The sequence below is a fragment of the Paracoccus sp. (in: a-proteobacteria) genome, from assembly GCF_047973135.1.
Taxonomy (GTDB): Bacteria; Pseudomonadota; Alphaproteobacteria; order Rhodobacterales; family Rhodobacteraceae; genus Paracoccus.
Map to the genome: position 1 here is coordinate 1 of NZ_JBKEBL010000007.1, position 40,871 is coordinate 40,871.

42 protein-coding genes are annotated in these 40,871 nt (G+C 62.5%); 9 read left to right on the forward strand and 33 right to left on the reverse strand.

Annotated elements, in window-relative coordinates; genetic code table 11:
* The 8 genes from ACK5L9_RS00350 to ACK5L9_RS00385 form a co-directional block, all read right to left on the reverse strand.
* Positions 1-1,257 (reverse strand): Rne/Rng family ribonuclease (locus ACK5L9_RS00350; RefSeq protein ID WP_416909459.1); only part of this gene is annotated, 1,257 nt, incomplete at its 3' end.
* Positions 1,258-1,888: 631 nt separating this feature from the next.
* Positions 1,889-3,319: a cobyric acid synthase gene (locus tag ACK5L9_RS00355; protein WP_416909460.1), complete on the reverse strand. Its 1,431-nt coding sequence runs from the start codon at positions 3,317-3,319 to the stop codon at positions 1,889-1,891.
* A gap of 59 nt (positions 3,320-3,378) precedes the next feature.
* A complete protein-coding gene (locus ACK5L9_RS00360) occupies positions 3,379-4,146 on the reverse strand; it encodes an SDR family NAD(P)-dependent oxidoreductase (RefSeq protein WP_416909461.1) in 768 nt (255 codons plus the stop codon).
* Between the two features lie 18 nt (positions 4,147-4,164).
* The gene (locus ACK5L9_RS00365; RefSeq protein WP_416909462.1) at positions 4,165-5,052 is read right to left on the reverse strand and encodes a MurR/RpiR family transcriptional regulator; all 888 of its coding nucleotides are present in this window, start codon (positions 5,050-5,052) and stop codon (positions 4,165-4,167) included.
* A gap of 15 nt (positions 5,053-5,067) precedes the next feature.
* A complete protein-coding gene (locus ACK5L9_RS00370) occupies positions 5,068-5,889 on the reverse strand; it encodes an MBL fold metallo-hydrolase (RefSeq protein WP_416909463.1) in 822 nt (273 codons plus the stop codon).
* Positions 5,879-6,814, reverse strand: a complete 936-nt coding sequence (locus ACK5L9_RS00375; protein WP_416909464.1) for an NAD(P)-dependent oxidoreductase — start codon at positions 6,812-6,814, stop codon at positions 5,879-5,881. Before ACK5L9_RS00375 ends, ACK5L9_RS00370 begins: the two co-directional genes overlap by 11 nt.
* Positions 6,814-7,770 (reverse strand): shikimate dehydrogenase family protein, encoded by a 957-nt coding sequence (locus ACK5L9_RS00380; RefSeq protein ID WP_416909465.1) that lies wholly within the window; start codon positions 7,768-7,770, stop codon positions 6,814-6,816. Before ACK5L9_RS00380 ends, ACK5L9_RS00375 begins: the two co-directional genes overlap by 1 nt.
* Positions 7,767-8,399 carry a glucose-6-phosphate isomerase gene (locus ACK5L9_RS00385; protein WP_416909466.1) on the reverse strand — a complete coding sequence of 211 codons (633 nt, stop codon included), beginning with the start codon at positions 8,397-8,399 and terminating at the stop codon, positions 7,767-7,769. The genes ACK5L9_RS00380 and ACK5L9_RS00385 overlap by 4 nt, the downstream gene beginning before the upstream one ends.
* Positions 8,400-8,581: 182 nt before the next feature.
* Here ACK5L9_RS00385 and ACK5L9_RS00390 point away from each other — a divergent pair, with 182 nt between their 5' ends.
* Positions 8,582-10,075, forward strand: coding sequence for a xylulokinase (locus tag ACK5L9_RS00390; protein WP_416909467.1), 1,494 nt, complete (start codon positions 8,582-8,584; stop codon positions 10,073-10,075).
* Here the strand turns inward: ACK5L9_RS00390 and ACK5L9_RS00395 are convergent.
* The 5 genes from ACK5L9_RS00395 to ACK5L9_RS00415 all read right to left on the reverse strand — a co-directional run bounded on the left by ACK5L9_RS00395 (position 10,027) and on the right by ACK5L9_RS00415 (position 15,515).
* Positions 10,027-10,839: an ATP-binding cassette domain-containing protein gene (locus tag ACK5L9_RS00395; RefSeq protein WP_416909468.1), complete on the reverse strand. Its 813-nt coding sequence runs from the start codon at positions 10,837-10,839 to the stop codon at positions 10,027-10,029. The genes ACK5L9_RS00390 and ACK5L9_RS00395 overlap by 49 nt on opposite strands.
* Complete coding sequence (locus tag ACK5L9_RS00400; protein ID WP_416909469.1) at positions 10,836-11,876, reverse strand: ABC transporter permease; 1,041 nt, start codon at positions 11,874-11,876, stop codon at positions 10,836-10,838. The genes ACK5L9_RS00395 and ACK5L9_RS00400 overlap by 4 nt, the downstream gene beginning before the upstream one ends.
* A 59-nt stretch (positions 11,877-11,935) precedes the next feature.
* Positions 11,936-12,952: a sugar ABC transporter substrate-binding protein gene (locus ACK5L9_RS00405; protein ID WP_416909470.1), complete on the reverse strand. Its 1,017-nt coding sequence runs from the start codon at positions 12,950-12,952 to the stop codon at positions 11,936-11,938.
* 42 nt (positions 12,953-12,994) lie between these two features.
* Positions 12,995-13,738, reverse strand: coding sequence for an SDR family NAD(P)-dependent oxidoreductase (locus ACK5L9_RS00410; protein WP_416909471.1), 744 nt, complete (start codon positions 13,736-13,738; stop codon positions 12,995-12,997).
* Between the two features lie 595 nt (positions 13,739-14,333).
* Positions 14,334-15,515, reverse strand: a complete 1,182-nt coding sequence (locus ACK5L9_RS00415; protein ID WP_416909472.1) for an acetyl-CoA C-acyltransferase family protein — start codon at positions 15,513-15,515, stop codon at positions 14,334-14,336.
* A 152-nt stretch (positions 15,516-15,667) separates the two neighbouring features.
* Here ACK5L9_RS00415 and ACK5L9_RS00420 point away from each other — a divergent pair, with 152 nt between their 5' ends.
* The gene (locus ACK5L9_RS00420) at positions 15,668-16,027 is read left to right on the forward strand and encodes a winged helix-turn-helix domain-containing protein (protein WP_416909473.1); all 360 of its coding nucleotides are present in this window, start codon (positions 15,668-15,670) and stop codon (positions 16,025-16,027) included.
* Between the two features lie 4 nt (positions 16,028-16,031).
* Here ACK5L9_RS00420 and ACK5L9_RS00425 read toward each other — a convergent pair whose 3' ends face one another.
* From ACK5L9_RS00425 to glpD, 6 genes are all read right to left on the reverse strand, one after another.
* A complete protein-coding gene (locus tag ACK5L9_RS00425; RefSeq protein ID WP_416909474.1) occupies positions 16,032-17,177 on the reverse strand; it encodes a calcium-binding protein in 1,146 nt (381 codons plus the stop codon).
* 106 nt (positions 17,178-17,283) lie between these two features.
* On the reverse strand, positions 17,284-17,871 hold the full coding sequence (locus ACK5L9_RS00430) for a glutathione S-transferase family protein (protein WP_416909475.1): 588 nt from the start codon (positions 17,869-17,871) through the stop codon (positions 17,284-17,286).
* Between the two features lie 5 nt (positions 17,872-17,876).
* The gene (locus ACK5L9_RS00435) at positions 17,877-18,296 is read right to left on the reverse strand and encodes a PaaI family thioesterase (RefSeq protein ID WP_416909476.1); all 420 of its coding nucleotides are present in this window, start codon (positions 18,294-18,296) and stop codon (positions 17,877-17,879) included.
* Positions 18,297-18,360: 64 nt separating this feature from the next.
* A complete protein-coding gene (locus ACK5L9_RS00440; protein WP_416909477.1) occupies positions 18,361-18,942 on the reverse strand; it encodes a transglycosylase SLT domain-containing protein in 582 nt (193 codons plus the stop codon).
* Positions 18,943-19,008: 66 nt separating this feature from the next.
* The gene (glpK, locus tag ACK5L9_RS00445) at positions 19,009-20,484 is read right to left on the reverse strand and encodes a glycerol kinase GlpK (RefSeq protein WP_416909478.1); all 1,476 of its coding nucleotides are present in this window, start codon (positions 20,482-20,484) and stop codon (positions 19,009-19,011) included.
* A complete protein-coding gene (gene glpD / locus ACK5L9_RS00450) occupies positions 20,481-22,034 on the reverse strand; it encodes a glycerol-3-phosphate dehydrogenase (protein WP_416909479.1) in 1,554 nt (517 codons plus the stop codon). The genes glpK and glpD overlap by 4 nt, the downstream gene beginning before the upstream one ends.
* 142 nt (positions 22,035-22,176) lie before the next feature.
* Between glpD and ACK5L9_RS00455 the strand changes: the two genes are divergently transcribed.
* Positions 22,177-22,935, forward strand: a complete 759-nt coding sequence (locus ACK5L9_RS00455) for a DeoR/GlpR family DNA-binding transcription regulator (protein WP_416909480.1) — start codon at positions 22,177-22,179, stop codon at positions 22,933-22,935.
* An 87-nt stretch (positions 22,936-23,022) separates the two neighbouring features.
* On the opposite strand, the gene ACK5L9_RS00460 is transcribed toward ACK5L9_RS00455, so the two are convergent.
* Together ACK5L9_RS00460 and ACK5L9_RS00465 are read right to left on the reverse strand one after the other, a co-directional pair.
* Entirely contained in the window at positions 23,023-23,301 is a 279-nt protein-coding gene (locus ACK5L9_RS00460; protein WP_416909481.1) for a YiaA/YiaB family inner membrane protein, read from the reverse strand.
* Positions 23,302-23,413: 112 nt separating this feature from the next.
* Entirely contained in the window at positions 23,414-24,097 is a 684-nt protein-coding gene (locus ACK5L9_RS00465) for a PspA/IM30 family protein (protein WP_416909500.1), read from the reverse strand.
* A gap of 117 nt (positions 24,098-24,214) precedes the next feature.
* Here ACK5L9_RS00465 and ACK5L9_RS00470 point away from each other — a divergent pair, with 117 nt between their 5' ends.
* Positions 24,215-24,829, forward strand: a complete 615-nt coding sequence (locus tag ACK5L9_RS00470; protein ID WP_416909482.1) for a TetR/AcrR family transcriptional regulator — start codon at positions 24,215-24,217, stop codon at positions 24,827-24,829.
* 31 nt (positions 24,830-24,860) lie between these two features.
* Here the strand turns inward: ACK5L9_RS00470 and ACK5L9_RS00475 are convergent, their stop codons facing one another.
* Positions 24,861-26,291, reverse strand: coding sequence for a PLP-dependent aminotransferase family protein (locus tag ACK5L9_RS00475; RefSeq protein ID WP_416909483.1), 1,431 nt, complete (start codon positions 26,289-26,291; stop codon positions 24,861-24,863).
* A 60-nt stretch (positions 26,292-26,351) separates the two neighbouring features.
* Between ACK5L9_RS00475 and ACK5L9_RS00480 the strand changes: the two genes are divergently transcribed.
* Complete coding sequence (locus ACK5L9_RS00480; RefSeq protein WP_416909484.1) at positions 26,352-27,005, forward strand: pyridoxamine 5'-phosphate oxidase family protein; 654 nt, start codon at positions 26,352-26,354, stop codon at positions 27,003-27,005.
* Positions 27,006-27,047: 42 nt separating this feature from the next.
* Here the strand turns inward: ACK5L9_RS00480 and ACK5L9_RS00485 are convergent, their stop codons facing one another.
* The 7 genes from ACK5L9_RS00485 to ACK5L9_RS00515 form a co-directional block, all read right to left on the reverse strand.
* A complete protein-coding gene (locus ACK5L9_RS00485; RefSeq protein ID WP_416909485.1) occupies positions 27,048-27,680 on the reverse strand; it encodes a PqiC family protein in 633 nt (210 codons plus the stop codon).
* A 4-nt stretch (positions 27,681-27,684) separates the two neighbouring features.
* Positions 27,685-29,637: an intermembrane transport protein PqiB gene (locus ACK5L9_RS00490; RefSeq protein ID WP_416909486.1), complete on the reverse strand. Its 1,953-nt coding sequence runs from the start codon at positions 29,635-29,637 to the stop codon at positions 27,685-27,687.
* Between the two features lie 137 nt (positions 29,638-29,774).
* On the reverse strand, positions 29,775-30,446 hold the full coding sequence (locus ACK5L9_RS00495; protein WP_416909487.1) for a paraquat-inducible protein A: 672 nt from the start codon (positions 30,444-30,446) through the stop codon (positions 29,775-29,777).
* The gene (locus ACK5L9_RS00500) at positions 30,443-31,123 is read right to left on the reverse strand and encodes a paraquat-inducible protein A (RefSeq protein ID WP_416909488.1); all 681 of its coding nucleotides are present in this window, start codon (positions 31,121-31,123) and stop codon (positions 30,443-30,445) included. Before ACK5L9_RS00500 ends, ACK5L9_RS00495 begins: the two co-directional genes overlap by 4 nt.
* A gap of 84 nt (positions 31,124-31,207) precedes the next feature.
* Positions 31,208-32,995 (reverse strand): sensor histidine kinase, encoded by a 1,788-nt coding sequence (locus tag ACK5L9_RS00505; RefSeq protein ID WP_416909489.1) that lies wholly within the window; start codon positions 32,993-32,995, stop codon positions 31,208-31,210.
* A 9-nt stretch (positions 32,996-33,004) separates the two neighbouring features.
* The gene (locus ACK5L9_RS00510; protein WP_416909490.1) at positions 33,005-33,571 is read right to left on the reverse strand and encodes an RNA polymerase sigma factor; all 567 of its coding nucleotides are present in this window, start codon (positions 33,569-33,571) and stop codon (positions 33,005-33,007) included.
* 10 nt (positions 33,572-33,581) lie between these two features.
* Positions 33,582-33,728, reverse strand: coding sequence for a NepR family anti-sigma factor (locus ACK5L9_RS00515; protein ID WP_416909491.1), 147 nt, complete (start codon positions 33,726-33,728; stop codon positions 33,582-33,584).
* A 95-nt stretch (positions 33,729-33,823) separates the two neighbouring features.
* Here ACK5L9_RS00515 and ACK5L9_RS00520 point away from each other — a divergent pair, with 95 nt between their 5' ends.
* Complete coding sequence (locus tag ACK5L9_RS00520) at positions 33,824-34,627, forward strand: response regulator (RefSeq protein WP_416909492.1); 804 nt, start codon at positions 33,824-33,826, stop codon at positions 34,625-34,627.
* On the opposite strand, the gene ACK5L9_RS00525 is transcribed toward ACK5L9_RS00520, so the two are convergent.
* The 4 genes from ACK5L9_RS00525 to ACK5L9_RS00540 form a co-directional block, all read right to left on the reverse strand.
* Positions 34,628-35,512 carry a YihY/virulence factor BrkB family protein gene (locus ACK5L9_RS00525; RefSeq protein WP_416909493.1) on the reverse strand — a complete coding sequence of 295 codons (885 nt, stop codon included), beginning with the start codon at positions 35,510-35,512 and terminating at the stop codon, positions 34,628-34,630.
* Positions 35,513-35,574: 62 nt separating this feature from the next.
* Positions 35,575-36,276 carry a DNA polymerase III subunit epsilon gene (dnaQ, locus tag ACK5L9_RS00530; protein WP_416909494.1) on the reverse strand — a complete coding sequence of 234 codons (702 nt, stop codon included), beginning with the start codon at positions 36,274-36,276 and terminating at the stop codon, positions 35,575-35,577.
* The gene (gene coaE, locus ACK5L9_RS00535) at positions 36,269-36,856 is read right to left on the reverse strand and encodes a dephospho-CoA kinase (protein ID WP_416909495.1); all 588 of its coding nucleotides are present in this window, start codon (positions 36,854-36,856) and stop codon (positions 36,269-36,271) included. The genes dnaQ and coaE overlap by 8 nt, the downstream gene beginning before the upstream one ends.
* Positions 36,853-37,707, reverse strand: a complete 855-nt coding sequence (locus ACK5L9_RS00540; RefSeq protein ID WP_416909496.1) for a shikimate dehydrogenase — start codon at positions 37,705-37,707, stop codon at positions 36,853-36,855. Before ACK5L9_RS00540 ends, coaE begins: the two co-directional genes overlap by 4 nt.
* A gap of 495 nt (positions 37,708-38,202) precedes the next feature.
* Between ACK5L9_RS00540 and ACK5L9_RS00545 the strand changes: the two genes are divergently transcribed.
* The 3 genes from ACK5L9_RS00545 to ACK5L9_RS00555 form a co-directional block, all read left to right on the forward strand.
* The gene (locus ACK5L9_RS00545; protein WP_416909497.1) at positions 38,203-38,649 is read left to right on the forward strand and encodes a CopD family protein; all 447 of its coding nucleotides are present in this window, start codon (positions 38,203-38,205) and stop codon (positions 38,647-38,649) included.
* Between the two features lie 124 nt (positions 38,650-38,773).
* Positions 38,774-40,045 carry a transcription termination factor Rho gene (gene rho / locus ACK5L9_RS00550; protein WP_416909498.1) on the forward strand — a complete coding sequence of 424 codons (1,272 nt, stop codon included), beginning with the start codon at positions 38,774-38,776 and terminating at the stop codon, positions 40,043-40,045.
* Positions 40,046-40,056: 11 nt separating this feature from the next.
* A partial coding sequence (locus ACK5L9_RS00555) for a tRNA modification GTPase (protein ID WP_416909499.1) occupies positions 40,057-40,871 on the forward strand: 815 nt, incomplete at its 3' end.

The window sequence follows — 40,871 nt, forward strand, 5'->3', positions numbered from 1 at the left end:
CGTGTCCTCGATCGAGCCTTCCTTTGTCGACCGCCCCGAGTTCACGTCGATGGCGACCAGCGCCTCGGTAACGCCGATGACGATAAATCCACCTGATATCAACTGGACGACCGGGTTGAACAAGCCGCCAAGATCGCTTTCGACCTGATAGCGCGCGAAAAGCCGCATCGGATCGGGAGTGTGTGTTACGGTCTTGGCGTGGGACGGCATGATCATCTTCATGAAGTCCTTGGCGGTGCGATAGCCGCGCTCGCCCTCGACCAGAACCTCGTCGATCTCTTTGGAATAGAGGTCGCGGATCGAGCGCTTGATCAGGTCGCCTTCCTCATAGATCGGCGCGGGCGCGACCGATTTGAACGTGACGTCGCGGATTTGTTCCCACAGGCGCAGCAGATATTCGTAATCGCGGCGGATTTCGGTCTTGGTCCGCTGGCTGCCAGCGGTGCGGATGATCAGGCCCGCGCCCCTTGGCACGTCCATTTCCCCGGCAATGTCCTTCAGCTTCTTGCGGTCGGCGGCGTTGGTGATCTTGCGGCTGATCCCGCCGCCGCGCGCGGTATTGGGCATCAGCACGCAGTAACGCCCGGCCAGCGACAGATAGGTGGTCAGCGCCGCGCCCTTGTTTCCGCGTTCTTCCTTGACCACCTGCACCAGCATGATCTGCCGGACCTTGATAACCTCTTGAATCTTGTAGCGGCGGGCGCGCGGCTTTTTGGGCACGCGAATTTCCTCGGTCACATCCTCTTCGGCAACCGATTCGATGCTGTCATCCCGGTCTGCGGCGTCCGAGGGTGAATCGTCGTCAGCCTCGGGGGTCTGCTCGCCGTTGGCAACGGCGTCCGCATCCTCGCCTGCCGTCTCTGCCAGGGCTTCGGCGCTGACCGTTTCGTCCCCGTTTTGCGCCTTTTCGGCCCGCGCAGACCTGCGTTTCTTGCCGCGTGTGGCCTCTTCGGCCTCGATCGCCTCGGAGTAGGCCTGTTCCTCGGCGATCAGCGCCTCGCGGTCGGCTGCGGGGATCTGATAATAATCCGGGTGGATTTCCGCAAAGGCCAGAAAACCGTGCCGGTTTCCGCCATAATCCACAAAGGCCGCCTGCAACGAGGGTTCGACCCGCGTGACCTTGGCCAGATAGATGTTCCCCGAGATCTGGCGCTTGTTTACAGTCTCGAAATCAAATTCTTCGACCCGCGTTCCGTCCACCACAACCACCCGAGTTTCCTCGGCATGGGTGGCATCTATAAGCATTTTTTTTGCCATTGATGATTCTTCCGCGCAGGCCGGCGCCGGGCGGCGCAAGTGGCATCGTCCGGGACGGGCTGCGGCATGATTGGCGCGCGGACGCATGCACGGCGACGGAACAGACAACGGCGGGGCCTGACCCCTGCCCGTTTCGTCCTGCTCTGTTCACCGCGCGCGTCATCGCGTCTGTTCCTTAGAAAGACCCAAGCCGCCAACCGGCAGCCGGGCCGCTATCCGACATCGCCCCCGTGCGGTTCTTCGCGCCTGAGGCAGAGTTTTCCGCGTGACACTTGCGGCCCGTCGCTATCGGATCGGGGCCAGAGGTGCCGCGCTGCGAAACTGATGGCACCAGATCAACCCAAGATTGAGAAGCCTGGCGCATGGTTACAACATAGTGGCGGTTGATGGGCAAATTCAATGCCGAAAACGGTTTTCCCCGAAATCCTCGCCGGAAAATGACATCCGCTAACTGTGGCGCGGTCGGCCAATATGTGCGGCATCGGATGCCCGACCGGTATGGTATTGAAATATATATTAGAAATTTCGACTCCGGAATTGCATTGCGGCCTCTGAACAGTCTGGTTTCGGGTTCGGCGGTGCCTGTCTCTGATCGCTTGCGAGGGTTTCCGGCCCGGTTATTTGTGCATTCTTATTGCGCCAGCTTCAGCATGGCCGGAACGTCCAGATATGTCTCAAGATGAACGGCCAGATCGTCCAGCGTCTGATCGACCCCCGATTCATGGCCCGGCTGCGAGGCCACGCCCAGCCGCGCCAGATAGGCCGCGCGAAAGCCGTCATCGGCGAACAGACCGTGCAGATAGGTACCCGCAACCCTTCCGCTGACGCTGATCGCGCCGTCCGGGCAGGGGATATGGGCGAAGGGGCGGGCACAGTCGGGGCCGGTGCTGCGGCCCATGTGAATCTCGTATCCGGTGGCGGGCTGACCAAGCGCGGTGCCGGTTACGCGTGTCAGCGTTTTGTCGGTGGCCATGTCGGTGTCGATCCGCAAAAGACCCAGCCCCGGAACCTCGCCCGCAATGCCGTCGCTGCCCAGAGGATCGCGGATCACCCTGCCCAGCATCTGATAACCACCGCAGATCCCCAGCACATGCCCGCCGCGCCGGACATGTGCGGCCAGATCGACATCCCAGCCCTGTGCGCGCAGAAAGGCCAGATCGCCCAGTGTCGATTTGCTGCCGGGCAGGATCACCAGATCCGCATCGCCGGGGATCGGCTGGCCCGCGCGCAGCATGGTCAGGCGCAGGCCGGGCTCGGCGGCCAGAGGGTCCAGATCGTCGAAATTCGCGATCCGCGACAGGGTCAGGCAGACGACATGCAGGCCCCCTTCGCCCGAGCCGCGCAGATCCAGCGCATCCTCGGCAGGCAGGCGATGCGCCCCCGCGAACCACGGCACCACGCCAAACCCGCGCCAGCCGGTCCTGTCGGCGATCAGCCGATAGCCATCGTCGAACAGGGCCGGATCGCCGCGGAACTTGTTTATCAGAAAACCCCGGATCATCGCGGCGTCCTGCGGGTCCAGCACCGCCTGCGTGCCAATCATCTGGGCGATCACCCCGCCCCGGTCTATATCGCCCGCCAGAATCACCGGCACCCCCGCCGCCCGCGCAAAGCCCATGTTGGCGATGTCGCGGGGGCGCAGGTTGACCTCGGCCGGGCTACCCGCACCTTCGACAATCACCAGATCATGCGCCGCGGTCAGGCGGTTGAAACTGTCCAGAACCCCGGCCATCAGCCGCCCCTTCAGCGCCGCATAATCCCGCGCCGCCGCCCGTCCGATGGCCCGCCCCTGCAAGATCACCTGCGCGCCAGTATCGGTTTCGGGCTTCAGCAGCACCGGGTTCATGTCGGTGGCGGGCGGCAAGCCACAGGCCCGCGCCTGCAAGGCCTGCGCGCGACCGATCTCGCCCCCGTCGGCTGTCACGGCGGCATTGTTCGACATGTTCTGCGGCTTGAAAGGCGCGACCGACAGGCCCCGCCGCCGCGCCGCGCGGCACAGCCCGGCCACAAGCAGCGACTTGCCGACATTCGACCCTGTGCCCTGAATCATGAAGCTGCCCATCCGGGCGACCTAACCGCCAAAGCGCATCGCCGCAAGACGGCGGGCGATGCCCCTGCCCGTCACCAGCAGACATAACCCCCATCGGCCACCACGATCGACCCGGTCATCAGGCTGGCCGCATCGCCGGCAAGGAACAGCACGACCGAGGCGATCTCGTCCGGGCGGCCCATCCGGCCCATGGGCGTGCCGCCAATCCAGTGACGGTGCATTTCCGGGTCGTCCTGGACATACCGGGTCAGCTCGGTCTCGATATAGGTTGGCGCGACCGCGTTCACCCTGACACCGCGCCCCGCCCACTCAGCGGCGAGAGAGCGGGTCAGATGATGCACGGCGGCCTTGGACGCGTTGTAATTCGCCTGTTCCTGCGGGCGGTTCACGATCAACGCCGACATCGAGCCGATATTGACGATGGATCCGCCGCCGCGCGCCAGCATATCGCGGCCAAAGGCGCGGCAGCAGGCGAAAACTCCGTTCAGGTTGACGTCGATCACCTTGTCCCAGACATCATCCGCCATCGTCTCGGCCGGTTCGTTCGAGATGGCAATGCCCGCGTTATTCACCAGAATATCCAGCCCGCCCTGTTCCGCAACCCGCGCCGCGCAGGCATTCACCGCCTCCCGGTCGGTCACATCCAGGGCTGCGGCCTCGGCGGAATGGCCCTTGTCGCGCAGCGCCTGTGCAGTGGGACCGGCGGCATCGCCCAGATCGGTCAGGATGACATGCGCCCCTGCCTCGCACAGCGCCTCGGCGATGGCGGCACCAATGCCGCGCGCGGCCCCGGTGACAAGCGCGCGGCGGCCCTTCAGGCTGAATTTCTCAAGATACATCGCTTACCTCCCATAATGTCAGGACGAACCCCCGCCCAAAGGCCCCCCGCGCATCTGCGCCAGCCGCGATTTCATCCTTGCAATGCGGTCGCGATGGGCCTCGTCGCGGCGCAGGCTGACGGCAGTGGACAGAATGTCCACGATCACCAGATGCGACAGACGCGACACCGTCGGCGTGTACAGATCGGTGTTTTCCAGCGTTTCGGCGATCAGGTGTATATCGCAGTGATCCAGCATCGGGCCGGGGTGGCCGCTGATGCCGATTGTCGTCGCCCCGTTCGCGCGCGCGACCCGCATCGAGGACACTACCTCGCGCGTCATCCCGGTATTCGAGATCCCGACCGCGACATCGCCGGGGCCCAGCATCTCGGCAGTCATGTACATCTGATGCGCATCGGTCGGCGCGCCGCAGGGGGCACCGAACAGCGGAAATTTCTGCTGCGCATCGCGGGCCACGATACCCGATGCGCCAAAGCCGAAAAACTCGATCCGCCGCGCCCGCGCCAGCACTTCGACCGCCCTGCGGATCGCGCCCTGATCCAGCTTGCTTTGCGCCCAGTTCAGGTTGGACAGGTTATAATCGAAAATCTTGGTGATGATCGTGCCCAGATCGTCATCCGCCGTGATCGCCGTATGCGAGGTGGTGCGCGCGAAGGCCAGCGAATGCGCCAGCTTGACGCGTAGATCGCGAAATCCCTCGCATCCGATGGCGGTGCAGAAACGGATGACCGTGGGTTCGCTGACGCCAGCCTCGCGCGCCAGTGTCGCAAGGGTCATCGACAGCACCTCGGCGGGCCGGTCCAGCACCACCCGCGCCACGCGCCGGTCAGATTTGCGCAGCCCCTCTTCCATCCGGACGATGGTTTCCAGCAGGTTGTCGTCGATTGCGTGCGCGCTTTGATCCATGCAGATTCCTGTCCCTCAGATCACGATCCTGAGGTAATCTCCTGCTGTCGGGCAGAGGATGACGGGCGGCGTGCGGCGTGACGCAGCAGCCGCGTCGATCCGGGTCGGATCAATGGTGTTGAAATCGAACATACCGAAGTGATGGGGCACAAGAAAGGCACAATCCCGCGCCAGCGCAATGGCCTCGGGCAGGGTGAAATTCCCCGGAACCCCATCCGCCAGCCGCTGCGCATCGCGCCCGTTGACGGGCAGCAGCGCGATGTCGGGGGCAAAGGCGGCGATCCGGACGGCAAGACCGTCAAAGGGCACGCAATCGCCCGAGTGATAGATTTTCACACCCCCCGCCGCGATCCCGTAACCCAGAAAGGGGTGCCGGCCTTCGGAGTCGGGGTCCAGTTCCTCATGCGCCGCCGGAAAAACCCGTACCGTCAACCCCTCCAGCGGTTCCAACACCTCATCCGCGTCCACCGCCAGCAGCCGCGCCGCCGCCCCGATCCTGTCGCGCGCCACATCCTGACGTGCAGCGGGCACGACAACGGGCAGTCCGGAAAAGCGCGCCGCCAGCGGCCCCAGCGTGTCGGGATCCATGTGGTCGGTATGGGCATGGGTAATCAGCACCAGATCGGGGCGCGGCAGATCCGCAACCGTGACCGGCGGCGGCATCATTCGCCGGTGCGGGTGCTTCCGGCCCGCATATTTCAGCGCCAGACTGTCGGACAGATAGGGGTCGATCAGGATCCGGTGCGCGCCGGTCTCGATCCAGAAACCCGCCTGACCCAGCCAGAAGATGCCGGGACTGCCGGGTTCGGGAAAGCCGCTGGCGCGCTCAAGTCTCATGCAGCACCAGAACATCCAGCAGGGCCTCGACAGCACATTCGGTCGAACGGGCAACGGATTCCCGCGTGAAACCGCCGATATGGGTCGTTGTGATGGTCCGCGCATGGCGCAAAAGCGGGGTCATTCGGGGCGGCTCGGTCGGGAAAACATCGGTCGCATAAGCGGCAACCTGTCCGCTGTCCAGCGCCGCCAGCAGGCTGGCCTCATCGACCAGACCGGCGCGGGCGGTGTTGACCAGAACCGCGCCGGGGGCCAGCGCCGCCAGCTCGGGCGAACCCAGCAGCGGGCGGCCGTCCTCTGGCATCGGCGCGTGCAGGCTGACCACCTGCGCACCCGCCAGCGTCTCTGCCAAAGAGGCGCGCAGAAAGCCCGGATGCACGACGCGATCCGCCGGGGCAAAGGGGTCGAACCCGCGAACCCGCGCGCCAAGGGCAAGGCAAAAGCCCGCAAAATCCGCGCCGATGGCACCAAGGCCGACGACGCCGATTTCCGCCCTGTGAATCTCGGTCCCGATGCGGCGCGGCCAGCCGCCCTGTTGCAAGCCCAGATGCGTCGGCACGATGTCACGCAGCCCGGCCAGCGCCAGCGACAGCGCCAGTTCGGCCACGCCGCGCGCATTCGCACCCTCGGCCCGGCACAGCGCAATTCCGCGCCGCCGGATCGCCGCCAGCGGCAGGTTGTCCACTCCGGTGCCGTTGCGGCTGATGACGCGCAGGTCGCGGGCGGCAGCCAGCACGGCCTCGGACACCGGCTCGACCCCGGCCAGCCAGCCAACGCAGCCCGGCACCGCCGCCAGCAGATCGGCCTCGGATGGCGTCGCACCGGGCGTTGGCATGACCAGCCCGAACCCCGCCCCGGTCAGCCGATCCAGCGCAGGATGGCCAGATCCGGATAGCGAACGGGGCGTGATCAGGATATCCGGCATCAGCCCCGCCCCGTCGCCCGCGCAGCAATCCGCGCGATTTCGTCAAAGCGCGGCCCAAAGGCCGGAATCGCGACGCCGAACACCTCGGCGATGACCTGCGTCCAGCCATGGATGAAATAGGTCCAGCCATCCTCGACCCGCAGGCCCCTGCCCTGCTGCTGCGCCCGCGCCTGATCCAGAAAGACCAGATCACCGCGATAGTTCAGTTCCCAGACGATGCCGCCCCTGGGAAACCGCGCGTCGGGCCCAAGCGGCGATCCGGGCGCGTCTTTGCCCAGCCCCGTAGCGTTGACGACCAGCGATCCGGGGGCCAGCCCGGTCATCACCCGGTCATTGTCCTGCGGCGCCGGGGCCAGCACATAATCGCAGGGGATATCGCTGCCGATCTGCTGGTGAATCCGGCGGATATGGTCAAGGCGCGGCTGGCTGCGATTGGTCACGACGATGCGGCGCGGACGATCCGCCCCGCGCGCGGCCTGCATCAGATGCCATGTCAGCGCGATGGTCGATCCTCCCGCGCCCATCGACATGACCTCGGCCCCGGTCCGGACAAAATGGTCCGGTGGAAGAAAGCCGTCCAGCGCAAGCCCCGATGAAACCGGATCCTTGGCATGGCAGATCAGCCTGCCATCGCGTTTCGACAAACAGGATGTTTCCGCCATCAGCAGGGCCAGCGGGTCGATATGATCCATCATGTCGTGGCAGGCCGCATACAAATCCAGCTTGTGCGTCGTGACCAGCGCGCCCAGCGACAGGGGATCGCGCTTGAGGAAATCGACCACGGCACGATAGTTTGTCACCGTATCATGCGGCACAAGGTCGATCCCGCGGATTTGCACATCGCCCAACCCCAGATATGCGGCCCATTCCGGAAAGACCTTCATGATCGAGGATTGCGCGGTGGTCACGCCGATGAAATGGAATGTCGGTTTCGCGGCAGGCAGCAGGTTCATCATGTCCGCGCCCCGTCCGAAGTGCCATGCACGCGCGCGATCTCGTCGGCGCCGCGGGGGCGGTAATCGCGGTTCGGTACGGCCTTCCAGCCCGCGCCATCCGCCACAATACGGCTGGCCATTCCGCCGGAATTTTCGATGATCTGGTAATCCTGCCCGGAATCGCAGGGATAGCAAAAGCTCATGACCAGTGGATCGGCCCCGGTATTGACCGAGCGGTGGATCCACATCGGCGGCACATAGACCAGCACGCGGGGCATGATCTCAAGGATGCGGGTCTCGCCCTCGGGGGTTTCCATCAGCATGAGGCCCGTCCCGCTTTCGCCGTAATAGGTTTCCGGGCGATTGGCACGGGCGTGGATATGACCACGCGTCATGAAGTATTCATCGCCGATCCGCCCCGGCTCCATCCAGGTCGTGCCAAAGATCAGGTCGCCACGATCTTGCGCCGGGCGGGTCTCGTGTACGCGATAGACCACCCGATCCGCCTGCGCCTCAAGCGCGCGGGCAAAGGCGTTGGCATCGGCGTAAATCCCGGCAAGATCGCCCAGCCGCTTGTCATAACGTCCGGTCGCACCGCTCATCCCGCCCGAGGCGGGGTCGATTCGATGGGAGGTGGGATAGTGATACATCTGATCCTCGCATTCGGTAGTCAAACTACAATATAGCGCATTCATTGGCAATGCGGTTTCTTGATTTCGGTGGTTTTCTTGCGATATTCCGGAATGAGCCGCCAAATAAAGTAGTCTAACTACATTTTATGTTGAAGCCTCTCTGCGCCTGCGCCATGCTGCGATCAAGGGGGATCGACCGGATGACCACGCGCGACCTGTATCTTGCCGTCGATGTCGGCACCGGCGGACTGCGGTCCGCGCTGGTGGACCGCAACGGACGTATTCTGGCCTTTTCGCATAAGGAACACGAACAGATCGTGCCGCAGTTCGGCTGGTCGGAACAGCGCCCGGCAGATTGGTGGGACGGCACTGTCCTGACCATCCGCGCAGTGCTGGGCAAGGTGCCCGATGCCGCGCGCCGGGTGGCGGCGATATGTACCTGCGGGCAAATGCACGGAACGGTGCTGATCGACGATGACGGGAACCTGACCCGCGATGCCGCGCCTCTGTGGAACGACAAGCGCACCGCGCCGCAGGTCGCGGCCTTTAACGCCCGTGTGCCCCCGGATCAGGTTCTGCCCGTCGCGGCCAATGTCCCGGCGACGGCCTGGCCCGCCTTCAAGCTGGCCTGGATCGCCGCGAACGATCCCGAGGCGCTGGCCCGGTCCTCGGCGGTGCTGATGCCGAAGGACTGGATCAACTTCCGCCTGACCGGCCTGCGCGCGCAGGATTACACCGAGGCGTCGCTGAGCTTTCTGATGGAGTGGCAGTCCCGGCAATGGTCTGACCGGCTGTGCGAACTGACCGGGGTTCCGCGCGCGCTGCTGCCGCCCCTGCACGCACCGGGCGATGTCCTGGGGCCGCTGCTGCCCGATATCGCGGCGGATCTGGGCCTGCCTGCCGGGATCCCGGTACTGGTCGGCGCGGGGGATTACCCCATGGCGCTGATCGGTTCGGGTGTAATCCGGAGCGGCATGGGGTCAGACGTCACGGGAACCTCGACCATTATCACGCTGATGCATGACAAGGCCGTCATCGACCCCGAGATTTCCAACGTGTTGTCCGCGAATGGCGTCTGGGGGGCAATGACCCTGCTGGACGCGGGCGGCGATGCAGTGCGATGGGCGCGCCGCGCCTTTCACCAGAACGAACGCAGCTATAACCAGATCGCCGGGGATGCGGGCCGCGCGCCGGTCGGGGCGCAAAAGCTGTTTTTCCTGCCCTATCTGTCGGGCGAAAGGTTCCGGCCCGAATCGCGCGCGCAGTTCTTCGGGCTGACGGCAGCGCATGGCTTGCCCGATCTGCATCGCGCCGTGCTGGAGGGCGTAGCCTTTTCCGTGCGGCAAAAGCTGGACGGGTTGCAGGCCGGACAGGGCCGCCCGGACCGGATTGTCGCGGCCAGCGGCGGGGCGAAAAACGCATTGTGGCTGAAGATCAAGGCCAGCATGTATGGCGTGCCCTATCTGGTCCCCGAGGAACTGGAATGCGGCGTGGTAGGCGCGGCGATGCTGATGGCGGCCAGCACCGGCGACACGCCCGATCTGGGCACCGCCGCCGCGCGCATGGTCCGCTTTACCGACGAAATCCTGCCCGATCCCGCCTGGGCCGACGTCTATGACCGGATGATGCCGATCTTTGCGCAGCTTTATGACGCCGCGACGCCATTCTGGGACGCACTGGACAAACTGGACTGATGATCTTCCGGTGTCAGCGCGCCGGTCATCAGCGCCACCGCATCCGACATCGAACAGCTTTGCGGCGTGACGATGCACAGCCGCTTGCCGAGGCGGTGAATATGGATCCGGTCGGCGATTTCGAACACATGCGGCATGTTGTGCGAGATCAGCACGATGGGCAGCCCCCGCCCCTTAAGGTCCAGGATCAGGTCCAGCACGCGCCGCGATTCCTTGACCCCCAATGCGGCGGTCGGTTCGTCAAGGATGATCACCTGCGACCCGAATGCCGCCGCCCGCGCCACCGCGATCCCCTGCCGTTGCCCGCCTGACAGGGTCTCGACCGGCTGGTTGATGTTCTGGATCGTCATCAGCCCCAATTCATTCAGCTTTTCGCGGGCAAAGACCCGCATCCGGGGCCAGTCCAGCATCCGCAGCACCGACCCGGCAAGACCGGGTCTGCGCAATTCGCGGCCCATGAACATGTTGTCGGTGATCGACAGCGCGGGCGACATGGCAAGGTTCTGATAGACCGTCTCGATCCCGGCGCGCTGCGCGTCCTTGGTCGAATGGAACTGCACCGGCCCTCCCTGAAACCGGATCTCGCCCGAATCGGGCCGGACGGCCCCGGACAGCGCCTTGATCAAGGACGACTTGCCCGCCCCGTTATCGCCGATAACGGCCAGAATCTCGCCCGGATACAGGTCGAAATCCGCGCCATCCATCGCGACCACATGGCCATAGCGCTTGACCAGCGCGCGCGCCTGAAGGATTGGCTGGGTCATGACGTCACCTTTCTGATCCACTGATCGACCGCGACCGCCGCGATGATCAGCACACCGATCATCAGATAGGTCCATTGCGCATCCGCGCCCAGAAGGCGCAGCCCCAGCGTGAACACGCCTACGATCAGCGCGCCGAACAGCGTGCCCAGAATGGACCCGCGCCCGCCAAACAACGAAATGCCGCCGATCACCACCGCCGTGATGCTTTCGATATTGGCCTGCTGCCCGACATTGGGCGACACCGATCCGATGCGCCCGATCATCACCCAGCCCGCAAAGGCGCAGATCAGCCCCGCCAGCGCATAGACCGAGATCAGCGTCCCGCGCACATTCACGCCCGACAGTTCCGCCGCGGCCGGATCGTCGCCGACAGCATAGACATGCCGCCCCCAGGCCGTGTGCCGCAGCACAAAGGCCAGCACAAAGACCAGCCCGATCATGAACAGCGTCCCCAAGGTGAAGTCGGTGCCCGCGATCTTCAGCTTGGCACCGAACAATTGCAGGATCGGAGCCTCGGCCGAAATATCCTGCGACCGGATCGTCTCGTTCCGGGAATACAGGAAATTCGCGGCCATCAGCACCTGCCACATCCCCAGTGTGACGATAAAGGGCGGCAACCGCATCATCGCCACCAGCACGCCGTTGATCAGCCCGAACAGCGTGCCCGCCGACAGCCCGCACAGCATCGCCAGACCGGGCGGCAGACCATAGCGAAAGGTGAACTGCCCCATGATGACCGAGCTCAGCACCATGATCGCGCCGACGCTCAGGTCAATTCCCGCCGTGATGATCACCAGACTTTGCGCCGCGCCGACAATGCCGACGATGGCAACCTGTTGCAGGATCAGCGTCATGGCCAGCGGCGAAAAGAAGCGCGGCCCGATCAGGATGCCGAACATCACCACCGATGCCAGCAGGACAAGCAGCGGAACCAGCGAGGGATTGCTGTGCAGCAGATGGTGCAAACGCTCAAGAACCGACCGGCCCGCACCATGCCTGAAGCTGCCGGCATCGGCCGGCCTGTCTGAAGAATTCATTGCTCATGCCCCCAAAATGGCGCGAAATCGGGGGAAGGCGTGCCCCTCCCCCGTACGGGTCAGCCCCAGCAGAGTTCGGCACCCTTGACCGTGTCGATGGATTCGATCCCCTCGACCGGCTTGTCCGTGACCAGCATCGTGCCCGTGTCAAAGAAATCCATGCCCTCGGTCGGCTCGGGCTTGTTGCCGGTTTCGGCAAATTCCTTGATCGCGTCGATGCCAAGCTGGGTCATCCGCATCGGATATTGCTGCGTCGTCGCGCCGATCACGCCCTCGGCCACGTTCTTGACCCCCGGACATCCGCCGTCGATGGACACCAGCAGCACATCCTTTTCGCGCCCCACGGCCTTGAGCGCCTCATAGGCACCCGCCGCCGCCGGTTCGTTGATCGTATAGACGACATTCAGGTCCGGATCGATCTGCAACAAGGTCTCCATCGCCTGACGACCGCCCTCTTCCGCGCCATTGCTGAAGGCATGGCCGACGATGCGGGCGTCATCCTCGTCGCCGATGACAACCGGGTTCTTCACGTCGATGCCAAAGCCCTGCATGAAGCCCTGATCGCGCAGGTAATCGACGGCAACCTGAGTGGCGTTCAGATCGACAAAGGCGATCCGCGCCTCGGCGGCCTTGTCGCCAAGCTGTGCGGCTGCCCATTGGCCGATCAGCTCGCCGGCCTTGAAATTGTCAGTGGCAAAGGTTGCATCCGCCGCATCCACCGGATCCAGCGGAGAATCCAGCGTGATGAACAGGATGCCCGCCTGACGCGCCTCTTCGACCTTTGGCACGATGGCGGCGCTGTCATTGGGCGACATCAGAATGCCGTCCACACCGTCGAACATGCAGGTCTCGATGGCGGCGACCTGGGCTTCGTGATCGCCGTCATATTTGCCGGCAAAGGTCTTGAGTTCCATCCCCAGCTCTGCCGCCCGCGCCACCGCGCCCTCGCGCATCTTGGCAAAGAACGGGTTGCTGTCGGTCTTGGTGATCAGGCAGGCGCTAAGATCGGCCGCAAGGGCCGGAGAAAGCGCCGCGCAAAACCCAAGGGCGGCCACGGATGTCAGGATGTGTTTCATATTTTCCTCCTCTGTTGAATGTTCTGCGATGGTGCTGGCGGCTCAGCCAGTGTGATAGCCGCCATCCACGGGCAGCACCGCGCCAGTGACGAACGCCGCCGCGTCCGAGGCCAGAAACAGCGTCGGCCCCACCAGATCCCCGGTTGTGCCCCAGCGTTTCGCCGCCGCCCGCTGCGCGATCCTTTCGGCGGCTTCGGGGTCGGACCAAAGCGGTTTGGTCATCAGCGTCTTGTGATAACCCGGTGCGATGGCGTTCACACGGATGCCGTCAGCCCCCCATTGATGCGCCAGCGCCCGCGTCAGCCCCATGATCCCGGTTTTCGAGGCAGTATATGAAGGCACTGTCGGATCGGCCAGATAGGACAGCATGGATGCCACATTCACGATATTCCCGCCCCGCGCCCTCAGCCCCGGATGGGCCGCCCGCGCCAGCCGCATCGCGCTGTTAAGGTTGATGTCCATCACGTCGAGGAATGTCTCTTCGGTCCATTCGTCATCGGGCCTCGCAATGCCCTGACAGTTCACCAACACATCCAGTTCGCCAAGCCGCGCGAATCGTTCCCGGACGGCATCGTTGTCGCGCACGTCAAGTTGCTCGAATGTCAGGTTCGGCCTCACATGCTGCTGCGCCTCGGCCACCCGCGCCCCGGATCCGCCCGAGGCTATGACGGTCGCGCCACAATCGGCAAAGCCCTGCGCCAGCGCCAGCCCGATCCCGCCGGTTCCGCCCGACAGCATGACCGTCCGGCCCGCAAAGGCATCGCCGAAGATCTGTTGATGTCCCATGATGTTCCCCCTCTGACAGCGCGCCCTGAGGGCCTTTCCGCATAGCGCTTGAATGTACGAAAACTACCTTTTTATCTGGAATCCCGCGTATATCCCTTGCGTATCCCGCCATAACGCCGCTTCTCCGGTGTGTTTAAGTAGTTTAACTACTAATTTTGTCTCTGGTCAACAAAAGCCGTCCGACCAGTGGAAACCCCGCCCAAGGTCAGGCCGTCTTGTCCGGTTTCAGGGATGTTCTTCGCCGATTACAACAGGCTCAGGGCCAAAAGCCGCAACAGAGAACCAGCCAAAGCTGCTCGCCCGTCATCGCCGCAAGCACCCTGCCGGGCAGGTGTTGGGTAAACGGAAGGGGGGGTGCGGTTCGGGCAAAGCCCGAACCGCGCGCTGCCGCCCGGCCGCGCGCGCGCCTTCGGCGCGCAGTCAGTCTGTGAATGGCAAACCGCGCACCCGGCAGATCAAAACGCCAAAGGCCCGCCAACAGGCACCCCGCCGCAGGCTTATGCAGGGGGTCCGGGGGATGCTATCCCCCCGGCCACCGCGGGACGCAAATCAGCGGCGATGCCTCATAACACCAAAGACGCCCCGCGATGCGGTGTCAGATCCGCTCGATGGCGATGGCAATGCCCTGACCGCCGCCGATGCACATGGTGATCAGGCCCTTGCTGCCACCGGTCCGCTCAAGCTCGTACAGCGTCTTGACGGTGACGATGGCACCGGTGGCACCGACCGGATGACCCATGGCGATCGCGCCGCCATTCGGGTTCACCTTTGCCGGGTCCAGCCCAAGGCTCTTGTTCACGGCCAGGGCCTGCGCGGCAAAGGCCTCGTTCGATTCGATCACGTCGAAATCGCTGGCCTTGAGGCCGGTCTTTTCCAGCAGCTTCTCGATCGCCGGAATAGGGCCGATGCCCATCACCTCGGGGCGTACACCGGCCACGGCATAGCCCAGAATGCGCGCGCGCGGCTTGAGTCCTGCCGCCGCTGCTGCATCGGCCCGCGCCAGCACCAGCGCCGCCGCGCCGTCGTTCAGGCCGCTGGCATTGCCCGCCGTGACCGTGCCGTCCTTCTTGAACACCGGCTTCAGCGCGGCAAGCTGCTCGGCGCTGGTCGCTTTAAGATGCTCGTCCGTGTCAAAGGCGACCATGCCCTTGCGGGACTTGACCTCGATAGGGATGATCTGATCCTTGAAATGCCCCGCCGCAATGGCCGCCGCCGCACGCCGTTGCGATTCCAGCGCGAATGCGTCCTGCTCTTCGCGGGTGATGCCATGTTCGGCGGCGACGTTTTCGGCGGTGATACCCATATGGCCGGTACCCATCGGGCAGTTCAGTGCGCCAGTCAGCATGTCCAGCATCTTCTGGTCGCCCATCTTCGCGCCGAAACGCGCCGACGTCACGGCATAGGGCGCGCGGCTCATGCTTTCAGCGCCGCCCGCGACGGCAAAATCCGCGTCGCCCAAAATCAGCGACTGAGCCGCCGAGACGATGGCCTGTGCGCCCGATCCGCACAACCGGTTCACGTTCATGGCGGGCGTGGTATCCGGCACTCCGGCATCCAGCATGGCCACGCGGCTGACATAGCAGTCGCGGGGTTCGGTGTTGATCACATGGCCAAAGACCACATGACCGACCTGGTCGGGCCTGAGGCCAGCGCGCTCGATTGCAGCCTTGGTGACGGCGGTGGCAAGCTGAATCGGGGTCACACCCGCCAGGCTGCCGCCAAAGGTGCCAATAGCGGTGCGTGCGCCCGACAGGATGACGATTTCATTCTCGGCCATCGGTTTCTCCTTGGATATACGGGTTCCGGGACTCGCCGCGCAGCTTAGCCCCCAATACGCACACCGCAACGCCGGATCGCCGCTTTGCCGCAATTCCGTTACGGCACAAAGCGGCCTTGCGGCGCGGCGCCATCTGGGGCGATAGTCGGCGCATGGACAGGATTCCCGCCACGCGGCTGAAGCTGCGACTTGAATATGACACGCCGCTGGTTCTTGGGCCCGGCAAGGCGATGCTGCTGGAACTGATCGCGGCGCGGGGCTCGATCAGTGCCGCCGGGCGCGAGATGGGCATGAGCTACAAGCGCGCCTGGTCGCTGGTCGAGGAAATGAACACAGCCTTCGCGCAGCCAGTGGTTGCACGAAGTCGCGGCGGATCGGGCGGCGGAGGCGCGGACCTGACCGATGCGGGCCGAGAGGTTCTGGCCCGGTTCCGGCAGCTTGAAAGACTGCTGGAAACTCAGGGTGCGGACGATCTGGCCGCGCTGGCCCTGATGCTGAAACCGATCGGATAGCGGGTTACAGCAGGAAATCCTCTGCGGTCAGGTTGTGCAGCCCGACAAGGCGAAGATAGCCGTCCACATTGCCGTCGCCGTCGTTATCCAGCCTGACGATGGTGCGGTCGTTATCCGTTCCCGCCTTGTCGATGCGCTGAACGGTCAATTCGGGGCCGTCACCGCCAGGCTTGCCGCCCGTCGCGAAATCGGCATCCGTGTCCCGGATACGGATCCGATCAACGCCCGAGCGGAAATCGGTGATCACATCGGCTTTCGCGCTGGTCCCGGCCAAGGTCTTGGCGTTGAACACGAACTGATCCTTTCCCGCACCGCCGGTCAGAACATCCCTGCCCGCCCCGGCGACCAGCACGTCATTGCCGCCGCGCCCGTTCAGAAAGTCATTGCCAGACTGACCCTGCAGCATGTTATTCTTGTCGTCGCCGCGCAGCGTGTCGTTGCCATTCGCGCCGCGCAGATCCTCGACTCCGGTGATGCGGTCATTGCCCAGTCCGGTCTTCTGACGGCCCGTCACCGCCAGATCGACCCGTACGGCATGGCTGCCCGAGGCGGCAAGCATGTCGCGGCCGTCGCCGCCGATGATCAGGTCATTACCGCCATCCAGCCGCAGCAGGTCATCACCACCGCGCCCTTGCAGCGTATCGCGCCCCTCGCCGCCGATCAGGGTGTCATCCGAGGCACCGCCGCGCAGCAGGTCATGGCCCTGCCCGCCATTCGCGAAATTCGGCCCGGCCCCCAGCAGGAATTTGTCATCGCCCGCAAACAGTTGCTGGGTCAGTTGCACGTCGTCTGCCCTGCCCTTGCTTTTCGCCGCCGCCGTCACCTGATCGACAGACAGACCAAGCTGGCCGATCATCCAGCCCTCTTGCAGCTTGCCATCGTCAACCCGGAAATCCGAGATCATCTGGATCGTGCCGCCCGTCACAGCGCCAGATTTCTTGTTGTCCTCCATACCTTCGCCCAGCACGGCCATCGCCCGGACCTCGTCCTTGCCGCGCGTCCATTCGAAGACATAGACATCCTCATAGCCACGGCCATAGATCCTGGCCTGGGCTTCGCCAAACAGCGTTTCGTCCCGGGCGGACCGGAAAGCATCGGCAAGATTGAAGTCGCGCTGATCAAAAACGGATTTGGTACGGATAACAGCCACTGATTACACCCCTTGACGTCAGCCGCAGCCGAACGCCGAAATCGTTAAACACGCGCCGTACTTACGGCTTGCGCCCTGACAATTCCAGAAAAGAGGACAAAAAGGTCTAGAGAGTGGCAACCTTTTGCCAAGCGGGCCGTTTGCGCATCCGGTCCAGATAGTCGGAAAGAGCGGCCTCAATGATTGGAAAACGCGCGGTCAGGGCCCAGCCAAGGCAATGCGTCAGGATGAAATCCGGAACGGTCATGCGGTCGCCCATGACGTATTCTCCGCCGCCCATCCGATGAATCAGGGTCTTTTGGCTGCGTTCAAATTCCCATCGCAGGGTGTTCTTGATCGCGCCCATCCGCATCTCTTCGGGCAGGATAAAGCTGTGCCGGGCGGCAAGCCACAAGGCCGCGTCAAATTCGTCCAGCAGGAACTGGGTCAGACTGTCCTGACGTGCGCGTTCCAGCGTCCCGGCGGGATAGGTCAGCTTGCCATGGCGGTCGGCCAGATAGGTCAGGATGGCGGTCGAATCGGTGATCGGGGTGCCGTCGTCGATCAGCACCGGCACCTTGCCCGCCGGGTTGAACTGCACCACGCCGTCGCTGCGGGGTGTCGCGGCGACATGTGTATAGGGCTCGCCCAGTTCCTCAAGCATCCACAGCACGCGCATCGTACGACTTTGGGTTGTGCCGATTACCGTATACATCGCGCCTAACCCTTCCATTCCAGCACAAGCTGGGTCTGGGTGACGATCGCTGCCACCTTGCCGTCGCCCCTCAGCACCGTGGTCTGCCAGATCTGCGTGGTCCGGCCCCTGTGCAGTGGCGTACAGATCGCGCGGGCGGTGTCGCCAATGCGAATCGGGCGCAGAAAATTGGTCTTGCTTTCCATGGTGGTGGTGGTCATCCCCTGAGGCAGGTTCAGCGACGTCGCAGTCCCGCCGACATTGTCGGCCAGCCCCATGATCGCGCCGCCATGCAACACGCCGTTGCGATTGGCCAGAACCGGCGTGACCGGCATTTCCATCTCGACCCGCTCGGCCGAGGCGGAAATCAGCCGCGCCCCCAGATGCAAGGCAAATTCCGGCTGTTCCGCCGCCACCTGTTGCAGACGTTGTTCCTGTTGATCCATGCCTTACCCCAATACCACGCAAACCTATAACTGCGCGGATCGGCGCGCTTGGCAAGGGTCGCCATCACCCCTTGCGGCAGGCAATCAGTTGCTGGCGGTACATCTGCGCGCGGTTGCCCACCTGACCGGCAACCCGCATCAGCCAGCTTTTGCCGCGATAGCTGCCGCGCGCATAGCCGCCCCGCCCTTCGTGATAGGCCAGATACTGCGCCGGAGCGTCCCATTTCGGAATCCCCAGCCGCGCCGTCGTGCCGTCGATATACCAGCCCATGAAATCGGTCGCGTCCTTGATATTGTTGCGGCGCGCACGGCGATTGCCGGTTTCCTTCTGGTATTCCTCCCATGTGCCATCCAGCGCCTGACTATAGCCATAGGCGCTGCTTTGGCGACCGATGGGAATGACCCCAAGTGCGTATTGATGCGGGGTGCGCGCATCGCCCACGAATTTCGATTCCTGATGCAGAATCGCCATCTGCACATGCACCGGCACGCCCCAGCGGCGTTCGGTGTTCTTCATGGCGCGAAAATAGGCAGGGCGTTCGGCAGCCAATGCGCAGGCATTGTCCAGATTGCGCGGCGCCTTGTAGCTGCCCCCGCCGCACGAGGCTACAAGCCCGATGATGGCGAGTTTCAGAAACCTGTTCATCCTGCCCTCTTATGTTTTTCCCGATCATAGGGGAAAACTGCGGCAGGTGGAATATGGTGCCGCGCGTCAGACCGTCATCACGGCGTGAACCGCCCGTTGCCAGTCAGCATAGCGCCGCTGACGCGTTTCATCCAGCATTTGCGGGGTGAAACGGCGGTCCAGTCGCCATGTGCGCGCATATTCGTCAGGGCCGGGGCACAGCCCCGCGCGATAACCCGCCAGCCATGCGGCCCCCTGCGCAGTGGTTTCGGTGTTCACAGGACGATCCACGGGCGCACCCAGAATATCGGCCACGAATTGCATCGCGGGTTCGCTGGCAGTCATGCCGCCATCGACGCGCAGGACCGCATCGCCCGCATCGGGCCAGTCGGCGCGCATCGCCTCCAGCAGGTCGCAGGTCTGGAAGCCAACGCTTTCCAGCGCGGCGCGCGCAAATTCCGCCGGGCCGGTGTTCCGCGTCAGGCCAAAGACCGCGCCCCGCGCCTCGGGCCGCCAATATGGAGCGCCAAGGCCGGTAAAGGCGGGAACCATGATTACCTGCTGGCTGTCATCGGCGCGGGCAGCCAGTTCGGCTGTCTCGGACGCCTCGCGGATCAGCCGCATCCCGTCACGCAGCCACTGCACCACCGCCCCGGCGATGAAAATGCTGCCCTCAAGCGCGTAGGCGGGCTTGCCGTCAAGCTGCCAGGCAATGGTGGTCAGCAACCGGTTTTCCGACCGCACTGGCCTGTCACCCGTGTTCAGCAGCGCGAAACAGCCCGTGCCATAGGTCGATTTCATCATGCCGGGCGCGAAACAGGCCTGCCCGACCGCCGCCGCCTGCTGATCACCCGCAACGCCAAGGACAGGGATTTCGCGCCCGAACAGGTCAGCCCGCGTCATCCCGAAATCCGAGGCGCAGTCGCGCACCTCGGGCAGCAGGGCGCGCGGCACGCCGAACAGCCGGCACATGTCGTCCGACCATTCGCCCCGGCCAATATCGTACAGCATGGTCCGTGCGGCATTGGTAGCGTCGGTGACATGCGCCCGCCCGCCCGTCAGCTTCCATATCAGGAAGGTATCGACAGTGCCAAAGGCCAGTTCGCCCGCCTCGGCCCGCGCCCGCGCACCTTCGACATGGTCCAGCATCCATCCGATCTTGGTCGCACTGAAATAGGGGTCCAGAAGCAACCCGGTGGTCGCCGAAACCTGCTCCTCGACCCCCTGATCGCGCAGTCGGGCACATATGTCGGCGGTGCGCCGGTCCTGCCAGACGATCGCGCGATGGATCGGCTGGCCGGTGGCGCGATCCCAGATCAGCACAGTTTCGCGCTGATTGGTGATGCCAATCGCGTCGATGCGCGGGTTTCCGGCCTTTTCAATCGCCGCACGCGCCGTCGCGGCGCTTGTCATCCAGATGTCGTCGGGATCGTGTTCGACCCAGCCCGAGCGCGGAAAATGCTGCGGAAACTCGGCCTGCGCGCTGGCAAGCACCTGCAAATCGTCGCTGAAGATCAACGCCCGCGACGAGGTCGTTCCCTGATCCATCGCCAGAATTGTCATGTTCCGCTTCTCCTGTCGTCATGCGCCGTGGCCATCCATGCCCCCAATGCAACAATCTGGTTCTGCGTCATCCGCAGCCCCAGTTTGCTGCGCCGCCAGACGACATCTTCGGCGCTGCGGGCAAATTCACGCGTCATCAGCCAGCGCAGCTCGGCTTCGGTCAGGGTCGCGCCGAAATCGCGGCCCAGATCCCCCGCCTGCCGCGCATCGCCCAGTATATACGCGGCATCGGTGCCATAGGCCCTGACCAGCCGCGTCGCCCATGCCTGATCCAGAAACGCGTACCGTCGGCGCAGATCGTTGATCAGCGCCGCAACCCCGTCAACCGGGAAATCCCCGCCGGGCAGGGGCACCCCCGCCGTCCATGGCCGCCCGCGGTCGGGCACAAGCTTGTCCACCGCCTGTTCTGCCAGCCGCCGGTAGGTGGTGATCTTGCCGCCAAAGACATTCAGGCAGGGCGGCCCGTTCCGATCCAGCGACAACACATAGTCGCGCGTCGCCGCAGTGGCCGATGTCGCTCCATCGTCATAAAGCGGTCGTACCCCCGAATAGGTCCACAGGATCTGATCGCGTTTCACCGGGCGGGTGAAATATCCCGACGCGAAATCGCACAGATACTGCTGTTCGCAGGGCGTGCATTCGGCGGCCAGCGGATCGCCCTTGTGGTCCTGATCTGTCGTGCCGATCAGGGTGAAATCGTCCTGAAAAGGGATCGCAAATATGATCCGCCCGTCATGGCCCTGAAAGAAATAGGCCTTGTCGTGATCGTAAAGGCGCGGCACGACGATATGGCTGCCCCGGACCAACCGCACCGTCTGGGTCGAGGGCAGATGCGCCACGTCCCGGATCACCTGCCCGACCCATGGCCCCCCGGCATTGACCAGCGCCCGCGCCTGAAAGCTGCGCCCGTCTGCCAGCGCAATCTGCCACAGCCCACCCTCGCGCGCGGCGCTGACCACCTGCGCCCCGACCAGAATATCCGCCCCGCGCGCCGCCGCATCACGCGCGTTCAGCGCCACCAGCCGCGCATCGTCCACCTGACAGTCGCTGTATTCATAGGCATTTTTCAGCCGGTCCTGCAACGGCGCACCCTCGGGCGTGCCGCGCAGCGACAGGCTGGCTGTTCCCGGCAAAAGCCGCCGCCCGCCCAGATGATCATACAGAAACAGCCCCGCCCGGATCAGAAAATCCGGGCGATGCCCACGATTCCACGGCATCAGCCAGCCCAGCACCCGGCTGACCGGCGTGTGCGATTCAAAGGTCATCCGGGGGTCCAGCGGCAGGACAAAACGCATGGGCCGGGCGATATGCGGCATGGCGCGCAGCAGCACCTCGCGTTCCTTCAGCGCCTCGCGGACCAGCCGGATTTCCAGATACTCAAGATAGCGCAACCCGCCATGAAACAGCTTGGTCGATTTCGAACTGGTCGCCTGCGCCAGATCCCCCATCTCGGCCAGCCGCACCGACAGCCCGCGCCCTGCGGCATCGCGGGCGATGCCGCAGCCGTTAATGCCGCCTCCGATGATGAAAATATCCGTGATTTCCGACATGCGCCCCTCGAATCCGTCGTGCAGAGGATCACATCGCCTTCGATTCTGTCAACTTGGATTTTCGTAAATTTGCGAATATGCGCGTCTTGACAAAATTCGCGTGTCGCCTTTTCGTAAAGCGAAACCTTAGAGGCCCGGCATAATGAATATCCGCCAGATGGAAATCCTTGAACTGGCCCGCGCCGCTGGTCGCGTCGGGGTCGAGGATCTGGCCGGTCGTTTCGATGTCACGCTGCAAACCATCCGTCGCGATCTGGGCGAGCTTGCCGGTCAGGGCATGCTGGATCGCGTGCATGGCGGCGCGGTCATGCGCCCCGGTGTCAGCAATATCGGCTATCAGGACCGGCGCCGCATGAATCAGGACGCCAAGGCCGCCATCGCGCGGGCCTGTGCGGCGGAAATCCCCGACAATTCGTCGGTCATGCTGAATCTTGGCACCACGACCGAGGCCGTTGCCCGCGAATTGCTGAACCACCGCAACCTGACGGTGATCACCAACAACATGAACGTCGCGAATATTCTTGTGGCCAATGAAAGCTGCGAAATCATGGTGGCGGGCGGCGCGCTGCGCCGTCTGGACGGGGGGCTGGTCGGAGATCTGACGACCGAGTTCATGGCCCAGTTCAAACCCGATTTCGCAATCATCGGAACCTCGGCGCTGGATGCGGATGGCGAATTGCTGGATTTCGACCTGGCCGAGATCCGCGTCAGCCGCGCCATAGCCAGCCTTGCGCGCCGGACATTCCTTGTCACCGATATCAGCAAGATGGCACGCTCGGCTCCGATGCGCATCACCTCGCTGGCACGGCTGGACAGCGTGTTCGTGGACCAGCCCCTGCCCGACGAATTGATGCGGAAATGCGCAGAGTGGGGCACGCGGGTGATCGTCGCCAATAGCTGAGGCCGCCGCGCAAAAAGGCGCGGCGGCATTTTGCAGGGCCGGGTGACGGACATGCGGGATGGCTGGTGGCCTTCCCGCATATTCTGGTCAGTCATCCTGACCAGAGACTTCGGCCAGCAAACGCTCGGTCCGGGCGTCTTCAAGTTTGTTGTAAAGCCGGTGGCCTTCCTCGCGGTCGCGCAGCGCCTTCGAAATGCCTGCGGTCGCATAGACCAGCATCAGCGCGGACATCGCGTAATAGCCCTTTGCAGTAAAGCTTGCCTCCAGCGACCAGATACCGCCGGCCATCATGATCACGGCGACAACGAACATGAAATAGGTAAAGGCGTTCCAGGCGTTCGAGACTTTCGGGGTATAGGATTCCATTGGTTTTCTCCTTGAATGGGTCGGCCATGGGCCGGATTTTGCAGGGTCAATGTTACGCCGTTTGCAGATACTGCCCGGCGGGTGACGGGAACAGGATCAGGTCGGGGTTGTCTCAGCCTTGTCCGGCCGCGTCTGCCCGGACGCGCAGTCGCGCCAGAACCTCGGCCGCCTGATCGCGCAGCGGGGCACCGCAGCCTGCGGCGGCCAGCCGGGCCGACGTCGCCTCGGCGCTGCTGGCATGGCTTAGTTCGACCATGGCAATCTCGACCTCATCAGCGTGCGACTGGCGGCTTTCAAGGCGTTCCAGCGTTGCCTCGGCTTCCTTCAGCGAGGCGATGACACCGTCCGGCATGGTTCCGCGCAGCTTTGAGGTATGCTGGGCGGCATCTGCGATACGCTTGCCGCGCTGAAGTGTGCGCAGGCGCTGTTCCGCCAGACTGACATGTTCGCGAAGGCGGGTGATTTCGCTGCTGTAATGGGCGATGGATCGCTCGGTCGCGCTGCGCTCGGCCTCCAGATCGGCAATGGCAGAGGCGGCTTCGGTCGCCAGATCGTCACGTCCCTTGCGCAGCGCATCCATGGCGCGGGTTTCCAGATCGACAAGCTGACCGGCGATGCGCGCAGCGGATTTCCTTTCGCGTTCGGCATAGGCCATGACCACCGCGACGCCACGTTTCGCGCGCTCCAGCCCATCCGCAGCATCGCGCAACTGCTGGCGCAGGATGGCCAGCGCGTTCGCATCGGTGAAAGCTTCGGCGACATCGTGGCTGCGGCCACGGATCAAGGTCGTCATCATCTTGAACACGGTCAACTCCATTGCTATGAACACCGTTCATGAAGGCTGTATGCAGCAATCGTGAACGTTGTTCAAGAAAAAAATGAACACTGTTCAAAAAAAATAATCGTGGAAGCCATGGCAACTGACAAAGACGAAAAACGGGCCGCGCTGAAAGCAAGGCTGATCGACGCCGCCGAACAGGAAATCGCCGCCCACGGGCTGGCCGGTCTGAAGGTGCGAACGGTGACGGCCAAGGCGGGATGTGCCCTTGGCGCGCTGTATAACGTGGTCGAGGATCTGGATCTGCTGATCTTTCACGTCAATTCGCGTACGCTAAAGCAGCTTGGGCAGGCCCTGCAAGCCGCCCTGACAAAAAGCGGACAAGATCCAAGGAACAGTTTGCAGGCGCTTGCGGCCACCTATGCCAGCTTTGCCATGGAAAAACGCAACCTGTGGCTGGCGCTGTTTGAACATCGCCCCTCTGCCGGTCGAACGGTTCCCGACTGGCACAGGATGGATCACGCTGTTCTGCTGCAAGAGATTGCCCCATATCTGGCGCAGCTTCGCCCTGATCTTGATCCCGCCGCACTGGAACTGCGCGCACGAACGACCTTTGCCGCCGTGCATGGCATTGTTCTTCTGGCATTGGAGGGGCGTTTCGTCGGCGTGCCTCTGGACGCGCTCAGATCCGAAATCGCGGGTCTGGTCGAAACGCTAAGTCTTGGCGCACAGGCGCAGGCCCAACGGTAAACAGGGTCACGCGGCCCGAACTGCTTTGGAATCAGCCGCTGGCCTGACGCAGGATCCGGATCAGCGTTCTGGCAGCGTCTGTCAGGTGCCTTTCGGCAAAAGCGGCATAGCCCAGCAGCAGGGCCTGCGGCGGGTCCGGCAGTCTTGCATGGGCCGACAGCGCGCGCAGGGTCAGGCCCTGCGCGGCGGCGCATGCGCTGATCTGCTGGTCGGTGGCGGGCATCGCCGGACGCAAGGGGACGCACAGATGCATCCCCGCCGCGTCAGGGGCCAGGTCCAGAAGATCGGCAACCGGCGCAAGTCCCTGCAACAGCCATGCCTGACGGCGGGCATAGGTGCGGCGCATGCGACGCAAATGGGTGGCAAACTCGCCGCTTTCCATGAACCGGGCCAGCGCCGGTTGCGGTATCAAAGAGGCGCGCGCGCCCGTGACAGACAGATAATCCCGCGCGGGGGCCAGATGCGCCTCGGGCAGGACCAGATAGCCAATGCGCAGGCCAGGGCTGAGCAGTTTCGAAAAGCTGCCCATATAAACCACCCGCCGCAGCCCATCCAGCCCGGCAAGCGAGGGCAGGGGCTGGCCCTGATAGCGAAATTCGCTGTCGTAATCATCCTCGACAATCAATCCACCGGTCGCCTCGGCCCAGTGCAGCAGAGCCAACCGGCGGGTCAGGGGCATGGCGATGCCGGTCGGATAGTGCCGCGAGGGGGTGACAATCGCCGTGGCGATGCCCTGCGGGATATGCGCCGGGCAGAAACCGCTGGCATCGATTCGCAGCGGAACCGGAGTCAGCCCGGCCCGTTCGATCAGCCGGTACAGGGTTGGCCAGCCGGGATCTTCCAGTGCCAGCCCGTGCCCGCGCAGCGCCCCGAGTCCGCGCAGGATGTCAAAACCGTCCCACGCGCCGCCGGTAATCACCACCTGTTCAGGCACGCATTCCAGCCCGCGCCATGCGGCCAGATGCGCCGCGATGGCTATGCGCAATGCAGGCCAGCCAAAAGGGTCGGCCTGACCCTGCAATTGCGTCTGGGGCGCTTGCCACGCCCGTTCCAGATGCCGCGCCCAGATGCGATGCGGGAAATCCGCCAGATCGGGGATGCCGGGGTGAAACGGCATGAAGGGCCTGACGCTTTGCCGGACGGCGGCGGGCCGGGGCGCGGGGGCCACCAGATGCGGCAAATGCGCGGCGATATAGGTGCCATCGCCCCGCCGTGCGGTCAGATAGCCCTCGGCGATCAACTGGTCATAGGCCGAAGTGACGGTCATGCGCGACACGCCAAGTTCTGCGGCCAGAACGCGGCTGGCAGGCAGCCTTTCGTCACCAAAGCGACCAGTCAGGACCAGCGCGCGCAATGCCCCGGACAATTGCAGATGCAGCGGGCGGTCCGATGCCCGGTCCAGCACCAGAGCCAGCAGCGCGGCATCCAGATTGGACTGATATTTTTTTCCGGTATTGGCCATAGAACCATGTCCAATACCGCCTTAACCATCAGCCATCAAGCCCTTGACCCGAGCCATCCCATGACCGACAGCCTTGCCATTACCAACCGTTCCCGCCTGCGCCGTTCACATCCACGCGGGCATTTCGACCGGGCCACCATCTACGCCATTCTGGACGCGCAGCCGCTTTGCTCGGTCGGTTATGTGATCGAGGGCAAGCCCTATGTCACACCAACCCTGCAATGGCGCGAGGGTGATCACGTCTATTGGCACGGCTCATCGGCCAGCCACGCGCTGCGGGCGGGGCGCGACGCCGAGGTATGCCTCAGCGTCTCGATCCTTGACGGATTCGTTCTGGCGCGTTCGGGGTTTCACCACTCGGTCAATTCGCGATCGGTCACATTATTCGGCACGGCTTTCCGGGTAGGGGATCCTGCGGAAAAGCTGGTCAAACTGACGCGGTTTGTCGATGGGCTGTTTCCGGGCCGCTATGCCGGGCTGCGCCCCGACACGCCGCAGGATCTGAAGGCGACAACATTACTGGGCCTGAAGATCGAGGAAGGCAGCGCCAAGATCCGCAGTGGCGGCCCGAATGACGAGGAAGATGATTACATCCTGCCAATCTGGGCCGGGGTCATCCCCGTCACCACGCGGATCGGCACGCCAATTCCGGATCCGCGCAATCCGGACGGCGTGGCGGTACCCGGCCATGTCCGCGATTTCAGGCTGGGATAGGAAAGAGGCGCGGGCCATCACAATGGCGCGCGCCCCGAAACATCACATCAGCGGTTCAAGCCCATAGGGATCGGCGACCTTCTGCGTCGTGATCGTGCGCCCCGGACCGGACAGGGTCGCGATTTGCTGGGCAAGCTGGGTGATCGCCGCCGATTGCGCGCCTGCAATGGCCGCCGGGCTGCCTGCGGTGGCCATTGGCACCGAAATGTCAAAGATCCGGGCATGGTTCATGCCGCCGGCACCAGCGTCAGACACGAAATAGCGCCCGGTCAGCCGATAAACGCCGTCGGCCTGCGCCAGCGCCTTTTCCACCCGAACCTCAAGCACGCGGGCAGGGGGCTCGGCCAGGGGCCAAGGCTCTCCGATCACGGTCGCGCCCGACACGTTCGAGATTTCTCGCGCCAGTGCCATGGTAAAGCCGCGCTGCGGATTGTCGGCCCACAGGTTTTCAGGGTTCGAACGGACGGCGCCATCGGCCGTCTGCCACTTGACCTCTTGATCGGACGCGTATTCGGGCAGGGACACGTCCTTCAGCTCGGCCGAGCCGATGCGGTTGGGAACCTGGACGGGCGCGGCAGGCGGATCAATCAGGAAACGGCTGGTCTTTTCGGGATCCGAACAGCCCGCCAGCGCCAGTGCGCCCAGAACCATTGCTGCGGAAAAGCGTAGTGTCATCGTGTTACCGTCCCATAATGAAGGCGCGCGGGTTGCGTTCGACCATCCGCGCAAGCGCGCCGACCGAGGCGGATGCCCGCCGGACTTCGCGCAGCATGTTGATGGCTTCGTTGTTGAAATCCGAGCGTTCGCCGTAAGATGACAGCAATGCATCGGCGCGGACCGCAGTTGCCTGCAACCGCTGGATCAGGCCGGGCAGGTCGCGTGCGGCGCTGGCGATTTCATCCGCCGCGACAGAGGCGGCATTCAACGCGTTGTTCAGACTGCCAGCGGCATTCCCGTCGCGCAATTCATTCAACAGCCCCGACGCCGCCTTCAACGTGTCTGACAGGTTGCGCGGCAATTCGGCGGCATCCTGCGTGCCAAGCATCGCGCGGACATCGCCGATGATCCCCTTGGTCTGATCGCCGATTCCGGCGAAATCGACCTGACCGATGGAATCCGAGGTCTTGCGCAGTCCGTCCATCAGATCGGGCAGTTTTTCGGCGGCGACATCCAGCTTGGCCGTCAGTTCGCGGGCCGAGGCCAACGTTGCGCCCACATTATCCGCCGCGCCTGTATCGCGCAGTTCCTGAACCATCTGCCGAACATCGCTTAGTGTCGATTGTGCGTCGTCAAGCATTTGCCGCGTGCTGCCGGGAATCGCGCGCGTGTCGGGCGAATTGACCAGGGCGGACAGTCCGCTGATCATCTCGGACGCGGATTTCAGCGTTTCCTCAAGCGGCAGTTCCCCGATCCGGGTCATCAGCCCTTCGGCGGTCTGTGTAAAATCCGTCGTTTCCGAGGCGACCGAGGGAATGATCGGGTAGGGCAGGGCGTCCATGGCGATTTCGGCTGCGGGCGCGTCGGGGATTTCGACCAGTTCGATCATCATCGAAGTGCCCAGAAAGCCCGTGCTGGCAACGCGCGCGCGCAGCCCATTGCCGACCTGCTGTTGCAGGAACGCCAGCGCATCCTCTTTGGTCGCGTCGGGCGCAAGGCCCAGACGGCCCGGCGCGATCGCGATGCTGACCTCTTGCAGCACTTCGGGCGACAGCCCGTCCTGCGCATCCTCGACTCGCACGGCAAGCCGGCTGACTTCGCCGACGCTGAGCCCCTGAAACTGCACATCCGCGCCCTTTTCCAGACCGCGCACCGAGTTTTCTACAAGTGCGGTCAGGCGCAATTCGCTGCCCGGATCGGCGGCGAAGATATTGTTGTGGGCCGCTGCCTCGTCCGGCTGGATGGCGTAAAGATGCCCGGCCTCGATGGGCTGACCACCGCTAACCAGCGTTTCAAAGGCAATGCCGCCTTGCAGCAGCGAAACCATGGAATCCACGTTGAAAGACAGGCCCGACGCGCCAAGCGACAGCGAAAAGCCCGAAGTGTCCCAAAACACGGTGCGGGTCGTCAGGCGCTGATCATGCGGAGATTCGACCAATGCATCGGCGATAACCGAGCTTTCGTCAGCCGACAGGCGGATATTTTCCAGCCGCCCGACATTGACGCCGCGATACAGGATCGGCGCGCCTTCGTTCAGGCCGCTGGCGCTATCCATCGACAGGGTGATCCATGTCCCGGCCTCGCCGGCACGAATCAGTGGGGGACGCTCCAGCCCGACGAAATGGGTTTTTGCCTCGGCGATTTCGGAATCCCAGCTTCCCTCGATGAACGACCCGGTCAGAACCGTATCCAGCCGCGTCACCCCCTGCGCCGTCACCTGGGGCCGGACGATCCAGAACGACGCGTCGGAATCGATATATTTCTCGACCTCCTTGTCCACGCGGACCTTCAGCACGACCCTGCGAAGATCGGGGGTAAAGTTCACCGCCTCGACCTGCCCGACGGTCACATCGCGAAACCGCAGCGCCGTTTCACCCGGATTGATGCCCGTCGCATCAGCAAATTCGACCTCGATCAGCGATCCGCGATTGGCATAGCTGGTCCAGGCAACCGCCAAAGTCACCAGAAGCGCCATGATTGGAACGATCCAGACCAAACTGATACTGAACCGGGCCGCCGTCGCTGCGGTTTTCCGAGCCGGTTTCGCCGGCTTCATCTGTGGCGGTGAGGTGTCACTCATGACGCTTTGCTCATCTGTTCGTGGGGTGGCAGTCAGTCGTCATCATCCTTGTTGCGCAGCGGCAGGCCACGCCAGATCAGACGGGGATCGAAGCTTTGGGCGGAAAGCATGGTAAAGGCGACCGACAGCGCAAAGCAGACGGCGGCGGGTCCGGGTCTGATCGAGGCGACAAAGCCAAGCTGAACCAGCGCCGAGGTGATGGCGACGACAAAGACGTCAATCATCGACCAGCGACCAATGAACTCGACGGCTTCGAACAGATGCAGGCGGATATGCGACTGATCGGCAGTGGCGGGGCGTCCGGCAACCATGGCCAGCCAGGCGATGACCAGAAATTTCGCGACGGGCACCACGACCGAGGCCACAAAAACCACAGCCGCGATGTCATAGCTGCCGTAATGGATCAGTTCGATCACGCCTTCGATGATCGTGTGTTCCCCGGTGCCGCCCAGACCGCCAAGCGTCTTGGTGGCCATCATCGGATACAGATTGGCGGGAATATACATGATCAGCCCGGCGATCCACCACGCCCAGACAGCCTGAAGCCCGCGCCGGTTCGGCGGAGACAGCCGCGCACCGCAGCGCTTGCAGCGGTGCTGATCCTGCGGCCAGACACGACCGCAGCCGCGGCATCCCAGCAATCCCGCCCGATGCGCCGTCATGACCACGCCATGACTGCCCTTTGGATTCAGCTCTCCGCTCATTTTTTTGGGGCCTCGACCATTTCACGCCCGTCAGTCTTGCCGCCGCCATCCTCGATCGCATCCCAGATCGTCGTCTGGCACATGAAGCTGTGCGAGGCGAGATTGACCAGCAACAGCGCACAAAAGGCCCAGAAGGCCGGGCCAAGGTGGATATTCGCCATGCCCGCGATCTTGACCAGCGCGACTACGGTGCCGATCACGAAAATTTCGGCCATGGACCACGGGCGCAATTCCTCGGACCAACGAAAGGCAGTGGCGGCGTGGCGGCGCGGGCGGGCGCCCTTGGCCAGCGGAGCCAGTGTATAAACCAGCAGAAAGGCCCGCAGAACCGGCAACCCGATCACCACCGCCATCAGCGCAATCACCAGCGGCAGCAACACGCCATGCGCGAAGGACAGGGCGACCCCGAACAGCGAGGTCGCGTGACCGAATCCCATGCGGGAGATTTCAAGAAACGGAAAGAATACAGCACCCAGAAGCAGCACGATAGACGCGAAGGACAGGGCGATCAACTGGATGAATGCGCCTCCTTTCGGACGTGCCAGTACAGTATTACAGCGCAGACAACTCGCGGTTTCGCCCGCAGCCAGCTCTTCCTCGATATAGAGCGCGTCGCATCGTGGACAGGCGACCAGTCCAGCACCAGTTGTCAGATTGTAATCGCCCTTGCTCTGCATTCCCCCAAAATAGACCGGATGCAAACTTGCGCAAGTCTCTGCCTGCGTCGCGCGCAAGGATTGTACCGCCGTGGCGGCAAAGCCTCAGTGATGCGAGCCGTCGCGCGCCGCCGAAGTCAGAACCACGCTGCGCTGGTCGTCGCTGTCGCGGTACGGCGGCGGCTCGACGCGGAACGGCAGCCGCAGGAAAAACGTGTGGCCGTCGATACCGGATTGAGATTCGCCCTCAAGCTGGATGGAAAACGCCTCGATCAACTGGCTGCCCAGTCCGGTGCCTTCGGTGAGCGGGTTGCCCGTACCAATCGAGTTGACGATTTCCAGCACCCCGCGCCCGCCACCCCTATCGGCCAGCGTCACCCGCACCCAGGGCGCATCCTCGCCCGGCGCGATTCCGGCATATTTCAGCGCGTTTGTGAAAGCTTCGGTCGCCAGCAGCGACAGGGGAACCGCCTGATCGGGTTGCAGCACCAGCGGCGCAAGCCGGGTATCGACCCGCAGCCGCGATCCTGGCCCTACCGAGGCGTTGATCATCTGGTTGATGATCTCGCCAATCAGCCGGTCGGCCTGCACCGAATCCAGATGCTCGGCCTGATAGAGGTTGCGATAAATGGTGGCCAGGGCCGCGACCCTGTCCTGAATGGATCGCAGGACGCGCCGCGCCTCGGGGTCATCCAGCATCCGGCTTTGCATGTTGATGATCGAGGCAATCAGTTGCAGGTTGTTCTTGACGCGGTGGTGAACCTCTTTCAGCAGGATGGTCTTTTCACCAACGGCGGCCTCCATCGCGACCTCGTCGCGGATCAGGATGCGGGCCATGTTGTGCAAGGTCTGGCTGACATCCGCGATCTCGGTCGGGGCATCGGTCAGGACCGGCGGCGGATGGCGGCGGTTTCCGATGGCAAAACGGCGCATCTGGCCGCGCAATTCGGAAATATGGCGCAGTACCAGCCGAAACACCGCGAAATAGGCCACGGCCAGCGTCACCAGCCACAGCGTCACCGGAAACATCACCGCGCCCAGGCGCGACAGTTTCAGCAGACCAACCCCGGCAATCTTGGGGCTCCAGCTTCCGACGGCATAGACAAGACCGGGAATCACCGGAACGACGGAAAACACACGCGTTTCGCCAGAGTTGGATCTGTCGCGAAATGTCGTCTCGTTACGGGACAGCAGGGCGCCAAGCTCGGTCCCTTGCGGCAGGATGCTGGCCGGATCGCTGATCCCGGCATTGTCTGCCGTCAGAATTTCACCCCGGTGATTGAAGGTGACAATCCGCGCGCCCTCGGTTCCCAGCCCGGTCGTATGGGTCGAACGCAGCAATTCATCGGTCAGCGCGACGGTGATATAGCCCAGCAGTTCCTGATCGCGGTACAGCGGCTGCATCACCTCGACCACGGGCCGCCCGCTGTAAATGCTGTGATCCACCGCCGCAACCATTGTGCCTTGTTCCTGCGCAAAGTTCTTGTGTCCGGGGGATTCACGAAAATCGGCGGGCTGTTGCGGCGCGGAATTACAGTCACTGACGCCGTTCAGCGGAACAAAGGCCGCAAAGATATAGGTGGCGCTGCGCTGTGTGAAATTGCGCATCAGATCGGAACAAAGGTCGGGCCGCTGCATCGTTTCCAATACGGCCGGGCCAAGGGCATCGGCGGATCCAAGCGCGCTTTGCAGCAAGGCGCGTTCTCCGGCGGCGGCAGAGGCTGTGCGCCCCATCAGCGCAAGCTCGGCGCTGCGTTCAGCCTGCCGCGACAGGTGAAGGTTCTCGGCCAGCGACAGTAGGCCGATCGGCAGGATCGCCACCGACAACAGGCCGCCAAGGCGGAACCCTAGCCCCCGTGTAAAGCCCAGCGGTGCCCAAAATCGCCTCAGCACGGCTCAGTTTCAGCGCCGAACAGGCCGGTTTGCAGCCATCACGGCCAGCGTTGCAGGATCAGTAATCTCCAATTCCTCGTTCTCCTCCAGCATCAGCAGTTCGGCCAGTTTCCGCCTGCCACGATTGGCGCGGGATTTGACCGTCCCGATGGCAACCCCGGTCATCGCCGCCGCCTCTTCATAGGAAAAGCCGGAAGCGCCGACCAGAATCAGTGCCTCGCGCTGTTCGGCGGGCAACCGTTCGAACGCGGTACGAAAATCTTTCAGCGCTAGCCTGCCGTCATGTTCGGGCCGAATAGCCTGTCGCGCTGCAAGATGGCCATCGCTGTCGCTGACCTCGCGCCGGGTTCGCCGCAGCCCCGAATAGAAGGTATTTCGCAAAATTGTGAACAACCAGGCGCGTAAATTCGTGCCGCTTTGAAATTTATCGATATTTGTCCATGCCTTGACGATGGTGTCCTGCACCAGATCGTCTGCCGTCGCGCTTTCACGTGTCAGGGACAGCGCGAAGGCCCGCAGCGCAGGCAGATGTTCGACCAACTCGTCCCGCGGATCGGTCGGGCCATTGTCATCCATTAAAACACCGCTATTTCTGGTCTTTAAGCTTCTTGAGCAAGTCTAGAAATCGGTCGGGGATCTTTTCCTGAATACTTTGTTCATAAACACGCTTGAGATTTTCGTCGATCTGCTTCTCAATCGCTTCCTTGCGGCCCTCATCCTGATTGGAGGTCATAGCTTGTCAGCCCCGGAAATCTTGTCTGCATAGTGTCCAACCTGTAGAGGTGAAACACGGTTCCGTGCAACCAGTGTTTTAAGGGACGCAATATCATGACCTCAGCCGATCTTGCCCAATCCATCGCCAGAGAGCTGCCATATCTGCGTCGTTACGCCCGCGCGCTGACCGGAAACCAGACTGCCGGCGACAATTACGCCGCCGCCGCGCTGGAGGCGCTGTTATCCGACAGGGCCGTGCTGGAAAATGCCCGCGACATGCGCGTCGCGCTGTTTCGTGCCTTTCACGCCATTTGGCAAAGCTCTGGTCAGCCTGTGGACGAAGGAGAGCTTTCCGGTCGCGAAAAGCAGGCACAGGCGCATCTGCGGCAACTGACACCCAATTCGCGCGAGGCGCTGCTGCTGCGTACGATCGAGGAACTGCGCTTTGATCAGGTTGCGGAAATCATGCTGATCGAACAGGCCGAGGTCGAAGAACTGGTCCACATTGCGCTGGATGAAATGGGTAATGCGCTGCGAGGCAAGGTGCTGGTGATCGAGGACGAAACCATCATCGCCATGGATCTGAAGGGCATCGTGCACGCGCTTGGCCACGATGTCACCGCCATCGCGCGCACCCATCGCGCCGCCGTCGAGGCTGCGCATGCCGAACGGCCCGACCTGATGCTTGCGGATATCCAACTTGCCGACGGCTCGTCCGGGATCGACGCGGTCAACCAGTTGATCCGGGAACTGGGTGATATTCCGGTCATCTTTATCACCGCCTTCCCCGAACGGCTGTTGACCGGCGAACGGCCCGAGCCGGCCTTTCTGATCTCGAAGCCCTATCGCGAGGAACAAATCCGTTCCGCCGTCAGTCAGGCCATGTTCTTTGCCTCGACCGAGGGGCTTGAGGTCTGATCAGCGTTCGTGTGCGACCGCCAGCACTGCCTGCCGCGCCTCGCGTGCGGCAAGAACACGCTTGCGCCGGGCCAGTTCGACATTGACCAGCGCACCCAGCATGACCGAAAATCCGGCCAGATAGAACCACATCAGCAACGCCACCACCGTCCCGATAGAGCCATAGACCTTGTTGTAGCTGTTGAAATGGCCAAGATAGGTTGAAAAGGCAATGGACGCCGCCGCCCACAGGATCGCGGCAAACAATGCGCCCCATGTGAAAACCGGGGTTCGCGGTGCCTTTACGTTCGGGCCATAGCGGTACAGGATCCCTATGCCCAGAATGACGATCAGAAACATTCCCGCCCATGGCAGAGCCGCGACCAGCCAGCCGTTCAGCGGGCCAAGTTCCACGAATGTCAGAATAATCGGCACGACAACAATGGTCGCCAGCCCCGCTATCGAGATGCCGACAATGGCCAGCGTCAGCAGATAGGCCAGTATAAAGCCGAACACCGTCGAATGCGCGCGGACCCCATAGGCCGCGTTCAGCCCGCGCACCAGTCCGTTGACGCCCGCCCGCGCCGACATCGTCGCCACCATGAAGGACACGAAAGAGGCCCAGCCGATTGACGGCCTTCCCGCCGAAGTCAGCGCACGGATCTGCGCATCGATCAGGTCATAGGCCCCTTCGGGCAGAAATTCGTCCGCAACCTCACCATAAGCCATGATGGCGTTCGGATCGAACCACAGGCTCCACAAGGCGATCACGGCGGCTATGCCGGGAAAGACTGCAAACATCGAATAAAAGGCCACGCCCGCCGCGATCAGCCCCATATGGATCTTGTCCATCCGTTCGAAGACTGCGGCCCAGAACACCCAAGCCTCGCGCAAGTACCCTAGCATAGACACCTTCCACCAGATGCCGGCAGGATGAGACGCGCGGCCCGTCCGCGCAAGCCCGTTCTTCAGCCAAAGCGCGCCCAGATCGCATTCTCGCCAAGCTTTGCGACAAACTCTTTATGGGCCGTGGCCTCGTCCTCGGTCAGGCGCGCGGGCAAGGGGGCGGGGCGCGCAGCGCGGGGCACCTTCATGCCATCGGCAGACTGCGCCTTGCGACTGACGGTTTCGGGCTGGTCCAGCACCAGATCCGGCTGGCGCCCACCAATCAGCTCCAGATAAACCTCGGCCAACAGTTCCGAATCCAGCAAAGCACCGTGCAGATCGCGTCCGGAATTGTCCACGCCAAAACGGCGACACAGCCCATCCAGAGTGGACGGCCCGCGGGGAAATTTATCCCGTGCCATGGCCAGCGTATCCAGCGCTCGCGAAAAAGGCAGGGTCGGGCGGCCCATACGGCGCAGTTCCGCGTTCAGGAACCGCATGTCGAAACTGGCATTATGGATCACCAGCCGCGCATCCCCGCCAATAAAATCGAGAAAACCTTGCGCAATTTCGGCAAATTTCGGCTTGTCGCGCAGGAAATCATCGCCCAGACCATGAATGGCGAAAGCCTCGGCCGGCATGGGACATTCAGGGTTGATATAGACGTGATAGGTGCGGCCGGTCGGCAGGTGGTTCATCAACTCAATCGCACCGATTTCAACGATGCGATCCCCCTTCTCGGCCTCTAACCCTGTGGTTTCGGTATCGAGAACGATTTCACGCATGGCCAGTCACCTCTTTCACGATCCGCTCGACTGCCTGGCGCGCACCCTCTGGCGTGTCGGTCGGGATAATCCAATCGGCACGCGCGCGTTTCTGGTCGTCTGGTATCTGCCGCGACAGGATCATCTGCAACGCCTCTGACGTCATTCCGGGTCGCGCCAGCACCCGCTCGCGTTGGGTCTGCGCATCGGTCGAAACAACCGCGATGCCATCGACCACCTGCGTTCCACCCGCCTCAAACAGAAGAGGAATATCCAGAACCACCAGCGGCTGATCGGCGTGGCGGTACAGGAAAGCGGCCCGGTCCTGTGCGACAAGGGGGTGAACGATGGATTCCAGTTGTTTCAGCGCCGCAGGATCGCGGGCCAGATAGTCCTTGAGCACGGCGCGGTCGATTCCGCCATCAACCAGCGCGTCGGAAAATACCGCCGCCACAGGCTCAACCGCCGCACCGCCGGGCGCGTAAAGCCGGTGAACCGCATCATCGGCGTCCCAGACCGGATAACCCATATCACGAAACATCGCAGATGTGGTCGATTTGCCCATTCCGATGCTTCCCGTCAGTCCCAGCCGGTATGTCATTCCAGAACGGCCCGCCGCGCTTCGTCGTCTACCTCGGGACGTTGACCGAACCAGCGTTCAAAGCCCGGAGTGGCCTGATGCAGCAACATGCCCAATCCATCGACGATCCGGCAACCACGTTCCTGCGCCTGAGTCAAAAATGGCGTCATCAGAGGCGTATAAACCAGATCCGTGACCAGTGCGTCAGGTGACAATGCCTCCAACGGAACGCGCAGCGGCTGTTTACCCTGCATCCCAAGCGAACTTGCATTCACGACCGTCGCCGCGCCTTCCAGCATATTGCCTGCCTGCGCCCAGTCATAGACGACGACGCGTGCACCAAATTCGGCGCGGATCTGTTCAGACCGGACGCGGGTGCGGTTTGTGATACGCAGCTCGGCCACGCCGCTGTCCAGCAGCGACGCTACGACCGCCCGCGCCCCACCACCGGCACCGATGACCGCCGCAGGGCCTCTGCCCGGCTGCCAATCAGGCGCGTTCTGCCGCAGATTGGCAATAAAGCCGTAGCCGTCGGTGTTATCGGCATGAATCTTGCCATCGGGACGAAAGATCAGCGTATTTGCCGCCCCGATCAGCGCCGCGCGATCTGTCACGACATCGGCCAGCGTCACCACCGCCTCTTTATGCGGGATGGTGACATTGATGCCGACAAAGCCAGCGCGCGGCAGGGCACGCAGAACCTCGGCCAGATGTTCGGGCATGATGGGCATCGGGATATAGTGACCGCTGATGCCATAGCGGCGCAACCAATGGCCGTGCAGCCGGGGAGAGCGAGAATGCGCGACAGGCATCCCGATCACCCCGGCCAGCGGAACATTACGGATACCGCCAAGCGGCGTTTCTTCGGTCATCGGGCGGCCTTCCGGTTGCCTTTTGTTGGATCTGCAGCAGATTTTGAGCGCAGAATGCAAGACAAAAGCCATTTCAGCATCACGGCGCGGCTGGCTGTGGCCCGCAGGACTCACCCTGTGGATAGAATTCGGGGCAAGTTCAGGGGAATCATGTTGGTAAACGTCGTGTTTGCCGCGGCGCAGCGATTTTCATCGAGAATGTAACGTGAACAAGAGCTTTTCATCCACAGGTGGACATGTAGATCCATGTAATACGGAAAGCTGTGGAGAGATCTTTCGCATGAAGATATTCCACAAACTTATCCACAGTTCAATATGTTGATAAAATTGAGTTAATTTCATATTTCGGTGGTATGTGCCAATTTTATCAACAGGGTTCTGAACTGGGGATTTTATTTGGGAAAAGCCAGATTTCCCCTTCTCCCCAGCCCTTACAACAACAACATTCCTATTTCTTATCATTTTATTTAGATCGAACCTGACAGGAGACACGCGATGACCAACCTGCTTGTGACGATCTATCCTTACGTTAAGGCATTTCACCTGATGGCCGTCATGTCGTGGATGGCCGGGTTGTTTTATCTGCCGCGTCTGTTCGTCTATCATAGCGAACGGGGGTTAAGGGCGAGTGAACCGGCAAACAGCTTCAAGATCATGGAGGGCAAGCTGTACCGCCTGATCATGTGCCCTGCGATGATCGCCACCTGGGCAAGTGGGGCTGTGCTGGTGCTGACACCGGGGATCGTTGACTGGTCGATGATCTGGCCCTGGGCAAAGGCTGGTTGCGTACTGGCGATGACCTGGTTTCATGGTTGGTGCGGGGCGCAGCGCAGGTTGCTGGCGCAGGGTAGGGCGCTTTCAGGCCGTAGATACAGGCTGATGAACGAGATGCCGACGCTGCTGATGGCGGGGATCGTGCTGTCGGTGATCGTTAAATTTTGACGGCCATGATTGACTCGGGGCCTGTTACGTCTTATTTGCCGCCCAAGCCCGGCCGTCCGGTATGGGAGTTTCCACGACATTGATCACGACACCGGGTTTTTCCCGGTGTGCGCAAGGTGGCAAGATGACTGAAGAACGACTTAACCTGTCCGATCTGAAGGTGAAAAGCCCGGCCGATCTGCTGGCCATGGCTGAAGAATGGGAAATCGAGAACGCCTCGACCATGCGCAAGGGCGAGATGATGTACTCGATCCTGAAAGAGCATGCCGAAGAGGGTTGGGATATTGGCGGCGAGGGCGTGCTTGAGGTTGTGCAGGACGGGTTCGGGTTCCTGCGCTCGACCGAGGCGAATTACCTGCCCGGACCCGATGACATCTATGTCAGCCCTGACATGATCCGCCAGCATTCGCTGCGGACGGGCGACACGGTGGCTGGTGTGATCCGCGCACCAGGTGAGAACGAGCGTTATTTTGCGCTGACGCGGGTTGAGCGGATCAATTTTGAAGATCCTGAAAAGGCGCGTCACAAGGTAGCCTTCGACAACCTGACGCCGCTTTATCCGAATGACCGGCTGAAGATGGAAATAGAAGACCCGACGATCCGGGACCGAAGTGCGCGGATTATCGATCTGGTGGCACCGATCGGAAAAGGGCAGCGATCACTGATTGTCGCGCCTCCACGTACGGGTAAGACGGTGTTGCTGCAAAATATCGCACATTCGATCGAGAGAAATCATCCGGAATGCTATTTGATCGTCTTGTTGATTGATGAACGCCCCGAAGAAGTTACCGATATGCAGCGCAGCGTTCGCGGTGAGGTGATTTCGTCAACATTTGATGAACCTGCCAGTCGGCATGTTGCGGTCAGTGAGATGGTGATCGAAAAGGCCAAACGGCTGGTTGAGCATAAGCGAGATGTAGTGATCTTACTTGATTCTATCACAAGACTTGGTAGGGCTTACAATACTGTGGTGCCAAGCTCAGGAAAAGTGTTGACAGGTGGTGTTGACGCCAACGCATTGCAGCGGCCAAAGCGGTTTTTTGGCGCAGCACGGAATATTGAAGAAGGTGGCAGTCTGACAATCATTGCGACAGCGCTGATAGATACCGGGTCGCGTATGGACGAGGTGATCTTTGAGGAATTCAAAGGTACCGGCAACAGCGAGATCGTTCTGGATCGTAAAGTTGCGGACAAGCGCGTTTTCCCGGCGATGGATATTCTCAAGTCAGGTACGCGCAAGGAGGAACTGCTTGTTGATGCCAAGGATCTGCAAAAGACCTATCTGCTCCGGCGTATTCTGAATCCTATGGGCACTACGGACGCCATTGAATTCCTGATTTCCAAGCTGAAGCAAACCAAAACCAATTCTGAATTTTTTGATTCGATGAACGCCTGACGGAGGTCGTCATGGATCTGATTTTTGCCGAAGCCACCCCGCCAGGGCGGGGGGGCGTTTCGGTCATGAGGCTAAGCGGTTCCGGCGCGCGCGGTGTGGTCGAAGCACTGGCCGGGTCTTTACCGCAAGCTCGCCACGGGTACTTTCGTGTTTTACGGGACGAGACCGAGGAACTGGACCAGGCGCTGGTGATGTGGTTCGAACGGGGCCACAGCTTTACCGGTGAAGAGGTTGCTGAACTGCATTTGCATGGTGCGCCAGTAGTTTTGCGCAGGATTGAGCAGGCGTTACTTGGACGCGGAGCGCGTCGGGCGGAAGCAGGGGAATTCACTCGCCGGGCATTTCTGAATGGTCGTATGGATTTGGCCGAAGTCGAAGGTCTTGGCGACTTGCTTGAAGCCGAGACCGAATCGCAGCGACAACTGGCTGTACGTACCATCGGCGGAGAATTAAGCCGAAAGGTGGATGATTGGCGATATATGTTGATTCGCGCAGGTGCTTTGGTTGAGTCAAGCGTCGATTTCGCGGATGAAGATGTACCCGAGGATATTCCGGAAGAGGTGTTTGAGCTGCTGGCGGGCTTAAATCATGAGATTGATCGAGAGGTGGGGGGATTTCCGGCCGCAGAACGGTTGCGCCGGGGGTTCGAGATTGCGGTAATTGGACCCCCAAATGCCGGAAAATCAAGTTTAATCAACAGAATAGCGCGTCGTGATGTGGCGCTGGTTTCTGATGTGGCGGGCACAACACGTGATGTCATAGAGCTGAGAATTGATCTTAAAGGTTTGGCGGTGACGTTTCTTGATACTGCCGGACTGCGCGAGAC

Coding starts and splice junctions, on each gene's coding strand:
- ACK5L9_RS00355 (WP_416909460.1), bottom strand. CDS start 3,319: ATGGGCAGCTTCATGATTCAGGGCACAGGGTCGAATGTCGGCAAGTCG.
- ACK5L9_RS00360 (WP_416909461.1), bottom strand. CDS start 4,146: ATGTATCTTGAGAAATTCAGCCTGAAGGGCCGCCGCGCGCTTGTCACC.
- ACK5L9_RS00365 (WP_416909462.1), bottom strand. CDS start 5,052: ATGGATCAAAGCGCGCACGCAATCGACGACAACCTGCTGGAAACCATC.
- ACK5L9_RS00370 (WP_416909463.1), bottom strand. CDS start 5,889: ATGAGACTTGAGCGCGCCAGCGGCTTTCCCGAACCCGGCAGTCCCGGC.
- ACK5L9_RS00375 (WP_416909464.1), bottom strand. CDS start 6,814: ATGCCGGATATCCTGATCACGCCCCGTTCGCTATCCGGATCTGGCCAT.
- ACK5L9_RS00380 (WP_416909465.1), bottom strand. CDS start 7,770: ATGATGAACCTGCTGCCTGCCGCGAAACCGACATTCCATTTCATCGGC.
- ACK5L9_RS00385 (WP_416909466.1), bottom strand. CDS start 8,399: ATGTATCACTATCCCACCTCCCATCGAATCGACCCCGCCTCGGGCGGG.
- ACK5L9_RS00390 (WP_416909467.1), top strand. CDS start 8,582: ATGACCACGCGCGACCTGTATCTTGCCGTCGATGTCGGCACCGGCGGA.
- ACK5L9_RS00395 (WP_416909468.1), bottom strand. CDS start 10,839: ATGACCCAGCCAATCCTTCAGGCGCGCGCGCTGGTCAAGCGCTATGGC.
- ACK5L9_RS00400 (WP_416909469.1), bottom strand. CDS start 11,876: ATGAATTCTTCAGACAGGCCGGCCGATGCCGGCAGCTTCAGGCATGGT.
- ACK5L9_RS00405 (WP_416909470.1), bottom strand. CDS start 12,952: ATGAAACACATCCTGACATCCGTGGCCGCCCTTGGGTTTTGCGCGGCG.
- ACK5L9_RS00410 (WP_416909471.1), bottom strand. CDS start 13,738: ATGGGACATCAACAGATCTTCGGCGATGCCTTTGCGGGCCGGACGGTC.
- ACK5L9_RS00415 (WP_416909472.1), bottom strand. CDS start 15,515: ATGGCCGAGAATGAAATCGTCATCCTGTCGGGCGCACGCACCGCTATT.
- ACK5L9_RS00420 (WP_416909473.1), top strand. CDS start 15,668: ATGGACAGGATTCCCGCCACGCGGCTGAAGCTGCGACTTGAATATGAC.
- ACK5L9_RS00430 (WP_416909475.1), bottom strand. CDS start 17,871: ATGTATACGGTAATCGGCACAACCCAAAGTCGTACGATGCGCGTGCTG.
- ACK5L9_RS00435 (WP_416909476.1), bottom strand. CDS start 18,296: ATGGATCAACAGGAACAACGTCTGCAACAGGTGGCGGCGGAACAGCCG.
- ACK5L9_RS00440 (WP_416909477.1), bottom strand. CDS start 18,942: ATGAACAGGTTTCTGAAACTCGCCATCATCGGGCTTGTAGCCTCGTGC.
- glpK (WP_416909478.1), bottom strand. CDS start 20,484: ATGACAATTCTGGCGATGGATCAGGGAACGACCTCGTCGCGGGCGTTG.
- glpD (WP_416909479.1), bottom strand. CDS start 22,034: ATGTCGGAAATCACGGATATTTTCATCATCGGAGGCGGCATTAACGGC.
- ACK5L9_RS00455 (WP_416909480.1), top strand. CDS start 22,177: ATGAATATCCGCCAGATGGAAATCCTTGAACTGGCCCGCGCCGCTGGT.
- ACK5L9_RS00460 (WP_416909481.1), bottom strand. CDS start 23,301: ATGGAATCCTATACCCCGAAAGTCTCGAACGCCTGGAACGCCTTTACC.
- ACK5L9_RS00465 (WP_416909500.1), bottom strand. CDS start 24,097: ATGATGACGACCTTGATCCGTGGCCGCAGCCACGATGTCGCCGAAGCT.
- ACK5L9_RS00470 (WP_416909482.1), top strand. CDS start 24,215: ATGGCAACTGACAAAGACGAAAAACGGGCCGCGCTGAAAGCAAGGCTG.
- ACK5L9_RS00475 (WP_416909483.1), bottom strand. CDS start 26,291: ATGGCCAATACCGGAAAAAAATATCAGTCCAATCTGGATGCCGCGCTG.
- ACK5L9_RS00480 (WP_416909484.1), top strand. CDS start 26,352: ATGACCGACAGCCTTGCCATTACCAACCGTTCCCGCCTGCGCCGTTCA.
- ACK5L9_RS00485 (WP_416909485.1), bottom strand. CDS start 27,680: ATGACACTACGCTTTTCCGCAGCAATGGTTCTGGGCGCACTGGCGCTG.
- ACK5L9_RS00490 (WP_416909486.1), bottom strand. CDS start 29,637: ATGGCGCTTCTGGTGACTTTGGCGGTTGCCTGGACCAGCTATGCCAAT.
- ACK5L9_RS00495 (WP_416909487.1), bottom strand. CDS start 30,446: ATGAGCGGAGAGCTGAATCCAAAGGGCAGTCATGGCGTGGTCATGACG.
- ACK5L9_RS00500 (WP_416909488.1), bottom strand. CDS start 31,123: ATGCAGAGCAAGGGCGATTACAATCTGACAACTGGTGCTGGACTGGTC.
- ACK5L9_RS00510 (WP_416909490.1), bottom strand. CDS start 33,571: ATGGATGACAATGGCCCGACCGATCCGCGGGACGAGTTGGTCGAACAT.
- ACK5L9_RS00515 (WP_416909491.1), bottom strand. CDS start 33,728: ATGACCTCCAATCAGGATGAGGGCCGCAAGGAAGCGATTGAGAAGCAG.
- ACK5L9_RS00520 (WP_416909492.1), top strand. CDS start 33,824: ATGACCTCAGCCGATCTTGCCCAATCCATCGCCAGAGAGCTGCCATAT.
- ACK5L9_RS00525 (WP_416909493.1), bottom strand. CDS start 35,512: ATGCTAGGGTACTTGCGCGAGGCTTGGGTGTTCTGGGCCGCAGTCTTC.
- dnaQ (WP_416909494.1), bottom strand. CDS start 36,276: ATGCGTGAAATCGTTCTCGATACCGAAACCACAGGGTTAGAGGCCGAG.
- coaE (WP_416909495.1), bottom strand. CDS start 36,856: ATGACATACCGGCTGGGACTGACGGGAAGCATCGGAATGGGCAAATCG.
- ACK5L9_RS00540 (WP_416909496.1), bottom strand. CDS start 37,707: ATGACCGAAGAAACGCCGCTTGGCGGTATCCGTAATGTTCCGCTGGCC.
- ACK5L9_RS00545 (WP_416909497.1), top strand. CDS start 38,203: ATGACCAACCTGCTTGTGACGATCTATCCTTACGTTAAGGCATTTCAC.
- rho (WP_416909498.1), top strand. CDS start 38,774: ATGACTGAAGAACGACTTAACCTGTCCGATCTGAAGGTGAAAAGCCCG.